Source organism: Alcanivorax sp. (assembly GCF_019431375.1).
In the GTDB taxonomy this organism is placed as follows: Bacteria; Pseudomonadota; Gammaproteobacteria; order Pseudomonadales; family Alcanivoracaceae; genus Alcanivorax; species Alcanivorax jadensis_A.
In genome coordinates this window covers 288,358-346,028 of record NZ_CP080267.1, presented here as the reverse complement: position 1 = coordinate 346,028, position 57,671 = coordinate 288,358, and the positions used below count along the sequence as shown (strand labels likewise).

General features: G+C 59.1%; 48 protein-coding genes and 2 pseudogenes (2 of these 50 only partly in view). 15 read left to right on the top strand and 35 right to left on the bottom strand.

All coding sequences use genetic code 11. From position 1 onward, the window contains the following. The 7 genes from KZ772_RS01510 to tesB all read right to left on the bottom strand — a co-directional run. Nucleotides 1–322 carry the 5' portion of an NADH:ubiquinone reductase (Na(+)-transporting) subunit D gene (locus tag KZ772_RS01510; RefSeq protein WP_290538134.1) on the bottom strand. The gene continues 344 nt to the left of window position 1, outside the view, so 322 of the gene's 666 nt are visible here — the first part of the coding sequence; the start codon lies at nt 320–322; its stop codon lies off the left edge, out of view. Beyond that, nucleotides 322–1,119 carry a Na(+)-translocating NADH-quinone reductase subunit C gene (locus KZ772_RS01505; protein WP_290538133.1) on the bottom strand — a complete coding sequence of 266 codons (798 nt, stop codon included), beginning with the start codon at nt 1,117–1,119 and terminating at the stop codon, nt 322–324. Before KZ772_RS01505 ends, KZ772_RS01510 begins: the two co-directional genes overlap by 1 nt. Next, nucleotides 1,120–2,352: an NADH:ubiquinone reductase (Na(+)-transporting) subunit B gene (locus KZ772_RS01500; RefSeq protein WP_290538132.1), complete on the bottom strand. Its 1,233-nt coding sequence runs from the start codon at nt 2,350–2,352 to the stop codon at nt 1,120–1,122. Between the two features lie 2 nt (nt 2,353–2,354). Then, nucleotides 2,355–3,701 carry a Na(+)-translocating NADH-quinone reductase subunit A gene (locus tag KZ772_RS01495; protein WP_290538131.1) on the bottom strand — a complete coding sequence of 449 codons (1,347 nt, stop codon included), beginning with the start codon at nt 3,699–3,701 and terminating at the stop codon, nt 2,355–2,357. Between the two features lie 268 nt (nt 3,702–3,969). Then, a complete protein-coding gene (locus tag KZ772_RS01490) occupies nt 3,970–5,409 on the bottom strand; it encodes a glyceraldehyde-3-phosphate dehydrogenase (protein WP_290538130.1) in 1,440 nt (479 codons plus the stop codon). A gap of 412 nt (nt 5,410–5,821) precedes the next feature. Further along, complete coding sequence (locus tag KZ772_RS01485; RefSeq protein ID WP_290538129.1) at nt 5,822–6,409, bottom strand: uracil-DNA glycosylase family protein; 588 nt, start codon at nt 6,407–6,409, stop codon at nt 5,822–5,824. Continuing rightward, nucleotides 6,406–7,284 carry an acyl-CoA thioesterase II gene (gene tesB, locus KZ772_RS01480; RefSeq protein WP_290538128.1) on the bottom strand — a complete coding sequence of 293 codons (879 nt, stop codon included), beginning with the start codon at nt 7,282–7,284 and terminating at the stop codon, nt 6,406–6,408. The genes KZ772_RS01485 and tesB overlap by 4 nt, the downstream gene beginning before the upstream one ends. A 156-nt stretch (nt 7,285–7,440) precedes the next feature. Between tesB and mfd the strand changes: the two genes are divergently transcribed. The 6 genes from mfd (at nt 7,441) to KZ772_RS01450 (ending at nt 16,448) form a co-directional block, all read left to right on the top strand. After that, a complete protein-coding gene (gene mfd / locus KZ772_RS01475; protein ID WP_290538127.1) occupies nt 7,441–10,920 on the top strand; it encodes a transcription-repair coupling factor in 3,480 nt (1,159 codons plus the stop codon). Between the two features lie 251 nt (nt 10,921–11,171). Then, nucleotides 11,172–11,765 (top strand): peptidoglycan binding protein CsiV, encoded by a 594-nt coding sequence (locus KZ772_RS01470; RefSeq protein ID WP_290538126.1) that lies wholly within the window; start codon nt 11,172–11,174, stop codon nt 11,763–11,765. A 394-nt stretch (nt 11,766–12,159) separates the two neighbouring features. Then, nucleotides 12,160–13,212: a Glu/Leu/Phe/Val dehydrogenase dimerization domain-containing protein gene (locus tag KZ772_RS01465; protein WP_290538125.1), complete on the top strand. Its 1,053-nt coding sequence runs from the start codon at nt 12,160–12,162 to the stop codon at nt 13,210–13,212. Between the two features lie 9 nt (nt 13,213–13,221). After that, nucleotides 13,222–14,283, top strand: a complete 1,062-nt coding sequence (gene pdhA, locus KZ772_RS01460) for a pyruvate dehydrogenase (acetyl-transferring) E1 component subunit alpha (RefSeq protein WP_290538124.1) — start codon at nt 13,222–13,224, stop codon at nt 14,281–14,283. Next, the gene (locus KZ772_RS01455) at nt 14,276–15,283 is read left to right on the top strand and encodes an alpha-ketoacid dehydrogenase subunit beta (protein WP_290538123.1); all 1,008 of its coding nucleotides are present in this window, start codon (nt 14,276–14,278) and stop codon (nt 15,281–15,283) included. Before pdhA ends, KZ772_RS01455 begins: the two co-directional genes overlap by 8 nt. Nucleotides 15,284–15,344: 61 nt before the next feature. After that, the gene (locus tag KZ772_RS01450; RefSeq protein ID WP_290538122.1) at nt 15,345–16,448 is read left to right on the top strand and encodes a dihydrolipoamide acetyltransferase family protein; all 1,104 of its coding nucleotides are present in this window, start codon (nt 15,345–15,347) and stop codon (nt 16,446–16,448) included. A gap of 157 nt (nt 16,449–16,605) precedes the next feature. Here KZ772_RS01450 and KZ772_RS01445 read toward each other — a convergent pair whose 3' ends face one another. Continuing rightward, the gene (locus tag KZ772_RS01445; protein ID WP_290538121.1) at nt 16,606–17,328 is read right to left on the bottom strand and encodes a YebC/PmpR family DNA-binding transcriptional regulator; all 723 of its coding nucleotides are present in this window, start codon (nt 17,326–17,328) and stop codon (nt 16,606–16,608) included. Between the two features lie 103 nt (nt 17,329–17,431). After that, nucleotides 17,432–18,340 carry an oxidoreductase gene (locus tag KZ772_RS01440; protein WP_290538120.1) on the bottom strand — a complete coding sequence of 303 codons (909 nt, stop codon included), beginning with the start codon at nt 18,338–18,340 and terminating at the stop codon, nt 17,432–17,434. Between the two features lie 184 nt (nt 18,341–18,524). On the opposite strand from KZ772_RS01440, the pseudogene KZ772_RS01435 reads away from it, so the two are divergent. The 4 genes and pseudogenes from KZ772_RS01435 (at nt 18,525) to KZ772_RS01420 (ending at nt 21,928) form a co-directional block, all read left to right on the top strand. Next, a pseudogene (locus KZ772_RS01435) lies at nt 18,525–19,463 on the top strand (SDR family NAD(P)-dependent oxidoreductase). 226 nt (nt 19,464–19,689) lie between these two features. After that, nucleotides 19,690–20,604, top strand: a complete 915-nt coding sequence (locus KZ772_RS01430) for a pirin family protein (RefSeq protein WP_290538119.1) — start codon at nt 19,690–19,692, stop codon at nt 20,602–20,604. Nucleotides 20,605–20,740: 136 nt separating this feature from the next. Continuing rightward, a complete protein-coding gene (locus tag KZ772_RS01425) occupies nt 20,741–21,196 on the top strand; it encodes an AtaL-like protein (RefSeq protein ID WP_290538118.1) in 456 nt (151 codons plus the stop codon). Nucleotides 21,197–21,370: 174 nt separating this feature from the next. Next, nucleotides 21,371–21,928, top strand: a complete 558-nt coding sequence (locus KZ772_RS01420) for an antibiotic biosynthesis monooxygenase (protein WP_290538117.1) — start codon at nt 21,371–21,373, stop codon at nt 21,926–21,928. Nucleotides 21,929–22,019: 91 nt separating this feature from the next. Here the strand turns inward: KZ772_RS01420 and KZ772_RS01415 are convergent, their stop codons facing one another. From KZ772_RS01415 to topA, 13 genes are all read right to left on the bottom strand, one after another. Beyond that, on the bottom strand, nt 22,020–23,738 hold the full coding sequence (locus tag KZ772_RS01415) for an NAD-binding protein (RefSeq protein ID WP_290538116.1): 1,719 nt from the start codon (nt 23,736–23,738) through the stop codon (nt 22,020–22,022). Between the two features lie 5 nt (nt 23,739–23,743). Next, on the bottom strand, nt 23,744–24,127 hold the full coding sequence (locus KZ772_RS01410) for a DUF6394 family protein (RefSeq protein WP_290538115.1): 384 nt from the start codon (nt 24,125–24,127) through the stop codon (nt 23,744–23,746). A gap of 165 nt (nt 24,128–24,292) precedes the next feature. Continuing rightward, nucleotides 24,293–25,483, bottom strand: coding sequence for an NAD(P)/FAD-dependent oxidoreductase (locus tag KZ772_RS01405; protein WP_290538114.1), 1,191 nt, complete (start codon nt 25,481–25,483; stop codon nt 24,293–24,295). Nucleotides 25,484–25,578: 95 nt separating this feature from the next. After that, entirely contained in the window at nt 25,579–26,547 is a 969-nt protein-coding gene (cysK, locus tag KZ772_RS01400; RefSeq protein ID WP_290538113.1) for a cysteine synthase A, read from the bottom strand. Nucleotides 26,548–26,580: 33 nt separating this feature from the next. Next, nucleotides 26,581–27,606, bottom strand: a complete 1,026-nt coding sequence (locus KZ772_RS01395; protein ID WP_290538112.1) for a CNNM domain-containing protein — start codon at nt 27,604–27,606, stop codon at nt 26,581–26,583. 48 nt (nt 27,607–27,654) lie between these two features. Beyond that, a complete protein-coding gene (locus KZ772_RS01390) occupies nt 27,655–28,395 on the bottom strand; it encodes an S-methyl-5'-thioinosine phosphorylase (RefSeq protein ID WP_290538111.1) in 741 nt (246 codons plus the stop codon). 2 nt (nt 28,396–28,397) lie between these two features. Beyond that, nucleotides 28,398–28,964: a hypoxanthine-guanine phosphoribosyltransferase gene (locus tag KZ772_RS01385; protein WP_290538110.1), complete on the bottom strand. Its 567-nt coding sequence runs from the start codon at nt 28,962–28,964 to the stop codon at nt 28,398–28,400. After that, nucleotides 28,951–30,108 (bottom strand): mechanosensitive ion channel family protein, encoded by a 1,158-nt coding sequence (locus KZ772_RS01380; protein ID WP_290538109.1) that lies wholly within the window; start codon nt 30,106–30,108, stop codon nt 28,951–28,953. The genes KZ772_RS01385 and KZ772_RS01380 overlap by 14 nt, the downstream gene beginning before the upstream one ends. Before the next feature lie 8 nt (nt 30,109–30,116). Continuing rightward, on the bottom strand, nt 30,117–31,130 hold the full coding sequence (gene nagZ, locus KZ772_RS01375; RefSeq protein ID WP_290538108.1) for a beta-N-acetylhexosaminidase: 1,014 nt from the start codon (nt 31,128–31,130) through the stop codon (nt 30,117–30,119). Between the two features lie 11 nt (nt 31,131–31,141). Then, nucleotides 31,142–31,642 carry a L,D-transpeptidase gene (locus KZ772_RS01370; protein WP_290538107.1) on the bottom strand — a complete coding sequence of 167 codons (501 nt, stop codon included), beginning with the start codon at nt 31,640–31,642 and terminating at the stop codon, nt 31,142–31,144. Nucleotides 31,643–31,728: 86 nt separating this feature from the next. Further along, complete coding sequence (locus KZ772_RS01365) at nt 31,729–32,364, bottom strand: TetR/AcrR family transcriptional regulator (protein WP_290538106.1); 636 nt, start codon at nt 32,362–32,364, stop codon at nt 31,729–31,731. A 227-nt stretch (nt 32,365–32,591) separates the two neighbouring features. Beyond that, the gene (locus KZ772_RS01360) at nt 32,592–33,122 is read right to left on the bottom strand and encodes a hypothetical protein (RefSeq protein WP_290538105.1); all 531 of its coding nucleotides are present in this window, start codon (nt 33,120–33,122) and stop codon (nt 32,592–32,594) included. Between the two features lie 127 nt (nt 33,123–33,249). Continuing rightward, nucleotides 33,250–35,985, bottom strand: a complete 2,736-nt coding sequence (topA, locus tag KZ772_RS01355; protein WP_290538104.1) for a type I DNA topoisomerase — start codon at nt 35,983–35,985, stop codon at nt 33,250–33,252. A 260-nt stretch (nt 35,986–36,245) separates the two neighbouring features. Here topA and KZ772_RS01350 point away from each other — a divergent pair, with 260 nt between their 5' ends. After that, entirely contained in the window at nt 36,246–36,692 is a 447-nt protein-coding gene (locus KZ772_RS01350; protein ID WP_290538103.1) for a universal stress protein, read from the top strand. Between the two features lie 206 nt (nt 36,693–36,898). Here the strand turns inward: KZ772_RS01350 and KZ772_RS01345 are convergent, their stop codons facing one another. Beyond that, a complete protein-coding gene (locus KZ772_RS01345) occupies nt 36,899–37,549 on the bottom strand; it encodes a cyclic nucleotide-binding domain-containing protein (protein WP_290538102.1) in 651 nt (216 codons plus the stop codon). Between the two features lie 312 nt (nt 37,550–37,861). Here KZ772_RS01345 and lexA point away from each other — a divergent pair, with 312 nt between their 5' ends. From lexA to KZ772_RS01330, 3 genes are read left to right on the top strand one after another with little or no spacing between them, the layout of a single operon-like run. Next, nucleotides 37,862–38,476: a transcriptional repressor LexA gene (gene lexA, locus KZ772_RS01340; RefSeq protein ID WP_290538101.1), complete on the top strand. Its 615-nt coding sequence runs from the start codon at nt 37,862–37,864 to the stop codon at nt 38,474–38,476. Then, nucleotides 38,457–38,924, top strand: coding sequence for a DUF1499 domain-containing protein (locus KZ772_RS01335; protein ID WP_290538100.1), 468 nt, complete (start codon nt 38,457–38,459; stop codon nt 38,922–38,924). The genes lexA and KZ772_RS01335 overlap by 20 nt, the downstream gene beginning before the upstream one ends. Next, complete coding sequence (locus tag KZ772_RS01330) at nt 38,872–39,693, top strand: TatD family hydrolase (protein WP_290538099.1); 822 nt, start codon at nt 38,872–38,874, stop codon at nt 39,691–39,693. Before KZ772_RS01335 ends, KZ772_RS01330 begins: the two co-directional genes overlap by 53 nt. 100 nt (nt 39,694–39,793) lie before the next feature. Here KZ772_RS01330 and KZ772_RS01325 read toward each other — a convergent pair whose 3' ends face one another. The 3 genes from KZ772_RS01325 to rlmKL are packed head-to-tail and all read right to left on the bottom strand — an operon-like array spanning nt 39,794 to nt 43,058. Beyond that, nucleotides 39,794–40,099, bottom strand: coding sequence for a DUF6482 family protein (locus KZ772_RS01325; protein ID WP_290538098.1), 306 nt, complete (start codon nt 40,097–40,099; stop codon nt 39,794–39,796). A 44-nt stretch (nt 40,100–40,143) separates the two neighbouring features. After that, nucleotides 40,144–40,368 (bottom strand): glutaredoxin family protein, encoded by a 225-nt coding sequence (locus KZ772_RS01320; protein WP_290538097.1) that lies wholly within the window; start codon nt 40,366–40,368, stop codon nt 40,144–40,146. Continuing rightward, the gene (gene rlmKL / locus KZ772_RS01315) at nt 40,368–43,058 is read right to left on the bottom strand and encodes a bifunctional 23S rRNA (guanine(2069)-N(7))-methyltransferase RlmK/23S rRNA (guanine(2445)-N(2))-methyltransferase RlmL (protein WP_290538096.1); all 2,691 of its coding nucleotides are present in this window, start codon (nt 43,056–43,058) and stop codon (nt 40,368–40,370) included. The genes KZ772_RS01320 and rlmKL overlap by 1 nt, the downstream gene beginning before the upstream one ends. Before the next feature lie 252 nt (nt 43,059–43,310). Between rlmKL and rmf the strand changes: the two genes are divergently transcribed. Further along, nucleotides 43,311–43,517, top strand: coding sequence for a ribosome modulation factor (gene rmf / locus KZ772_RS01310; protein ID WP_062816500.1), 207 nt, complete (start codon nt 43,311–43,313; stop codon nt 43,515–43,517). A 428-nt stretch (nt 43,518–43,945) separates the two neighbouring features. On the opposite strand, the gene KZ772_RS01305 is transcribed toward rmf, so the two are convergent. From KZ772_RS01305 to KZ772_RS01265, 9 genes and pseudogenes are all read right to left on the bottom strand, one after another. Further along, nucleotides 43,946–44,956, bottom strand: coding sequence for a quinone-dependent dihydroorotate dehydrogenase (locus KZ772_RS01305; protein ID WP_290538095.1), 1,011 nt, complete (start codon nt 44,954–44,956; stop codon nt 43,946–43,948). 255 nt (nt 44,957–45,211) lie between these two features. Beyond that, nucleotides 45,212–45,892: pseudogene (locus KZ772_RS01300) on the bottom strand (efflux RND transporter permease subunit); the annotation flags it as partial. Between the two features lie 230 nt (nt 45,893–46,122). After that, a complete protein-coding gene (locus KZ772_RS01295) occupies nt 46,123–48,498 on the bottom strand; it encodes an efflux RND transporter permease subunit (protein WP_290538094.1) in 2,376 nt (791 codons plus the stop codon). Between the two features lie 10 nt (nt 48,499–48,508). Continuing rightward, the gene (locus tag KZ772_RS01290) at nt 48,509–49,600 is read right to left on the bottom strand and encodes a YCF48-related protein (protein WP_290538093.1); all 1,092 of its coding nucleotides are present in this window, start codon (nt 49,598–49,600) and stop codon (nt 48,509–48,511) included. A 116-nt stretch (nt 49,601–49,716) separates the two neighbouring features. Beyond that, nucleotides 49,717–51,123 carry a DUF1329 domain-containing protein gene (locus KZ772_RS01285; protein WP_290509574.1) on the bottom strand — a complete coding sequence of 469 codons (1,407 nt, stop codon included), beginning with the start codon at nt 51,121–51,123 and terminating at the stop codon, nt 49,717–49,719. A gap of 45 nt (nt 51,124–51,168) precedes the next feature. Then, entirely contained in the window at nt 51,169–52,995 is a 1,827-nt protein-coding gene (locus KZ772_RS01280) for a DUF1302 domain-containing protein (protein ID WP_290538092.1), read from the bottom strand. Then, on the bottom strand, nt 52,992–53,405 hold the full coding sequence (locus KZ772_RS01275; RefSeq protein WP_290538091.1) for a DUF1302 family protein: 414 nt from the start codon (nt 53,403–53,405) through the stop codon (nt 52,992–52,994). The genes KZ772_RS01280 and KZ772_RS01275 overlap by 4 nt, the downstream gene beginning before the upstream one ends. Before the next feature lie 218 nt (nt 53,406–53,623). Next, complete coding sequence (pepN, locus tag KZ772_RS01270) at nt 53,624–56,239, bottom strand: aminopeptidase N (RefSeq protein ID WP_290538090.1); 2,616 nt, start codon at nt 56,237–56,239, stop codon at nt 53,624–53,626. Nucleotides 56,240–56,348: 109 nt separating this feature from the next. Beyond that, nucleotides 56,349–57,671: the 3' portion of a hypothetical protein gene (locus KZ772_RS01265; protein ID WP_290538089.1), read on the bottom strand. 1,116 nt of this gene lie beyond the right edge of the window; the window shows 1,323 of its 2,439 coding nt (coding positions 1,117–2,439); its start codon lies off the right edge, out of view; its stop codon occupies nt 56,349–56,351.

The window sequence follows — 57,671 nt, the reverse complement described above, 5'->3', positions numbered from 1 at the left end:
TGATGATCAGCCCCACGAACACCGACAGCTGCTTGGAAATGCTGTAGGCGTAGGCTTTCAGGAACTGGTCCACCACGATTACCAGCGAGGCAATAATGGTCATCTGCACGATAATGCGGATGCTGGACGGAATGTAATTCCGGATCGAGCTCACAAAGAAGTTTGAGAACGCGGTGACGGTAGTCAATGCAATACACATCGTCACCGTAGTGCTCAGGTTGCTGGTTACCGCCAGGGCGGAACAGATACCAAGAATCTGCAGCGCGATAGGGTTGTTGTCGAAAATCGGACCTAAAAGGATGTCCTTCGTTTTCTCCGCCATTACGCGTCTCCTTCCTGCTGTACGACCGCTTCACCTTTCTGCATGCGCTTCAGGTAAGGACCGAAACCGTTTTCACCGACCCAGAAGCGCAGCAGGTTGCTGACACCGTTACTGGTCAGGGTCGCGCCGGCAAGACCATCCACCTTGTGTTCGGCGTTGGCAGTGCTGCTGTCCACGGTACCCTTGATTACCTGGATTTCCACTTCACCCTGTTCACCGTAAAGCTTTTTGCCTTCCCACAGGGCTTTCCATTTCGGGTTGTCTACTTCACCACCGAGACCCGGGGTCTCGCCATGCTCGTAGAAACCCAGACCGGAAACGGTGTTGGCATCCGGCTCAAGCGCCAGGAAACCATACAGGGTGGACCACAGGCCATAGCCGTGTACCGGCAAGATGATGCGGCTCAGTTCACCGTCATCACCACGGGCCAGGAACACTTCCGCCACCTTCGCCTGGGACTTGATGCCGGCGATATCCTCTTTACCGCTGAGCCGTTCGGAACGCTGGGGATCCTTGGCCGCTTTACGCTGGTCGTAGGATTCCGGCATTTCTACGTACTCACCGGTGTCGATGTCTACAAACCGGCGCTCGATACTTTTGAATACCTCGTTCACATCCACGCCTGGCTGATACAGTCCAGCGGCCTGCAAGATATTCATGCGCTTGTCCAGCAGCTGGTTCTTGCTCTGTACCGGTCGCAGGCTTACTGCGGCGGTGGCAACCACCACACCGCAAACCACACAGACCAGAAAGGCAACCAGCAGCGTCTTGCCTACACTTTCTTTATTCGCTGACATTTACACTTCTCCCCCGGTCCGGCGCAGGCGGCGACGAACGTTCGCCTGTACAACAAAGTGGTCAATCAACGGCGCACACAGGTTGGAGAACAGGATGGCCATCATCACGCCCTCCGGGAACGCCGGGTTCACCACCCGGATCAGTACGATCATGACACCGATCAGCGCACCGAAGATGTACTTGCCGGTATTGGTCATGGAAGCCGATACCGGGTCGGTGGCCATGTAAATCATGCCGAAAGCAAAGCTGCCCACGGTCAGATGCCAGTACCAAGGCATGGCGAACATGGGATTAGTGGCAGAACCGATCGCATTGAAGAGAGAGCTCAACGCCACCATGCCCAGGAATACACCCAGTACGATGCGCCAGGAAGCCACCTTGGTGAGCAACAGAGCCGTACCACCAATCAGGATCGCCAGGGTTGATGTCTCACCGATGGAGCCCTGGATACCGCCCAGGAAGGTCTGCATCCAGGAAATGTTGGCACCGGCATCAGCCGTCAGATTACTGGCGAAGTCCAGTTGACCGGCAGCTGCGAGCGCCAGCGGTGTCGCACCAGAGAAGTTGTCTACTGCGGTCCATACCGCATCCCCGGACATTTCTGCCGGATAGGCGAAGAACAGGAACGCCCGACCGACCAGCGCCGGATTCAGGAAGTTCTTGCCGGTACCGCCGAACACTTCCTTGCCGATGACCACACCGAAGGAAATGCCCAGGAACACCTGCCACAGGGGAATTGCCGGGGGAAGAATCAGGGTAAAAAGAATACCCGTCACGAAGAAACCTTCGTTCACTTCATGGCCGCGCTTCCAGGCAAACAGCCCCTCCCAGATAAAACCACCCAGGTAGACCACAATCAGAATCGGCACGTAGTAGACCATGCCATGCAGCAGGTTCGACCAGAGGCTGGTCGCATCAAAGCCTGCCAGCGCCATCACCAGATCGCTGCGCCAGCCGGGAATCGGGCTGAAGCCCTCGGCAATCTGCAGGTTGGCCTGATAACCGGTGTTCCACAACCCGAACAGAATCGCCGGGAAGGCGCAGAACCACACCGTCATCATGATCCGTTTCAGATCGATACCATCACGTACATGCGCGGAGGACCGGGTCACCGAATCCGGGGTGTACAGCATGGTGTCGAACATTTCGTAGAAGGTGTAATACTTCTCGAACTTGCCACCCTCGTGGAAATGCGGGGCGACCTTGTTGTCCAGAAAACTTCTCATGCCCATGCTCAGCTCTCCGCTTCAATGGTGGTGAGATTGTCGCGCAGAATCGGACCGTACTCGTACTTGCCCGGGCACACGAAGGTGCACAGGGCCAGGTCTTCTTCCACCAGCTCAAGCGCGCCCAGTGCCGTGGCACTGTCGGTATCGCCAACAATCAGTGCACGCAGCAACTGGGTCGGCAGGATATCCAGCGGCATCACTTCCTCGTAGGCCCCCACCGGCACCATGGCCCGCTCGGAACCATTAGTGGTGGTGGTGAAGTTGAAGCGCTTGCTCGGCATCAGCTTGGACAGGTAGATATTGAGCACTGAGAAGCGATTCACGCCCGGGGAGATGTAACCCAACAATTGACGTTCATGGCCTTCACACAGCACCGTTACCTGATTTGCCGTGCGGCTCAGGAACGCCACCGGCCCCTGGGCATTGTGCCCGCCGAATACGGAACCGCTGATCAGGCGATTATCACCCTCTTTCAGCTCAGCCTGTGCGAAATCGTCGGTGCTGGCACCCACGCGGGTACGCAGGGAACGAGGCGTTTTCACCTGCGGGCCAGCCAGGGCCACCACTCGCTGCGTGTAGATCTTGCCTTCTGTGAACAGCTTGCCAATGGCTATCACGTCTTGATAACCCACAGACCAGACGGTCTTTTTCAGGCTAACCGGATCCAGGTGATGAATGTGTGTACCCACATTACCCGCCGGATGCTTTCCGGCGAAAGCTTCTTCACGTACCTGACCGCCGGCAAAACTCGGCAGGTCGGTATTGGGGCCACGGCATACCCAGACCGGGCCATCGGTGAGACGGCTCAACACGGCAAGGCCATGACGGAACGCCTGTTCGTTTTCCTTGATGACCAGTGCTGGCTCTTGGGCCAGCGGGTTGGTATCGAGCACGGAAACGAAAATGGAATTCGGTGTGCTACCCGGCGCAGGCACCTTGCCAAATGGGCGAGTCCGCAACAAAGTCCACTCGCCAGAGTCCACCAGCTGCTGTTGTACCGCTTCACGGTCAAGGCCAGCTAGCTGGTCGGCGTTGTAGGAATCAAAGGTGACTTCGTCTTCCTGCTCGGCCACTTCAATTACTACTGATTGAAGGACGCGTTTGTGGCCGCGATTGATCGCCACCACCTTGCCCGCGGCAGGAGCGGTGTATTTCACACCCTCGGTTTTCTTGTCCGTGAAGATCAGCTGGCCTTTCTTGACCACATCTCCTTCGCGGACCTCCATGGTGGGTTTCATGCCCACATAGTCACCGCCGAGCACGGCAACAGAACGAACCTGGTGGCCTTCCTCAATCGCCTGGCGCGGTGCACCAGCGATGGGCAGATCCAGGCCCTTCCTGACTTTAATCATAGTTTCTCGCCCACGTTGCGTGTTGCTGAAGTCGAGGCACATCCGCCTGCAAGCCCCGAAAGCGGGAAAATGCCGTGGATGTTCGCTAAAACCGGAATTTGCACTTGGGAGCCGGCAGCAGCCGGCGGCGCCATTATAAAGACGCGCCTGCCCGTTCGCCAGCACCGTCCGACCCGCCTTTCGTCGCACAGAACCACTTTGGTGCAAAACAAAAACGGGTCATGCACCGAAAAAAAGCCCGCAGCGCGGGCTTCTTTTCAAACGCCGTTCAGTCTTTCGGGTACGCCGGGTATTCCACCCCGGAGATCTGCTGCAGGATACGCAGTACCTGGCAGCTGTAACCGAACTCGTTGTCGTACCACACATACAGTACGCAATGACGCCCACTGACAATGGTAGCCTCCGCATCAATCACGGAAGCGTGACGGGAGCCCACGAAGTCAGTGGATACCGCATCCGGGCTGCTCACGAAATCCACCTGACGCTGCAGCGGGGAATGCAGGCTCACCCAACGCAGGTACTCGTTGAGCTCTTCCAGGGTGGTTTCCTTGCCCAGGGTCAGGTTAAGGATCGCCATGGATACATTTGGGGTCGGTACCCGGATAGAGTTGCCGGTGAGCTTGCCCTTCAGGGACGGCAGCGCCTTGGCGGCAGCAGTCGCCGCACCGGTTTCGGTCAGCACCATGTTCAAGGGCGCGGAGCGACCACGACGGGGACCTTTGTGGAAGTTATCCAGCAGGTTTTGGTCGTTGGTGTAAGAGTGCACGGTTTCCACGTGGCCGTATTCAATGCCGAACTTGTCTTCCAGAGCTTTCAGTGGCGGCACGATGGCGTTGGTGGTGCAGCTGGCAGCAGAAATGATCTTGTCGCTGTCTTCGATCATGTCATTGTTCACACCGTGAACAATGTTTTTCATATCACCTTTACCCGGCGCGGTCAGCATGACACGGGCAACACCCTTGCACTGCAGGTGCTGGGACAGACCTTCAGAATCGCGCCACTTACCGGTGTTGTCGATCACCACAGCATTGTTGATGCCGTACTCGGTGTAATCGATGGAAGACGGATCGCTGGAGTAGATAACCTTGATGAAGTTGCCGTTGGCGATGATGGCGTTTTCTTCTTCATCCACGGCGATAGTGCCGGCAAACGGGCCGTGCACAGAATCACGACGCAGCAGGCTGGCACGCTTCTGCAGGTCGCCCTTGCCGGATTCGCGAACCACGATGGCCTTCAGGCGCAGACCGTCACCGGAACCCGCTTTCTCGATCAGCAGACGGGCCAGGATACGGCCGATACGACCGAAACCGTACAGCACCACGTCCGTTGAGCTGGGCACTGGCCCCTTGTTATTGACCGCTTCGGCCAGCTCTTCGCGCACATAGTCCTCGATAGAGAGGCCGCGATTGTCTTTCTTGTACTCTACCGCCAGCTTGCCGATATCGATGCGGCAGGGGCCCAGGTCCAGCTTGTTCACTTCCTGCAGAATGGGGAAGGAATCCACCACAGACAGCTCGGAATCTTCGACCTGCTTGACGAAACGGTGGGCTTTCAGGATCTGGATAACAGACTTGTTGACCAGGGAACGGCTGTAAACAGTGGTGGTGACATTCTTTTCGCGATGCAGCTTGCCGATCATCGGGATCATGGCTTCTGCGATTTCTTCGCGGTTCTTCCAGCGTCCGAAGTGGTCTTCCAGTTTGTTCACGGAGATGCCCCTCTCAGGTTGGGTTCGGGTGAAGAAAACCGTGGCTGGCACCGAAATGCCCGGTTTCTGCGTTCACCGGCGGTGGAGTTTGGGGCGCGAATAATATCGCCAAACGCCACGTTTATCCACCCAAATGGCGGGGATATTACGGTTTCACGGACATGGGAGTCTCTGCACAACCCCTTGCATGCTCAGTCTTTCAGGCTGGCTCGTAATCTAGGCGCGCTTTTGAAGGTGTATGTCCATCCATCGAAAAAGCGCAACGACGAGTACGGGCCAGCCTGGAAGACCCGGAGGGCGTGTCCTGAAGCGCACATCTGCTGCGCCTTGCCTCTAGGAAAGGAAACCACCCTGCCCGTCGAGACAAGACACAACATCTGCACGCTTCAGGCCACGCTGAGTACGCAAGGGGTTATGCAGAGACTCCCAAAGCTTTCACACGTTCACGCAACACCGGCAACACCTCTTCCTCGAACCAGGGCCGCTGGCTCAGCCATAACCGGTTTCGCGGGCTGGGATGAGGCAGCGGGAAGTAGCCATACTGCAGGGCCCGGTCGAAATCACGAACATTGTCAGACAGGGTCTTGCCCGGCGCCGGCAGATAGTACTTCTGGGCATACTGTCCTACCAGCAGGGTCAGCTGCAGATCCGGCAGCTCCGCCAGCAACTGTTCATGCCACTGGGGGGCGCATTCCGGGCGGGGCGGCAAATCACCGCCCTTGCCACGGCCCGGATAACAGAATCCCATGGGAATAATGGCAATGCGGTTTTCGTCATAGAAGGCTTCCCGGTCCATCTGCAGCCAGTCGCGCAGCCGGTCCCCGGAAGGATCATTCCAGGGCACCCCGGTTTCATGGACCCGGGTCCCCGGCGCCTGACCCACGATCAGCAACCGGGCTCCCTCCCCGGCCCGCACCACCGGGCGCGGCCCCAGGGGTAGATGGGCCTCGCACAACCGACAGGCCCGCACCTCCTCCAGTAAAGGAATCAGCCGACTCATGCCGCTGGGCTGTCCGAGCGGTGCAGGCGCATCAGGCCTTCCTGGGCCACCGACGCCACCAGCGTGCCATCCTGGCGATAGATGGAACCGAAGTTCATCCCCCGGGAGCCACCGGCAAAGGGGCTCTCACTGCGATAGAGCAGCCATTCATCAATGCGGAAATCCCCGTGGAACCACATGGCGTGGTCGATGCTGGCGCACTGCACATGGGGCTGCCAGAAATTCATGCCATGAGGCAACATGGCGGTGCCCATCAGCCCGAAATCCGAGCAGTAGGCCAGCAGCGCCCGCTGGGTCATGGGGTCTGCGTCAACCGAATCGACCACCTTGAACCACACCTCCCGCAACGGCGGCTCCGGCTGGGACGAAATCGGATCACGGGGGGTAACCGGACGGAATTCCACCGGACGATCCTGAAGAAACGCCTCGCGGTACTGTTCCGGCAAGCGGGCCACCAGCTTCTGCCGGGCCGCCTCGTCATTCTCCAGGCCTTCCGGGCCGGCCACATCCGGCATGGGCGCCTGATGGGCAACGCCCTCCTCTTCTACCTGATAGGACGCCGCCAACGAGAAGATCGGCCGGCCATGCTGGATAGCGTTGACCCGGCGGGTGGTAAAGCTCCTGCCGTCTCGAATGCGATCCACGTCATAGACGATCGGTTTGTTAAAATCCCCGGCGCGCAGGAAATAGGCGTGCAGGGAGTGCACCGACCGGTCCGTGGGCACGGTTTTCGAGGCCGCCAGCAACGCCTGCCCGGCCACCAGACCGCCAAACACACTCTGCTGGCCATTGGCCTGGCTCTGTCCTCTAAACAAATTATTCTCGAGCTGTTCCAGATCAAACAGCGTCATCAGCTCCCGAACCGATGCATTCATACCCAATCCTCAGCGCAAACAAAAACTCATCTTAACCGCTGACAGCCTGCATGTTCAGCCCCCTCCCTGTGAGAGAGATGGTTGCTGCTGCAATGGCCGGGCGAGCCCCTCACCGCTACAATACGCACCCACCGAACACGCAGGACACGGGTCTTAATGAAGTTACTCCCCGACAGCGCCCTCTTTCCCACCGGCCGCGAACACTATAAAGACTGGGCCGGGCTGGACAGCGGCAGCATGGCTGCCGTGCTGGCCGAGCTGGCCCGCAGCCAGGACCATCTGTTTGTGGTGCTGGCCCCCAACAGCAGCCGCGCCCAACACATTGCCGATTCGCTGGAATTCTACCTGGCCGGTAGCGGCGATGAGGGCACAGACACGCCGGTGATGCTGTTTCCGGACTGGGAGACCCTGCCCTACGACCTGTTCAGTCCCCACCAGGACATCATTAGCGACCGCATCCGCGTGCTGCACCAGCTACCCAACAGCCACAAGGGCATTCTGGTGGTGCCGGTGAATACCCTGATGCAGCGGCTGGCCCCACCGTTACACATCACGGGTAACAGCTTCCTGCTCAAGGTGGGCGACACCTTCAATATGGAAGCTACCCGCCAACGACTGGTGACCTGCGGCTACCGCCAGCGGGACAACGTCTACGAGCACGGCGAATTCGCCGTGCGTGGCGCCATCATGGATATCTATCCCATGGGGGCCGATCAACCCTTCCGCATCGAACTGTTCGACGACGAGATCGAATCCCTGCGCCTGTTCGACGCGGAAAGCCAGCGCTCCACCGGCAAGGTAGACGACATCACCCTGCTGCCGGCAGCGGAATACCCGCTCAGCGCCGACGGCATCAGCCGTTTCCGCACCGCCTTCCGCGACACCTTCGACGTGGACACCCGCGGCGTGCCGCTCTACCAGGATGTGTCCGATGGCCTGTCTGCGCCGGGGCTGGAGTACTACCTGCCACTGTTCTTCGAACACATGGCCACCCTGTTTGACTACCTGCCCGACGATGTGCGGCTGGTAGAACTGGGCGGCTGTCAAAACGCCGTGGAGCACTTCTGGGCCGATGTGGAACAACGCTACGAATCCCGCCGCCACGATATCCACCGCCCCATTCTCGCGCCCTGGAAGTTGTACCTGCGCCCGGAAGAACTGGCGGCTTCTCTCAAACAGCACCCCCGTGCCCGACAGGCGGATAGCGACAACGCCATTCACTTCGACGTGGCCAACATGCCGGCTCTCACCGCCGATGTGCGCGCCAGCAACCCGCTCGCCCTACTGCACACCTTCGCCGACGCCCACCCGGACACCCGCATCCTGCTCTGTGCGGAAACCGCTGGCCGTCGCGAAGCTCTGCTGGAGCTGATGCAAAAAATCGGCATCCAGCCGGCCCTGAAAGACAACTGGCCAGACTTTATCGCCCAGCCAGAGCGCTGGAGCCTGACCCGTGGCGAGCTGGATGCGGGCTTCTACGCCCCCGAACACGAACTGCTGGTAGTCACCGAAAACGATCTCTACGGCGAACGCGTACTGCAGCGCCGGCGCCGTAAATCCAGCAGCGACGACGGCGCCGCCGAGCAGGCCTTCCGTTCCCTGGGCGAACTCACCGAGGGCTCCCCGGTAGTGCACCTGGAGCACGGCGTGGGCCGCTATATGGGTCTGATCCACATGGAAGTGGACCGCCAGCAACACGAGTTCCTGCTGCTGGAATATGCTGGCGGCGACAAACTCTACGTGCCGGTGTCCTCCCTGCACTTGATCAGCCGCTACGGCGGCGGCGATACCGCCCCGCTCAACCGCCTGGGCACCGAACAGTGGAGCAAGGCCCGGCAGAAGGCCGCGGAAAAGATCCACGACGTGGCCGCGGAATTGCTCAATACCTACGCCCGCCGCGAAGCCCGCCAGGGCAAGCAGTTCGACGTGGACATGAGCGATTACGAGCGCTTCAGCGCCGGCTTCCCCTTCGAGGAAACCCCTGACCAGCAGGCCGCCATTGCCTCGGTGATTGCCGACATGCAGTCCAGCCAGCCCATGGACCGGCTGGTGTGCGGCGATGTGGGCTTCGGCAAGACCGAAGTGGCCATGCGCGCCGCCTTTGTGGCGGTGGAGAACCAGACCCAGGTGGCGGTACTGGTGCCCACTACCCTGCTCGCCCAGCAGCATTACGAATCCTTCACCGACCGCTTCGCCGACTGGCCGGTAAATATCGAAGTGCTGTCGCGCTTTCGCAGTGCCAAGGACAAGACCCAGGTGCTGAAACGCCTGAAAGAAGGCAAGGTCGATATCCTGGTAGGCACCCACCAATTGCTGCAGGAAACCGTGTCCTTCAACGACCTGGGCCTGATCATTGTGGACGAGGAACACCGCTTCGGGGTGCGCCACAAGGAGCGCCTCAAGCAGATGCGCGCCGAGTGTGACATCCTCACCCTCACCGCCACGCCGATCCCCCGTACCCTGAACATGGCCTTCAGTGGCATGCGCGACATTTCCATTATCGCTACTCCGCCGCAGAAACGCCTGTCGGTGAAGACCTTTGTGCAGCAGCACAACGACACCACCATCAAGGAAGCCCTGCTCCGCGAGCTGCTCCGCGGTGGCCAGGTGTACTACCTGCACAACGACATCGACACCATGGAACGAACCGCCGCGGATATCCGCAAGCTGGTGCCCGATGCCCGTGTGGGTATTGCCCACGGGCAGATGCGCGAGCGGGAGCTGGAGGCGGTAATGAGCGACTTCTACCACCGTCGCTTCAATGTGCTGGTCTGCTCTACCATCATCGAAACCGGCATTGACGTGCCCAGCGCCAACACCATCATCATCGACCGGGCGGACAAACTGGGCCTGGCCCAGCTGCACCAGTTGCGTGGCCGGGTGGGCCGCAGCCATCACCAGGCCTACGCCTACCTGATCACCCCCAGCCCCAAGGCAATGACCAAGGACGCCATCAAGCGCCTGGAAGCTATCGAACAGGCCACCGACCTGGGTGCCGGCTTCATGCTCGCCAGCCAGGATCTGGAAATTCGCGGCGCCGGGGAATTGCTGGGGGAAGAACAGCACGGCAACATCGAGACCATCGGCTTCAGCCTCTACATGGAGATGCTGGAGCAGGCAGTGGAGGCATTGAAACGGGGCGAGCAACCGGACGTGGAGAAGCCCCTCAGTGGCGGCCCGGAACTGAACCTGCGCATCCCGGCATTGATTCCCGAGGACTACCTGCCGGACGTGTTCAGCCGCCTGACCCTCTACAAGCGTATTGCCGGCTGCAAGACCCGCGATGGCCTGAAAGAACTGCAGGTGGAAATGATCGACCGCTTCGGCCTGCTGCCGGAACCGGTGAAAAACCTGTTCGCGGTCACCGAGCTACGCCAGCAGGCGGAACGGCTGGGCATCACTCGACTCGATGCTCACGCCAGCGGCGGCAAGCTGGAGTTTGGCGAGCGCACCCCGGTGGACCCGCTGACCATTGTCAAACTGGTCCAGTCCGGCCCTAACCGCTTCAAGCTGGAAGGCGCCAATGCCCTGCGTTTTGTCGAGAGCAGTGAGACACCGGAGGAGCGAATTCAGGTGGTCGACGCTCTTCTAAAACGCCTGTCTGCCCAGAGCATCAAACAGGACACAGGCAGTTAACTCGTGAAAACCGACCGGTCAGGCTGTTAGTCGTGAATTGACCGTGTGAACTGGTTATAGTCGTTGAAATAAAAAACCACGTGGGTGCAATTTCCAGGGGAAACGTCCGCTCCCAACCGGGACCAAAGGGCGCATGGAAAGCACTGGGCTCTCCGCTCAGAGCGGAGAGTCCGACAGGCAGCAGGAAGGGCACGCCTCCACGTCAGCATAACGATAAGGCCTTTACACGGGCCATCTAAGGAGAACTTCCGATGCTTCGCGCATTTTTTCTGGTTGTGCTGGCCCTTGCGGCCAATCCCGCCATTGCCCAGAGCTGGTACAACGTAGAAGTCCTGGTATTTGCCCGCGATCACGGCAGCAGCGAAGAAATCTGGCCCGCTGACCTGCAACCTCGCTATGCCTCCCGCTCGGTAACCATCGGCGAGCCGCAAACCAGCGAATATGCCGACCCGGATACCCTTGCCCGTGGAGCCTGGCAGCCCCTGTCGGAGGAGCAGACTGTCCTGCAGTACATGATGGAACGTATGGCCGGAACCGGCGACTACCGCCAGCTTTACCACAAGGCCTGGCGCCAACCCATTGGCGCCAAGGGCGAGACCCTGCCGGTCTACCTGCGCGGCGGCCAGACTCTGACCACCGACGATGGCGCAGTGCCGGAACTGGAAGGCACCCTGCATTTCAGTGAATCCCGCTACGTTCACGTGGAACCGCGTATCTGGTTCAACACCCAGAGTAACGGCCAGCGCTTCTATGTGGACATCCACGAAAGCCGCCGCCTCACCGGCCACGAAGTCTATTACTTCGACCACCCCATGTTCGGCATGCTGGTGCGAATCACTCGCTAGCTCCCCAAGCCCTCAACCCAGCCTCGCCGTAGAAGCGTCGCTGGCGGCGCGATAAACCAACAGTGACGAGTTGCGAGAAGCGAGTTTCGAAAATCAAAACCCAGGAGCAGGAAAAGCCAGGTCTTCGCTCCTCGTAACTCGTAACTCGTAACTCGTACTCGCAGCTGGATTGGACTATCGCGCCGCCAGCGACGCTCCTACTGTAACCATGTATCACTGCTCCGCACCGCCGCCTCCTTATTCCCCCACCCCATAACACCGCCTGTCAGAAATAACAGATCCGTACAGGCACACCACCGTTTCCCGCGCTAAAGTAAATCCAAGGGCCCTACCCGGCCCAAACAATGCCATCCCGAACGGGTCTACCTACCCTGCCGGGAAAGGAGCCGTTGCCATGTTCGCTACCCTCGAACAGACCGACGTCGCCGAACTCCATCAATTCCGGGATCCGGCAACCGGTCTGCGCGCCCTGATCGCCCTGCACTCCACCCGATTGGGCCCTGCCCTCGGTGGCTGTCGCTGTCTTCCCTACCCCGATGAACACACTGCCCTCAATGACGTCTGCCGTCTCGCCCGTGGCATGAGCTACAAGGCTGCTCTGGCGGGCCTGCCGCTTGGCGGCGGCAAGGCAGTGATCATGGAACCGGACAAACCCTACGACCGGGCCGCCCTCTACCGGGCCTTCGGCGATTCCGTAAACCGGCTGGGCGGGCGCTATATCACCGCCATGGACGCCGGCACGGAAATCCGCGATCTGGACCAGGTGGCCACCCGCACTCGCCATGTATGGGGCTTTTCCGGCGATGGCATGGATCCATCGCCCTACACCGCCCTGGGCGTATTCGCCGCCCTGGATGCGGCTATCCGCCACCGCTTCCAGCGCCATGGCGCCAGGGGCTTGCACATCGCCATTCAGGGCCTCGGCCATGTGGGCAGCCAGCTGGCGCTGATGCTGGCCCGCGCCGGCGCCCGACTCACCCTGGCGGACCTGGACCCGCGCCTGGCCCACCGGCTGGCCGACCGTCTGAACACCCAGTGGGTGCCCGCCGACAGCATCTACGACGTGGCCTGCGATATCTTCATGCCCTGCGCCCTCGGTGGCGTGCTGAATGCCGATACCATCCCCCGCCTGCGAGCCGGGTTGATCGTGGGCGCCGCCAATAACCAGCTGGCCAGCGACGACGATGCTGAACGACTACGCCAGCGCGACATCCTCTACACCCCGGACTACCTCAATAACGCTGGCGGCCTGATCTCGCTGGCCCTGGCCCACCGACATGAGAGTCACAGCGCCATCCGCCACCAGGTGCTCGGCATCGGCCGCACCCTGAGCCAGTTGCTGGACCAGGCGGACCAGAACCAGCTCAGCCCGGCACAAATGGCTGACCGGCAGGCAGAACAGCGACTTCACGCTGACACCGGCAAGCACGCCTGGAAAGCCGCCTAGGAGGATGCCATGTTCACCCCCACTCCCTATGACATGCACCGCCGACTACCGGATCTGCCGGATAACACGGACTGGCCACGGCTGGTGGACGGCTACCGCCATATGGCGCTGATTCGCACCTTCGACAAGAAAGCAGTGAACCTGCAGCGCACCGGCAAACTGGGCACCTACGCCTCCTGCCTGGGCGCCGAGGCCATCGCCATTGCCGGCGGCATGGCCCTGCACGATGATGATGTCTTCGTGCCCTACTACCGGGACCACGCCACCCAGTACCTGCGCGGCGTACCGCTGCATCTGATCCTGCAGTACTGGGGTGGCGACGAGCGCGGCAACGCCTTCCCGGTGGATACCCCCGCCGCCCGCGACCTGCCCAACTGCGTACCCATCGCCACCCAGCTCACCCAGGCCGCCGGCATCGCCACCAAGACCAAACTGTGCCACGAAAAGGCCGCCGTGCTGGCCACCTGTGGCGATGGAGCCACCTCCCGCGGCGATTTCCATGAAGCCCTCAATGTGGCCGGGGTCTGGCAGCTGCCACTGGTGGTGATGGTCAACAACAACCAATGGGCCATTTCCGTACCACGCAGCCTGCAGACCGCCAGCGACACCATCGCCCAGAAAGCCGTGGCCGCCGGCATCGAAGGCTTCCAGGTGGACGGCAACGACCTGCCTGCCCTGTTGGAAGCGCTGGACTACGCCCTGGACAAGGCCCGCCATGGCAAGGGCGCCACCCTGATCGAAGCGGTCAGCTACCGGCTCAGCGACCACACCACCGCCGACGACGCTGGCCGCTACCGCAAGGCCAGCGACCTGCACGCCGCCTGGCAGCGCGAACCGGTGGCTCGGCTGCGCCAGACCCTGGCCGACGCCGGCCACTGGGATGCGGAGCAGGAAAAACAGTGGCAGGCCGATTGCCAGCAACAGGTAGATAAAGCGGTGGAGACTTACCTGAACCAGCCACCACAGGCCCCCACCGACATGCTCGACTACCTCTACGCCGAGCTGCCCGAGGCCCTCAAGGCACAACGGCAACACCTGCTACAACAACAACCGGGAGGCCACCATGCATAGCGCCCAACCACACCCGGACACCAGCGTACCGTTGAACCTGCTGGAAGCGGTCAATCAGGCCCTGCGCCACGCCATGGAAGCCGATGAAAACGTGGTGGTACTGGGCGAGGACATCGCCACCAACGGCGGCGTGTTCCGTGCCACCGAAGGCTTGAAAGAGACGTTTGGTTTCCGCCGGGTCATGGACACCCCGCTGGCGGAAAACCTGATCGCCGGGCTGGCAGTGGGCATGGCCAGCCAGGGCCTGAAACCCGTCGCCGAGATCCAGTTCATGGGCTTTATCTATGCCGCCCTGGAACAGCTGATCAGCCATGCCGCCCGCCTGCGCAACCGCACCCGGGGCCGGCTGAGCTGCCCGCTGGTGATCCGCGCGCCCTTCGGCGGTGGCATCCACGCCCCTGAACATCACAGTGAAAGCACCGAGGCCCTGTTTGCGCATATTCCTGGCCTGCGTGTGGTGATCCCCTCGTCCCCGGCCCGGGCCTACGGGCTGCTGCGCGCCGCCATCGCCTGCCCGGACCCGGTGCTGTTCCTGGAGCCGAAACGGCTCTACCGCCTGCAACGGCTGCCGGTGGAACTGGACGATGACCCTCTGCCCCTGGACCGCTGCTTCACCCTGCGTGCCGGCGAAGATGTGAGTCTGATCAGCTGGGGGGCCATGATTCACGAAACCCTGGCCGCCGCCGAGCAACTGGCCGAAGAGGGCATCAAGGCGGAAGTGATCGACGTGGCCACCCTCAACCCGCTGGACCGGGACACCCTGATTGCCACCGCCAGCAAGACCGGCCGCGTGGTCATCGTCCACGAAGCCCCTCACAACGGCGGCTTTGGCGCCGAGATCGCCGCCACCCTGGCCAGCGACGCCCTCATGCACCTGCTCGCCCCCATAGAGCGCGTCACCGGCTACGACTGCCCCATGCCCTACTTCGCCATGGAACAGCACTACATGCCGAGCGTGGAACGGATCGTGGCGGCGGCAAAGAAAACGTTGGAATATTGAGAAAGGTCGGACGTCTGACGTCAGACCTTAGACGTCCGACCCGACCAACAGGGAGGCAACCATGCCCTACTTCACCCTGCCCGATCTGGGCGAAGGTTTGCAGGAAGCGGAAGTGGTCGAGTGGCACGTGAAGGAAGGCGACACCGTAAAGGTGGATGACCTGCTGCTCAGCGTAGAAACCGCCAAGGCCATTGTCGATATCCCCGCTCCCCAGGACGGCACCATCGCCACCCTGTTCGTGGCCAGCGGCGATCTGGTGCATACCGGCGAACCACTGCTGGCCTATGCCGGCGACGAGGGCAGCGGCAGCCAGACCGTGGTGGGGAACCTGCAAAGCCAGGAGGATGCGGACAATCCGGACAGCTTCGTGGTCGGCGCCGTCCCCCACTCCCGCCCTTCCGGCGGCACCACTCCGGCCATCCGCGCCCTGGCCCGCCACCTGGGCGTCAACCTGGACCAGATCAAGGGCAGCGGCCCGGCGGGCAGCATTACCCTGGAGGATGTGCAGCAACAGGCGAACCTGAAACACAGCCACGGCGACAGCACCCCACTCAAGGGCGTGGCCCGCACCATGGCAAAGACCATGGCCAACGCCGGGCAGCAGGTGGTGCCGGTGAGCCTGTTCGACCAGGTCAGCGTCAGCCACTGGCCGCAAGACACTGATATTACCCTGCGCCTGATCCGTGCCATCGTCGCCGGCTGCCGGGCGGAGCCGGCGGCAAATGCCTGGTTCGATGGCGAACATCTGAGCATGCGGGTAGTGGAAAAAGTGGACCTGGGCATCGCCGTGGACACCCCGGACGGCCTGTTCGTGCCGGTACTGCGGGACGTTGCCAACCGGGAACCGGCGGACCTGCGCGACGGCCTCAACCACCTGCGCCGGGATGTGGAACAGCGAAAAATTCCCGCCAAAGAATTACAAGGCGCAACCCTCACCCTGAGCAACTTCGGCACCCTGGGCGGCCGCTATGCCACCCCGGTGGTGGTGCCCCCGCAGGTGGCCATTGTCGGCGCCGGCAAACGCTTCACCCAGCCGGGTATCCGCAATGGGGAGTTATTCGAGGATGTGCAGCTACCGGTCAGTGTCACCTTCGACCACCGCGCCCTCAACGGGGGCCAGGCAGCCCGTTTTCTGGCTGCGCTGCTGGCCGATCTGGCTCTATAGAGACAAGGGCGTTTTTTCCACAGAGGGCACGGAGACACAGAGGAAAAAAACCGGCAGCTATTTTCCAGTGATACTGGGCAGGTTGCTCGCGACAACGATGCAGAGTCTTCCTGTTTTTACTCCGTGCTCTCTGCGGCCTCTGTGGTGAAAAAGTGTTTTATTCCGCCAGATCCACGTTGTGATACACGTTCTGCACATCGTCCAGATCGTTGAGCATGGCCAGGAATTTATCGAACAACTCCCGGTCATCGCCGCTCACCGTGGTATAGCTCTGTGGAATAAACTGGATCTCATCCACTTCGAAATCGATCCCTTCGAAAGCCGCGGTGAGCGCCTGGCGGGCCTTGGCATATTCGGTGTTGGGGGTGAATACGGTGAGCATGCCGTCTTCGTTTTCAATATCGGTCACATCCACATCCGCTTCCATCAGAGCTTCCAGCACCGCCTCTTCGTCATCGTGACGGAACACAAAAATGGCCGCGTGATCGAACATATGGGCCACGGTGCCCTGGGTGCCGATCTTGCACTTGGTCTTGGTAAACGCCACGCGCACATCACCGAAGGTGCGGTTGGGGTTGTCAGTCAGGCATTCGATGATCGCCATACAGCCACCGGGGCCATAGCCTTCGTAACGTGCCGGGGCGAAGTCTTCGCCGCCACCGCCTTTGGCCTTGTCGATGGCTTTCTCGATCACATGACCAGGCACCTGATCCTTCTTGGCCCGCTCGATCAGGCCACGCAGAGCCAGGTTGGCTGACGGGTCCACGCCACCGGCTTTGGCACACACGTAGATCTCACGACCATAGCGGCTGTAAACCTTGGCCTTCATGTCCGAGGTTTTGGCCATGGATTCTTTACGGTTCTGGTAGGCGCGGCCCATGAGATGCTTGCTCCGGAATTGATAGTCAGCCGGGGATTTTAGTGGAAAAGCGCACAATTACCTATGCCCGGTGAACAACGCCGCGCAACACCCGACAAGCAGCCTAATCGTTCAGATAATGCACCCCGGTCAACTGCTCCGATTCCTGCCACAGCCGCTGCGCCACGGTTTTATTGTCGGTGATCTTGCGGGCATACGCCGGGGCCGGGTAGCCCCGCAATTCCATGATCCTGCTGTCCGGGCCATAGTAGCCGCCCGGCTCCACATCCGGGCTGGTGGCGGCCATGACCCCGGGCAGGCAGCCCATTTCCGCCGGCTGAGCCATGATGATATTGAACAGGCCTCCCGCGGGCACGGTGTCCTGCAGGTGGGTGGCAGAGTAGCCCGGGTGGGCGGCATAGGCATGAATCGTCGAACCAGCCTTTTCCAGGCGGCGGTTCAGGTCCCTGGCGAAAATCAGGTTGGCCAGCTTGCTCTGGCAATAAAACGCCCAGCGGGAATAGCTTTTTTCCGCATTCAGGTTGCCCCACATCAGTTTGCCGCCACGGTGCGCCAGGCTGGATATCTGCACGATACGGGGCGCATCCGCCGCCTCCAGCAGCTCAAGAAGCTGACCGGTCAGGGCAAAATGCCCCAGATGGTTGGTGCCAAACTGGATCTCGAAACCGTCTTTGGTCCGCTGCAAGGGTGGCGCCATCAGGCCAGCGTTGTTCAGCAGCACATCCAGCTTTGCAAAGCGCTGCTTTACCGCGTCGGCAAACGACTTCACCGACGCCAGATCTGCCAGGTCCAGCGCCATGACCTCCAGCCGGGCCTCAGGCACCACCGCCCTCACTTCAGCCGCCGCCGCGTTGGCCTTCTCCACATTGCGGCAGGCCATGATCACTTCCGCATTCTTGCCGGCAAACAATTTCACGGCTTCCAGACCAATCCCGCTGTTGGCACCAGTCACCAAAATCGTCTTACCGGAAAGATCCGGCATCATCGCCGGCCGCCAGGTTGATTTGCCCATAACCGCATCCTTTCAGATCATTCCTGTAATCGTGATTGTGCCGGGGACAGAAGGAAAAGACCCCTTCCTGCCAGGCCAATCGATAGAAGACAGGATCCACAGGCATATCCCTCCTTCACTCCTTCACCGTTTTAAAACCTGCCTGCCACCGAATCGCACAGGACCCTCACTGAGCATCAATGGTATGGTTCTGTCCTTATTTTGTCTGGCCCGGCGCCTTTGGTGCCATTTCACGGCTACCGGACACAACCACACCGAGGGAGGACAGCAAGTGGGCAAGAAGTATGATCTGAACGGCAAGGTGGCTCTTATTACCGGCGCCACCGGCGGCATTGGTGCCGCCAGCGCGCGGGCACTCTATCAACAAGGAGCCAGTCTGGTGCTGACGGATTTATCCCGACAGACACTGGATGCTCTTGCTGCAGAATTCGATGCCGAGCGGGTTCTTGCCCTGCCGCTCGACGTCACCGATGGCGCCGCCTCGAAAGCCGTCGTTCAGCAAAGCGTGGAACGCTTTGGCCGGCTGGATATCGCTTTTGCCAATGCGGGTATCGCCTGGCGTAACACCCCGGCTACCATCGCCAGCTGTGACGAGGCCGAGTTTGAAAAAATCATCGAGGTGGATCTGTTTGGCGTCTGGCGCACCATTCGCGCGGCCCTGCCAGAAATTCAGCGCAATAACGGTTAAATTGTCATCACTTCCTCGATTTACTCTTTTATCAACGGCATGGTCAATGCGCCCTATGCCAGCTCCAAAGCCGCAGTTGAGATGCTGGGTAGAGCCCTGCGAGCCGAACTGGCTGGCACCGGTGCCAGCGCCAGCGTGCTCTACCCAGGCTGGACGGCAACTCCGATTGCCGATATCGCCTTTGGCGGCCATGCCACCGCCTCCGAGCTGATTGAAAGCGTCTTCCCGGCGGTGCTGAGAAAGCAGGTACAACCAGAAGAAATCGCCACCGCCCTGGTTGCCGGCCTGGCAACCCGCTCCGCCTCGATCATTGCCCCGGCCCGCTGGAAGCCTCTGTCCATGTTGAGAGGAGTAATGAGCCCAGTCAGCGATGCCTTTCTTGAACGCAGCCAAAAAATTCATCGCCTGGTTCGTAACATCGAATCGGAACGCTAGGACAAAAGATACCGCCATCCAGGCCTCACCTTGAGTCCATTGTGAGATGATCTGTGTGGACCCAGTGCAGGAATCAGAGGCACCTAACTGCTTTTGTACCAAGTTCGCTTGCCTGCACCTCAAGCAATCCTTAGCGTTGATTTCATTGGTAGAGTAAACATGCTTCTTTGCAATGACACGAGGGACACTGGCAGCAATCAGACTCATTAACAGGCGAGGAAATCCCATGAGTAACGAAACGCAACAGCTCGAACTGGAATGTGATATTACCCATGGCTGCGGAGCCATTGAGCTGATTATTACCCCTAAACAGAAAGATCTGGGCGGCTTTTCCGTACGCCGCACTTTGCCCACGATTGAGCGCAAGAAAGTCGGCCCCTGGATTTTTTTTGATCATATGGGGCCGGCAGAATTCGAGCCAGGCAATGGCATCAACGTTCGCCCCCATCCCCATGTCAATCTGGCAACGGTCACCTACCTGTTCGAGGGGGAAATCTTGCATCGCGATTCCCTTGGTAGCCTGCAACCGATTCAGCCGGGTGACGTGAATCTGATGGTCGCTGGCAAGGGGATTGTTCACTCAGAACGCGAACGCCCGGAAGTAACCACTACCCGACGCAGGCTGCACGGTCTGCAACTTTGGCTGGCTCTACCGGAAGCCGATGAGGAAACTACCCCGGACTTCATCCATTATCCATCTGCCCAGATACCAAGCGTCAATGAGGGGGGCATCCCCGTTAGAGTTATCATGGGTGAGGCCTACGGCGTTCGCTCACCAGTAAAAACCTTTGCCCGCACCCTGTATATTGAAGCACGTCTCAACGCTGGCCAATCCCTACAACTCCCCGACGAACAGGAACGGGCGGTTTATGTGGTCGATGGCGAACTCCGGGCTAGGGATACCCATCTTCCCCAACACAGTATGGCAGTACTGAATGACGAGCCAGGAGTAACTGTGACTGCAGTGACAGACTGTACGCTTGCCCTTGTTGGCGGGGAGCCCATTGGGCAACGTTTTATCGACTGGAACTTTGTTTCCAGCCGCAAAGAACGCATTACTCAGGCCCGCGAGGACTGGAAAGCCGGTAACTTTCCGAAAGTACCCGGAGACGAAGAAGAATTTATTCCTCTACCTGAATAAGAGATCACCCTCATGCTATCAGCCCCCTGCCGGCACACCCTCAGCCTGTTTACGTGATTCGAGGATTACCTTTGCTGTTATTGCCATTCACGGCAGGAATCGCACTCCAAGAGCCCGAGATAAAAAGGAATGACCGATGCAGTTTGAACATATCGTACAAGTCAACGACCTGGCCAAAAGCGAGCTACCGGTTTTGAGCCGGAGCCGGCTCTGGAACGGCCTGGTCTGCCGGGCCAGGGAACCGGACAAGTTTCTTGTCGGGCTGGATCATTACCAGCTTCTCAAGGAGGAAAACAACTACCTGCAGCGATGCCTGGAACTGCCCGGGCTGACAGTCAATGATGAAGTCTGGCTGACGCCAGAATCCCGTATCGAATACAGGATCACCCCGACAGATCAAGTGCCGGGTGGCAGCCTGATCATGGAAATCGAGGAGCCGGAACCTCATGCCCTGTTTGTCCGCTTCCGGTATTGTTCTAAACATCTGGACGAGATGGATGAGGCCCTGCCCTATGATCTCTTTGTCCAGCAGGCCTATGTGGCCACGGATATCGATACCATCCGCATCATTCGCAACCTGGCACAGAATTGAGAGCCAGGCCCGGCAAGTAAGTGACCCGACGGGAACGACCTGTGGGTGGCAGGATGCCCTGCTACTCCTTGTCGCCTCGGGTTACTTTCTCGCCAGGTTCCGGATCGTCTAGAAGCATATACCATCGTTACTTTCCTGCTTAACTGGCCAAACCCACTAACGATAGTGACAAGCATGAACGACAAACAACCCGGCGTTTCCATCCTCATTGAGCATCAAGTAAAACCCGAATACAGCAACGACTATGAAAACTGGCTGCCAGAAATCATCGATGCAGCCGCCGGCTTTCCTGGCCATCAGGGTGTCAATATCCTTAAACACCATTCAGGCAGCCATCACTACAACATTGCAGTACGTTTTGAGTGTCAGCAGCATGCCGATGAGTGGCTACACTCCGATATCCGTCGTCATCTCATCAGCGAGGTTGATCATTGCCTTGCCCAGTCAGAACGGCTGGAAATGCGCACCGGGATCGACAACTGGTTCGAGCTACCTTCTAGCGGAGCCAGCCATCCTGTGCGATGGAAACAATGGCTTCTGACCACACTGGTTATCACCGCCTTGACCATGATCGTGCCCCCCATTCTGGCACCAGTATTCAACGCGCTCCCCGCCCTTGGCATCTGGGGGGTACGTCACTTCATCAGTGCAGCGATCATTGTTGGTCTGGTGGTATATGTGGTCATGCCCAGAGTCGTTGCTCTTACGGCAAAGTGGTTATTTTCCCACTAAGATAGTCTCGGAACAGCAATTTGATGATGATCCTGAAAGCTCTCCGACAGCACCGCATGGGGGGAGCTTCCGAGGGAAAACGAGCCACTCGTTATTCCCTCACGTCCGCCGGCGCTGCCCGTCGTTTGGCCAGCCAGCGCCAGACCAGGCCGTCTGGTCGCTGATGCCCCGTCTGCACGTAACGCAAGGCATTGAGGTGGCGCAGGCTCCATTGCATCTGATTATTGGCTTTGTCCGTGCCACAAAAAAGCAGCCGGTCCCCGGGCTCCAGATTTTCATTTTCATCTGGCAGAAGAATATTGCGGCCATTGCGGCGCAGCATCAGGGGAATGGCATCCAGACAAGTGAGCCGATGACGAGGGCTTCGACACAGATTGCCCAGGGTAACCGGCTCCCCCAGACGCAGAGCCAGGGTTACTGCGGGGGTCTCTTCATCGCCGATCTGCACGTGCCAGCTTTCCGGGGTGATCGTGGTCGTGATGCCGGCCATACGCCCCAGCAGTTGTTCATTCCACTCATTACCCTGCTGTTCCGCTTCCCGCAGAAATTCTTTCAGCAAAGGCGCATTGAGCACCGAAAGAAAACGACTGGCCACCAGAAAACTGGTTTGCACAGGCAATTCCGGATTGACTGCCTGGAATAGCTGACGGTTATGCAGGCGGTTTTGCAGTGCCACCATATAGATACTGCTATTCAGCTCGCGAGCGGTCATCATCACTGACAGGTTATCGGCGTCGTCCGGCGTTGCCACCACCAGGGCGACGGCCTTGTCGATGCCCGCTTCGCGCAGGGTCACCGCCTCAGTGCCTTTACCTTCCACACTGCCCGCAGGCACATCCGGCTGATGCGGATGCGGGGTGACCACCACCAGCTCGATACCTGCCTCCTTGCTGAGCGCTTCGTAAACGGCCCGGCCGAAGGGTCCAAAGCCGCACAATATCCAGCGCCCCTGGGGAGGCATGGGCCTCTCCGGCAAGGCGGCGCCGGGCAGAGAGGTAAGCCAATCGTACACCCGGTGAGTATCCGGCTGGCGAATACCCAGCAACAGTCGCCGGGCAAAATCCTGGTAGGGATTGACCACCAGGTCGGTGCCAAAGGACAGCATGTTGTTGGCGTTTTCTTCGCTGCCGGCGCGGCAGAACACCTGGCTGTGCTTGTTGAGCAGCTTCACCGTAGTGGCAATTTTAAGATTGGTGTGATTATTGTTGGTCACCGCCAGCACACCGCGACACAATGGATGCTTGAGCCCGGCCTTGACCAGATTACCGGGGATTTCCGCATCTACGGTAAAACCCGGCACGTACAATCCCTGGTCCTTGATGCGCAGGGAATCGATGGCTTCCGGATCCTTGTCCACAATGACCACTCTCATGCCACGGCTGAGCAAAGACCGGGTCAGCAACTTGCCAGTATCGCCATACCCGCAAATCACATAGAAGGGTTCACGAAACCGTCGCAAGCTGCGCTGCAGTTGCACCCGGCTCAGTTCCTGACGAAAACTCTTGTCCTGTAGCAGGGAAATGATGATGCCCACGGAATACAGCCAGGAGAACACGGTCAGGTAAATGCTCACCATGGTCCACATGCGCTGGCCGCCGGAAAAATCGTAGGGTACTTCGCCAAAGCCAATGGTGCTGCCGGTATAGCTGACCACATAGAAGGCTTCGAAGAAGCTCATGCGCCAGGGGTTACCCTGATCATCCACACCCGGGATCAGAGTGAAGCCCACAGTGGCGATACTGTAGGCCACAATCAGCACCACCAACGGCACACGCATGCGCCGCAGGATCATGGGGACTACCGAGGGCATGCTGGTTACCGCTGAAGAGTGATGGTTTCCACCGTCAACAGCACGGCGGATAACAGGTTGGCCAACAGGGCGCCACCGGACAGGGAAACAATGGAAGCCATGACCGCTGGCGTCAGTCCCACTTCCGTCACATGCACCGCTACCGCCCAGACAATCGCAGCGACAATCAATTGCAGATCCGCCACCAAACTTGAGGCCAGCAACACGGCACCAATCTGGGTGCGTTCGCCGAATTTGAGCACGGTGGCGATCAGGCTCACGACCAGGGCTGCAAACAGCTCGTAAACGTCGTGGTGTTGCGGGTTATCAATCTCTCCGTAAAAGAACCCGAAGTTGAGGGTCAGCGCAAGCAGAATGAAAAAGCCAAAAACCACCTTCTCGAGGTTCATCGTGCATCCTTGTTTTGCCTGAGGTGTCAGGACTCATTGTGTCAGGGAATGGACGGGTGGGCTACCAGCTTGCCGAGGGGGAATTCAACCACACAGGCACAGCGCCTGACCGGAAAACCTGTTTGCTCAGGCCCCTGGTGATAACCCGGCCCCCTTGAAAAAATGCTACAGTGCCAACCCCGTGCACCAGCCGCTGGCCCAGGCCCACTGGAAATTGAAACCACCAAGCTGGCCGGTGACGTCCAGGACTTCACCAATAAAATGCAGGCCGGGCACGGCATTCACCTCAAAGGTCTTGGAGGAAATGGCATCGGTGTCCACACCGCCCAGGGTCACTTCGGCGGTGCGGTAGCCTTCGGTGCCGGAGGGTTTGAACTGCCAGCCCTTGAGGGTGGCTGTGACAGTGGCCAGCCGTTCGTTGCTGAACTGCTGCAGGTTGCCCTGCCAGCCGAATCGCTCTACCAGGGCCCCGGCCAGCCGCTGGGAAAAATACTGCCGTAGCCAGCGCTCCATGCCCCGGTTGGGATGCTGATTGCGCTCGGCCACCAGATCAGCGAAGGGGTCGGCCACGCCAGGCAGCCAGTCCACGGTTACCGGTTGCCCCGGTGTCCAGAAACTGGACACCTGCAGCATGGCCGGGCCGGACAGGCCCCGGTGGGTAATGAGCATGGGTTCAGCAAAACGACCGCCACCGGCCTCGGCCACCACCTCAGTGCTGATGCCGGACAAGGCAGACAACCAGGCCTTGTCATCCGGTTGCAGGGTAAACGGCACCAGCCCGGCACGGGTGGGCAGCACCTTGAGCCCAAACTGTTCGGCAAGTTGGTAGCCAAAGCCGGTGGCGCCCATGGTGGGAATGGACAGACCTCCACAGGCCACCACCAGTTTTGCGCAGCGAATGGCGCCCGCCGAGGTGGAGAGCATAAAGCCCTGCCCTGCCCGCTCTACCCGGCGAATCTCAGTCTTCAGGCGAACTTCCGCACCGGCCCATTCGCATTCGGTAAGCAGGATGCCGAGAATCTCCTTCGAGGATTCCGCACAGAACAGTTGCCCCGGCGCTTTTTCCACGTGTTCGATGCCGTGACGCTCCACCAGCTCCACAAAGTGCCAGGGGCTGTAGCGCTTGAGGGCGGATTTGCAGAAATGCGGATTGGCGGAGACGAAGTGTTCCGGGGTGGTATTCAGGTTGGTGAAATTGCAGCGACCGCCGCCGGACATGAGGATCTTCTTGCCCGCCTTGTTGGCGTGATCCAGCACCAGCACCCGATGGCCCTGATAGGCAGCCGTGGCGGCACACATCAGTCCGGCCGCACCGGCGCCGATCACCACAACATCCACCTCTGCAACTGCTGCCATACCACCTCCTGATTGGGCGGCAAGGATAGCATAAGCAGTAGCCGTAATTTTCGCCTGCCAGAGCAAACAAGCCCCGCATGGCGGGGCTTGCGATATTACTGGTTCAGTTCCTGCTCACTGAACATGTCGGCAAACAGCGGGGAGCTGAGATAGCGTTCCCCGGAATCCGGCAGCACCACCACAATGGTCTTGCCGGCGAATTCCGGCAACTGGCTGATGCGATCCGCCACACACATGGCTGCGCCGCAGGAAATGCCGGCGAGGATACCCTCTTCCTGCATCAGCTTGTGGGCCCATGCCATGGCATCGTCGTTGCTCACCTGCTCACAGCGATCCACCATCGACAGGTCCAGGTTTTTCGGCACGAAACCGGCACCGATGCCCTGGATCTTGTGGGGGCCGTGGGTGGGCTCTTCCCCTTTCAGAGCAGCGGTGATCATGGTGGAGGAATCCGGCTCCACCGCAACAGAGATGATAGCCTTGCCCTTCTGGTTCTTGATGTAGCGGGACACGCCGGTGATGGTGCCCCCGGTGCCCACACCGCTGACCAGCACGTCGATATCACCGCCGGTGGCCTCCCAGATTTCCGGGCCGGTGGTTTTTTCGTGGATTTCCGGGTTGGCCGGGTTGTTGAACTGCTGCAGCATCAGGAATGTTTCCGGATTTTCGTTGACCAGTTCTTCCGCTTTGGCGATGGCACCGGGCATGCCTTTGGCACCAGGAGTCAGTACCAGCTTGGCACCCAGTGCTTTCAGGATCTTGCGGCGCTCCAGGCTCATGGTATCGGGCATGGTCAGGGTCAAGTCGTACCCCCGCGCCGCCGCCACGTAAGCCAGGGCGATGCCGGTGTTGCCGCTGGTGGGTTCCACCAGGGTCATGCCGGCTTTGAGCTTACCGCTCTTTTCCGCATCCCAGATCATCGAGGAACCAATACGGCACTTTACGCTGCCTGCCGGGTTGCGTGATTCCAGCTTGGCGAGAATCTTGCCCTGGCTGATGCGGTTGATTCGCACCAGCGGCGTCTTGCCAATGGTCTCGCTGTTGTCCTTGTAGATTTCGGTCATGGTTGCCTCTCCTGAATCGGCTGATACTGGTTCCTATTGCGCCTTTTCCTGCTTTTTCAACCGCCGGCTCCAGCGCTGGCGGGCATAGAGTCGCAAGTCTGCCACGTGATCGGTTTCGTCCATGATCTCACGGCCGAGAATACTTTCCAGAATATCCTCCAGGGTAATCAGCCCGACCCAGGTACCGTGTTCATCATAGACCACCGCCATATGCTGGCGCTGGGCCAGCATGGCGTGGAACAACTTGTCGATTCCCATACTGGTATGGACCAAAGGCACCTCGTGGGCGAGTACGCTCATGGTCTGATCTGGATTGCAGCCCAGCAGGTCGGATTTGTGGATATAGCCCTTGCCTTCACCTTGCTCCGTCATGACCGGAAAACGGGAAAACGGCTGATCCTTCTCTTTTTCCAGGAACTCGGCCACGGTCATTTCCGGCGTCACCGTGCGGCATACGGTGCGCGGAGTCATGATGGTGCCGACCTTGATGTCATGCAGACGCAGGATGTTCTGGATTACCTGAAACTCATTATCGTCCAGCGCATCCTGATCCTTGCCCATATCCGCCAGTGCACGGATTTCTTCCCGCACTTCCACATCGTGCTCACCGCCGCCAATCCGGCTGGTAATCAGCTTGGACAGCCATACAAAAGGCATCAGTGTGACCATGATGAACTTGAGCACCGGAGGCAACAGGGGCGCCAGAGCACGCCAGTATTTCGCGCCGATGGTCTTGGGGATAATTTCCGACAGCACCAGAATCGCCAGAGTCATGATGGCAGAAGCCGCACCCAGCCAGGCCTCACCGAAAACCACCGCCACCTGGGCCCCTACCCCGGTAGCGCCCACGGTATGGGCCACCGTGTTGAGGGTGAGAATGGCTGACAGCGGTTTGTCGATATCGTCCTTGTAGGAACGGAGTGTCTCGTAGAGCCTGGGCCGGGTTTCCCGCAGGCCGGCAATGAAACTGGGCGTAATCGACAGTAACGCCGCTTCCAGAATCGAGCAGAGGAAGGAAAAGCCGATGGAAACGGCGGCGAAGAGGATCAGCAGGGTCACTGTGCGAAGCTCCTTGCGAAAGCCGCTAGCAGGCAGCGGCCGTTATAATCAGGCGGTGTAGCTACCGGCAAAATCCGCCAGCACCCGGCACACATTGGCCATGCCATCGTGAATCACCGTTTCGATTTCCGCCATGGTGATCTCATGGCTGGATTTACCCGCTGCCGGATTCACCACCAGCGACAGCATGGCATAGGGCAATGCCAGCTCCCTGGCCAGCACCGCTTCAGGCATGCCGGTCATGCCGACGATGTCGCAGCCGTCACCCTCCAGACGGGTGATTTCTGCGGCGGTTTCCAGCCGTGGTCCCTGGGTGGCCGCATAGCAGCCGCCGTCGTTCCATTTCAGCTCCGACGCTGCCAGTTTTTCCTTCAGGCCATTGCGCAGAGCACTATCGAACGGCCAGCTGAAATCCACGTGCACCAAGGGCTCCGCCGGGTCGTCGAACAGGGTCATCTCCCGGCCCCAGGTATAGTCGATAATCTGGTCAGGCAACACCAGAGCGCCGGTGGGCGCCTGGGCTGTGATGCCGCCCACCGCGTTCACCGCCACAATAGCGGTGGCGCCTGCCTCTTTCAGTGCCACCAGATTGGCCCGGTAGTTCACTTGATGGGGAAGCAGAACATGGGGGTCGCCATGGCGGGCCAGGAACAGCACGTTCTGGCCGTCCAGCTCCCCTTCCACGATTGGCGCTGAAGGCTCACCGAAGCGGGTGGAAATCGTATGCTTGTGGATGATGCGCAGGTTATCCATGCGCGTAAGGCCAGTGCCGCCAATAAACGCCAACATGCTCAGTTTTCCTTTACCGCGTAAATGCCCGGCGCGTTGCGCCAGAAGCCCTTGTAGTCCATGCCCATGCCGAACAGGTAGTAATCCGCTGCTTCCAGGGCGGTAAAGTCTGCTCTCAGGCCCGGTTTTGCCTTGCGATCGTGCTGCTTGTCCACCAATACACAGGTCTTCACCGAAGCCGCTCCCTGGGCCTTGCAGGCGTCGATGATGGACAGCAGGGTGGAGCCCACATCGAGAATGTCATCGACAATCAGCACATCCCGGCCGGCCAGACTGGCGTTAGGCGTCACGATCCACTCCACATCGCCACCGGTGGTCTCTCCCAGATAACGGCTGGCATGCAGGTAGTCCATCTCCAGAGGGATATCCAGGCGCTTGACCAGCTCAGCGGCGAAGATCATGCCGCCATTCATGATGGTCAGCATCACCGGTACCTTGCCGGAATAAGCTTCGGTCACCTCGAAGGCCAACTTGGCAATGGCTTCCTGAACCTGATCGGCGGAGTGCAGCTCGATGGCGTCACGGCGCACCCGCATCAGTTCCTGTTGCAGCTCCTCAGCGATGGACATGCTGTGCTTCCTCGGTGTTGTCGTCTTCCAGACCCGTGGCGGGATGATTGTCGTTGTGGCTGACAAGATGCAGGGTGCGCGTGGGGAAGGCAAACTCCGCGCCGTGCTCGTTGACGATAGTCATGATCTTCATGAGCACATCCTGCTTGATCTCATGGTAACGGACCCACTGGGTGGTCTTGGTGAAGGTATAGATAAAAAATTCCAGGTGCGAGGCACCATAGCTGTCGAAGTTCACGATCAGCGTACGGCTGTCGGTTTCCAGCTCTTCATGATCGATCAGCATCTGTTTCACCTCGGCCACGATACCCGGCATTTTCTGCCAGTCTTCGTAGCGGATGCCAATCTTCTCGTTGATGCGGCGGTTCAGCATGCGTGACGGGTTTTCCAGCACCACAGTGGTGAACATGGCATTGGGGATATACAGCGGGCGCTGATCGAAGGTACGGATACAGGTCAGTCGCCAGCCAATGCTCTCCACGGTGCCTTCAATGGAACGGTCCGGTGAGCGCACCCAGTCCCCCACCCGGAACGGCTTGTCCAGGTAGACCATCATGCCACCGAAGAAATTGGCCAGCAGGTCCTTGGCAGCAAAGGCTACCGCCATACCCCCGATGCCGCCAAAAGCCAGCACACCGGAAATGCTGTAGCCCAGGGTCTGCAGCACGATTAGCAAGGAGGTAATGATCACCGACACCCGCAACAGCTTGGCAATGGCCGCCGCAGTGGACTGATCCATGGGTTTACGCATCCGCGAAGGATCAATCAGGTTTTTCTCGGTATAGGAGATAAACCGGTTGAGGAACATGGCGATGATCAGGATAAAGGCGATCTGACGCCCCTTGGGCGCCAGATCAAATAACTCATTGGCTTCCTCGGTCACCGCCTGCAACAGCTCTACCGATACCGACAGGCCAACGACCCAGAACACCAGCCGCACAGGAATCCGGGCCGCTTCCAGCAGGGCATCGTCCCACAGGGTTTCGGTCTTGTTGATCAACCGGTCGAGCACATCAATGACGCGCATCAGGATAAAGTTCACCGACACCGTGCACAGCACGATGATGAACAATTGGGTCAGCCAGATATCCGTGGGGGTCTCCACGTTCGGCCATTGCAGCAGTTGGTTCCAGTCCCAGTTCATGCGAATCCTTAGCGAAGTTCAGTCAATGCCGCCGCCAGTTCCGTGGCAGCGTTGCGTTTTGTGGTTTCCATGGGGCGACGCGGACGGGCTCGCAGGCCGCTGGCCGGCACCTGGCCGCTGAAGGGGGTAGCAGCAAGGAAGTCCAGCACCTGTTCGGCCCCGGGCCGGTTGTTGCAGGCCAGCACCATGTCGCAACCGGCCTCCAGTGCCGCCCTCGCCCGCTCCGGATACCCGCCGACACCATGGGCGCCGGCCATGGACAGGTCATCGGAGAAGATCACGCCGCGAAAGCCCATCTGCTCGCGCAGGCGGGTCTGCAGCCAATAGCGGGAAAAACCGGCAGTCTGGTTTTCCACCGCACTGTAGATCACATGGGCGGGCATGATGCCATCCAGTTTCGGCGCCAGCGCCACAAAGGGCCGCAGGTCCGCCGCTTCGATCTCGGCCAGTGGCCGTGGATCCACCGGTAGCTCCAGATGGGAGTCCGCCACCACATGGCCGTGACCGGGGAAGTGCTTGCCGGTAGCCGCCATACCGGCGGCGCTCATGCCATCGATAAAGGCGCCGGCCAGGGCGATCATGGCATCCGCATCACCATGGAAGCTGCGATCGCCAATCACGGTGCTGGTGCCGTAGTCCAGATCCAGCACCGGGGCGAAGCTCAGATCAATATCCAGCTCGGTCAGCTCCGAGGCCATCAGCTCACCAAGCAGCGCCGCCTCCCCCACGGCTGCCTGCGGAGCCTGATCATAACGGCGTCCCAGGGCGGCCATGGGCGGCAGGCGCACGAAACCGTCACGGAAACGCTGTACGCGACCGCCTTCCTGATCCACGGCAATCAGTATCTCGGGACGAACCGCACGAATCTGGCGGACCAGCTCCGCCAGTTGCTGCCGGTCCTGGTAGTTACGGGTAAAGAGAATCAGCCCGCCGGTACCCGGGTGGGCCAGCAGATCTTTCTCCACATCACTGACCTGGAGTCCTTCCAGATCGAGCATCAGCAGGGGGGAAACGGATGGCATGGCAATCCTGATTATTCGGTGATGGTGACAGCAGTTCCCACCGGCACCTGATCAAAAACGCGAATCATGTCCGCGTTGCGCATCCGAATGCAACCGTGGGACGCAGGCGTCCCCATGGGCTCGCTGTCCGGTGTGCCGTGAATATAAATAAAGCGCCGGAAACTATCCACGTCGCCGCCCAGATTGTGACCGGGTTCCATGCCTCCCAGCCAGAGAATGCGGGTAAGCACCCAATCACGCTGGGGGTGTTCACGAACCTTGTCCCCATTGCAGATCTCCCCGGAGAATTTACGCCCGGCCAGCACCGCCCCCTCCGGCAGACCGTCGCCGAAGCGGGCCCGCACCAGATGGCGACCCAGCGGCGTGGCTTCGCTGCCCTGACTCTGGCCGGCCCCGTTGCGGGCGGTGGACACGGGAAACCGCTCGGTGCGCTCACCGCGCAGTTCCAACCATTGTTCGGAGAGGTTGATGATCAGTTCCATACCATCCTTTTCAGGCAATAACGCCTGCATATTGAACCACCCTAGGCGGCCGCTTGCAGCCGCGAACCGCACTGAACAGGCAATTACGATACAAAACGATCCTACGGGAAGGCATGTTACTCCGGCACGTCGGCCTGAATACCGCCAACCAGGAACGGCAGCAGTCGCCGGGTGATATCTGCGGCGCTTACGTCCAGGTTGAAATCGGCTTTACTGATAGCTTGCAGGGACTGCATGCCTGACAGGGTGAAGATCACAGCACCAAGGCTGAACTGGACGCGCCAGAACAGCTCCATGGGCGGCACGTCCGGGACAGCCCGTTGCAGGTGCTCTTGCAGGCGCTTGAAGACGGCGCCGTAGTGTTTGTGCAGGTAATCACGCAAATGCCCCTGGGGCTGGCTGTAGGCCTGCCCGGAGAGACGAAAGAAAATGGCGGCGCGCTGGGGGTCTTGCGGGTGGGTACCCAGCGCCAGACGGGAGACAATACCCAGCACATTTTCCGGCGTGTCGGGGATGCCGGTGGCTTCCATCTCATCCAGCTTGGCGCCGAGGGCCACACTGAACGGCGTCAGGAAGCGCTCGAATACTGCCTGTATCAGGGCTTCCTTGGAACCAAAATGATAGTTCACCGCCGCCAGGTTCACCCCGGCCTTGCTGGTGATGGCACGCAGACTGGTCTCCGCAAAGCCCTTCTGGGCAAACAATACCTCTGCGGTATCCAGAATCCGGTCTACCGTGCCCGCCTGTGCCATGCGCCCTACCCTGAGTTCAAAACATACGTTTCAAACATACGTTTGGGTGTGAAGGCGGTCAAGGGGACAGTTGAAAGTCGAAAAAGGTAATTGATAACGTGCGATGCACACTCTCTGTTTTTAAAGCGTCAGAGGCCGCGTCCAAGCTATGGTCGCGGCCTCTGACATAAAAGCTGTTTACACCCTTTCGCACGCAGTTATCAATTATCCATTCTCAATTGCCTTTCTCACCACTCCTCCAGATACCCCACACAATGCTCCACCAGTTCGCTGACCCGCTGGATGGCATTACTGAGGCGTTCCATGTCACCTTCAGCCAGGGGAGCATAGCGGTCTTCCGCCATCAGATTGAGGGCGTTGGCGTCGCTGGGCGGGGCTGGGCGGCGGGCCAGGCCGGCAGCACCCATGGCGTTTTGCATTTCCCCGTCCAGCCAGGCGACCAGGTCTGCGCGGTCGGCTAGGGACTGGCCGAGAATTGCCATTTCCGGGGCTTCCACTTCGGAATCACGAAACGCCTGAACCAGGGCCGCCAAGCTGAACAAATGGTCGGCACCGGCTACCTGATAGGTGGTGGCAGACTGGCGAGCCAGACCGACCAGGGCCGAATAGAGATGAAATACCACAGCACCACGCAAGGCCAGGCGTACCGCAGGCACCGCATCGGCCTGTTCGCGTACGAGCTGACGTAGCAGGGCCTGAGCAAAGTAGATCCGCTCGCGCAGACCACTGACGGCATTTTCTCGGACCATTCGGGACATGTGAGAACTCGCAGAAACTATGGATATAACGGGTTAGCCTGACCGTAGGAGCTATGCTTGTGACGAAAACCAGAGCCATCGCAAGCAGGTTCGCTATGCGAGCATAGCTCCTACAAAATATCAGCGGTCAGGATTTCTTGGCAGCGGCCTTTTTCTTGGCCGGAGCCTTCTTCTTGGCAGCCGCTTTCTTCTTGGCGGGCGCCTTCTTCTTGGTCTGTTCCTCGACCCAGTTGCCATCCCGATAGAAGGCCATCCAGCCGGTGGCCTTGCCGTCGATCTCGCTCATCACGTACTGCTCTTTGGCCTTGCGGCTGTAGCGCAGCACCCCGGGATTGCCATCCGGGTCTTTCGCCGGCGCCTCGGCCAGGTACTTGTGCTTGGGATCCAGCTGCTCGGCAACACTCTGGATTTCCAGGATCAGCGGTGGCCGGGTTTCCCGGTTTTTCGGGAACTTGCTGGCCGCCAGGAACAGGCCGGAGGCACCATCGCGCAGCAGATAATGATCGTCGTCGTATTTCTCGCACTTGAGATGCGGCATGGGGATCGGGTCCGCCCGTGGCGGTGCCGGCTCGCCACTCTTGAGCAGCTTGCGGGTGTTGCCACACGCCTCGTTGGTGCACTTGAAGAACTTGCCGAAACGACCGGTGCGCAGCTGCATTTCATTGCCGCACTTTTCGCACTCCAGCACCGGGCCATCGTAGCCCTTGATGCGGAACTCGCCCTTCTCGACCACATAGCCGTCACAGTCCGGGTTGTTACCGCAAATGTGCAGTTTGCGCTTCTCGTCGATCAGGTAGTTTTCCATGGCGGTGCCGCACTTCTGGCAGCGCTTCTTGTTGCGCAACTCCTTGACTTCCGCTTCCTCGTCATCGGCATTCACCGATTCGGCTTCTTCGCCGGGCAGCAGATTCAGGGTGGCGGTACAACGCTCCTTGGGCGGCAGACTGTAGCCTGAGCAGCCCAGGAAAACACCGGTGGAACCGGTACGGATCTGCATGGGGCGACCGCACTTGGGGCACTCGATATCGGTATCGGTGGGCAGGTTGGCGCGCATACCACCAATGGCCTGCTTGCCGCTGCCCTCGCCCTGGGCCGCTTCCAGTTTGGAGACAAAATCCCGGTAGAACTCGTCGAGCACATCCTTCCAGTTGCGGCGACCCTCGGCGATTTCATCCAGGGTTTCTTCCATGCGGGCGGTGAAGCCGTAGTCCATCAGGTTGGGGAAGTTTTCCGCCAGCCGGTCGGTGACAATATCGCCCATTTTTTCCGCATAGAAACGGCGGTTGTCCTGACGCACATAACCGCGATCCTGAATGGTGGAGATAATCGCCGCATAGGTGGATGGGCGGCCAATGCCACGTTTTTCCAGTTCCTTCACCAGGCTGGCCTCGGTGAAACGGGCCGGCGGCTTGGTGAAATGCTGATCGATATCCACCTGATCGATGGTCAGAGTGTCGCCCTCTTTCACATCCGGCAACAGGGTATCTTCCTGGCCCTTGCGCGAGGCCGGCGGCTGGATGCGGGTCCAGCCGTCGAACTTCATGATGCGGCCCTTGGCCTTCAGCTCGTAATCATTGCCGGTGGCGGTAAGCGTGGTGCTCAGGTATTCCGCCGGCGGCATCTGACAGGCAATGAACTGGCGACGGATCAGCTCGTAGAGACGCTGGGCATCACGCTCCATGTCCTTGAGGGAATCGGAGGTGCGGCGCACATCGGAAGGACGAATCGCTTCGTGAGCTTCCTGGGCACCTTCCTTGCTGCTGTAGGACAGCGGCTTCTCGGGCAGGTATTTGTCACCCAGCTTTTCGCCGATCCATTCCCGACAGGCGGCCACCGCGTCGCTGCTCAGGTTGGTGGAATCGGTACGCATGTAGGTAATGTGACCGGCCTCGTAGAGGCGCTGGGCCATCATCATGGTCTTCTTCACCCCGAAACCAAGGCGAGTGCTGGCCGCCTGCTGCAGGGTGGAGGTAATAAAGGGCGCCGATGGCTTGGAACGGGTGGGCCGCTGCTCGCGCTGGCTGATGGTGAGTGTGCCGGCCTGCAGCAACGCCTGGCGATGCTGTTTCGCATCGTCACCGTTGTCCGGACGGAAGTTCACGCCCTTGTGTTTGGCCACTTCCAGGCGCAGGGCTTCGCCCTGGTCACTGTGGGTATCGCTGTGCATCTCCCAGAACTCTTCCGGGATAAAGGCACGAATTTCCCGCTCGCGTTCCACCACCAGTTCCACGGCAACCGACTGCACCCGACCGGCGGACAGGCCGCGGGCGATCTTCTCCCACAGCAGGGGCGAGATCATGAAGCCCACCACCCGGTCCAGGAAACGGCGCGCCTGCTGGGCTTCCACCCGGCTCAGATCCAGTTTGCCGGGCTGCTCGAAAGCGGCCTGAATGGCTTTCTTGGTAATTTCGTTGAACACCACCCGGTCAAAACGGGAATCATCGCCGCCGATCACTTCCCGCAGGTGCCAGGCAATGGCCTCCCCTTCGCGGTCCAAATCCGTCGCCAGATAGATGCGGTCGGCTTTGGCGGCAAGTCGCTTGAGCTCATCGATCACCTTTTCCTTGCCGGGAAGGATCTCGTAATGGGCTTTCCAGCCGTGCTCCGGATCCACGCCCATGCGGTTGATCAACTGGGCCTTGGCCTTCTTCTTTTTATAGGCTTCACGCTCTTCCTTGGGCAAGGAGCGGGTGTAGGCCGCCTCTTTGGCGCGCTCCTGAGGGGTGCTCTTCTTGGAGCCACCACTGACCGGCAGATCGCGTACGTGGCCGACGCTGGACTTCACTACGAAGTCGTCGCCCAGGTAGCGGTTGATGGTCTTGGCCTTGGCAGGCGACTCCACAATAACAAGAGTTTTTCCCATTCTCAGGTTCTCAATGGCGGCGGTTTGTTGAACAGAGCGCACCGGCTACAGTGCCCCGATATGGCGGTCACACAGGCGGCGCCAGTCTTCTTCGGGCGCTATTTAGACAGCGCCGGTATGGCCGGGTCAAGCTCTGCTGCCTTTTTTAGTAGTAGACCAGAGAGAGGGTGTTGGGCAACCCTCCCGGTGAGAAACAGGTTCTGGCAACCCACTCAAAGAGCGTTATACTGCGGGAAAGACACCGTTTCAGGGAGAGAACCGTGACTAGCCCCTATCGCCGAATTCTGGTCGCCATTGATTGCAGTGATGAGTCTGCCCAGGTGTTGTCCCGGGCCGCCGGGGTGCTCTCTGGTAATGATGGCGAGCTGCATCTGATCCATGTAATCGAACCCCTGGCACTGGCCTATGGCGCCGATGTGCCCATGGATGTAACCGACCTGCAAAGCGGCCTGATGAAACAGGCCAGGGACACTGCCGACACCTACGCTGGCCGTTATCAGATCCCCGCCGAGAATGTCCACGTGGAGCTGGGCTCCATCGAAAAGACCATCCTCGACCAGGCAGACAAGCTGGGCGCCGACCTGATCGTAGTTGGCAGTCACACCCGCAGCGGCCTCGCCCTGCTCCTGGGCTCCACCGCCCGCGGCCTGGTGCCGGGGGCGCATTGTGATGTGTTGGCGGTGAAGGTTGATCAGAAGGGCAGTTAATAGTTAACAGTGAATAGTTAATAGCGCGCGTTCCAGCGCATGCCTGACTGAAACGTAAGAGGCCGCGCCCATAGCCTGGACGCGGCCTCTTACGTTCAGAAAGCAGAAACCTATTCCGCGAAACTGTTCACTGTTCACTGTTCACTGTTCACTGTTCACTGTTCACTGTTCACTGTTCACTGTTCACTGTTCACTATTAACTGCCTTCACGTTAGCTGCAACGCCCCCGTCCCTTCCGCTCCTTCTTCATTCCAGCGGCACAGCAGTTCCGCCAGACCCTGGGCCTGCACCTTGAGGGCGGCCAGTTCTTCACGGCTGCCTTTTTCCCCGTGAAAGACCGGTAGCTTGCGCATGGACTGGACCAGCTCGTGATCCGGGGATTGCATGCGTTTGACTTCCAGGGTCCAGCGAATGTGATGGACAATCATGTGGAAGAAAGCCAGCCGGGTGGTCAGTGAATAAGGACCCTCATCCTCATTGAACTCGTTGAAGTCCAGGCTTGCCAGCACGGCTTCACGGGCATTCTCGGATACCCTTATATTGGCGCTGCGCGGTGTCCCAAGCAGCATGGAAAGGGTACCGAAAACTTCACCCGGAGAAACATAATACAAGGGTGCTTCGTCAGCATGTTCCGAAAGTACTTCCAGTTGCCCCCGTAACAGGAAATACAGGGTGGAATCCACATCCCCGGCACGAATGACCGTGTCCCCCGAGCCGGCGACCCAAAGGCGGGTGTTGTGCTCAAGTTGAGAAAACTCATCTTGATCGTCGCGGGCAATTTCATTGAAAAACGGCACACCGGACAACAACTGCCGGATCCGTTGCTGGCCGAAGTCATTATTATTGGCCTGCTCCATCTACTATCCCCAGGTCTGATGGAATTGTTATCGGAAGATCTGGCGGCGAATCGACATAAAGACCCACAACCGTTATGACCTTCCTGCAATATGCTAGTGCGCGCGTCTTCACAGGGCAACGACATCCTCCCGAAACCGCCGAAAAACAGACAGGAACAACTGTTCAAATAGCACTGTTCATATTATCAGTACCTATGCTAGCATCGGTTTTGTAGCACTGTTTGTCAGCCAAGGCTGACAGCCTGGTTAGCCAGAAGCGTCGATGACGCCCGGGTATGGAACCGAAATCCTGCGGGAAACATGGAGAAGGTTATGAGCAGCAAACTCACCGATCGCCAGCAACAGGTGCTGGACTGTATCCGCGAATGCATCGCCGATACCGGTATGGCACCGACTCGCGCGGAAATTGCCGACATCATGGGCTTCCAGTCCAAGAATGCCGCCTCTGACCATCTGAGAGCGCTGGAGCGTAAAGGCTTCATAAAACTCCATAGTGACCGCTCCCGCGGCATCCAGTTACTCGACAATGCGTTCTGGTCGGAAGAAGAACTACCGGTAGTGGGCAAGGTAGCTGCCGGGGTCCCCATCGAGGCGATCGAAAATGTGGAGCGTACGGTTCCCGTGCCCCAGGGGCTGTTCAAGCAACGGCCTACCTACCTGCTGAAGGTACAGGGCGACAGCATGATCGAGGCGGGTATCTTCGACGGCGACCTGATTGCCGTGCGCAAATCCAACGTGGCTCGCTCCGGCGAGATCGTGGTTGCCCGCATTGACGAAGAAGTCACGGTGAAGACCCTAAAGTTGAACAAATCCAGCGCTACCCTGTTACCCGCCAATGAGGCGTACGAGCCCATTAAAGTGCCTGCCGATCAGCTGATCATCGAGGGTATTTTCGTGGGGCTGATCCGTGATCCGAATTCTTTCTAGTGCCATTCTGCTATTGATGAGTGCTGCCGCCATGTCCAATACGCATCTGCTCGCCCCCTGCCCGGATTCGCCCAACTGCGTGTCCAGTCTGGCTACGGATGAAGAGCGTCGGGTCGCGCCATTACAGGTAGCGGAAACCCGTAAGGCCAGCATGGCCCGTCTGCAGGCTCTGTTGCGCCAACTACCCCGTGTGGAGTTTGACGTGGTCGGCCAGTCCCGTATTCAGGCCCGTTTCTCCAGCCGGATACTGCGCTTCGTGGATGATGTGACCTTCTATGTCCGCGAAGACGGCGTGGTAGAAGTGCGCTCCGCCTCTCGAGTGGGCTACTGGGATTTAGGTGCCAACCGTCGTCGGGTAGAATCCCTGCGCGAACAACTGGCGGAGCAGGCTCCTGATGACAGCACCTCACAACACTTCTCCCGACAAGGCTCCCGTTCACTGGGCTGATATCGGCGTCAACCTGACCGACAAGCAATTCCGGGATGACCGGAATGAGGTGCTGGAACGAGCCCGCTCCGCCGGGGTGTCCTGGCAATTGCTCACCGGCACCAATGTAGACGAATCCCGTCAGGCCATGGCGCTGGCCAGTCAACACGACGATCTGTTCGCCACTGCAGGTTTACATCCCCACAGCGCCCGCTTCTACTCCCCGGCCCTGGAAAACGAACTGCGTGAACTGCTCAGCCAGCAGAACGTAAAGGCCGCCGGTGAGATGGGCCTGGATTTCAATCGCGACTTTTCCCCACGACCGGATCAGGAACGTGCCTTCGAGGCACAGCTGGCCCTGGCGGTGGAATACCGGCTACCAGTGTTCCTCCACGAACGTGATGCCCATGAGCGCTTCGCGCCCATCCTGAAAGCCTACCGGGACCATCTTGTTGGCGCAGTGGTTCACTGCTTTACCGGTTCCCGCCAGGCGCTTTTCGATTATCTCGATCTGGATTGCCACATCGGTATTACCGGCTGGGTCTGTGATGAGCGCCGGGGCAAGCCGCTGGCAGAGCTGGTGCACAATATTCCGGATAACCGGCTGTTGCTGGAAACCGATGCCCCCTATCTGCTGCCGCGGGATCTGCCAGAACCGCCCCCGAAGAAGCGACGCAATGAACCTTCATTGCTGCCCTGGGTCGGTAAACGGGTGGCGAGTTTGCGGGGGCAGGGTGTGGCCCAGGTGGCGGGCATGACGAGTGAAAACGCGCGATCGCTGTTCAGATAAGCGAAACCAGAACCCGTTGGAACTTTGCTCGCAAAGCGAAGTTTCCAGAGAGAGAGAGAACTCCACCAAGCCTTCGCCTTGCGAGCAAGGTGCCAACTGGTCAGGCCTGGCTTCGCCAGTGAAAGCGCACCCGTAGAGGCGGGATCACCTCTCCTTCCGGCTGGCCAACCATTTCCGCATGGGCGGAATGATGCAGCAGATGGGCCGTGCCAGTGGACAGGGTCTGGAGCTGGTTATTGGCGTGTTCGGGACCGTTGAAACGCATGATCTTACCGCTGTCGTCGGCCACCCAGTACCAGGTATCACCTAAGCGGACCTTGAGGGTGCACACGGACAGGCAGGCCGAGAAGATTTCGACTTCATCGGCCTGGCGCTTGTGGAGTTTCTTTGGGCTGATGGTCTTCATAGCAGCAATCATGAGCCTGCCGCTGTGAAGCCCGCATCAATCACTCAACCAGCCAGAAATTGCTGCACATCCAGCAGACTGAATGGCCAGCCAAGTTCCCGGCCCTCTTTCATCAGCACGGGAATGCGCTCGCCATAACGGGCCAGCAATTCATCGTCTTCCGCCACATCAACCAGTGTCAGGGTGAGATCCGGTGCCACAGTAGACACCAGCTCACGGGCCTGCTCACAGAGATGGCAGCCCACCGTGGTATAAAGCACTACGCTCATCAGTCCTCCACATGCCGAATGGCATAGCAGACATGAATCCTGTCATTCCGGCGGAAATCCTCCGGGATGCTCCAGCGGGAAATATCGTCTACCTGATACCACTTGCTGATACTCGGGTCGAGTTCGAAACGGCGGTAGTTGCAGGAAAAATACAGCACCCCGCCCGGCTCCAGCCGGCGCATGATCTTGCGGATCAGCTCGCCATGGTGCTCTTCCACCACGAAGTCACTGCGCGACTTGTTGTTGGAAAAGGTGGGCGGATCACAGAACACCAGATCAAACTGCTCCTGGCATTCGTCCAGCCAGCGCATGGTATCGGCGCGTACCAGCTCGTGTTGGTCGGTGGAGAACCCATTGGCGGCCAGATTGGAGGCCGCCCATTCCAGGTAGCGCTTGGAGGCATCCACGGTGACCGTGCGTTTCGCGCCCCCCACAGCGGCATGCACGGTGGCCGAGCCGGTGTAGGCAAACAGGTTGAGGAAGCGCTTGCCGCTGGCTTCCTCGGCAATCTTCAGCCGGGTGGGCCGGTGATCGAGGAACAGGCCGGTGTCCAGATAGTCCTGCAGGTTGATGAGCAGATGCGCCTGCCCTTCCCGCACCAGCCGATAACGTCCCTGGCCATCCAGCTTCTGATACTGTTGGTTGCCTTTCTGGCGCTCCCGGGTACGCAGATGCACCTGCTCCCGATGCACGCCCAGGGCGGCCCGCACGGCGGTTACCGCCAGATCCCGGCGCTGTTTGGCCTTCTCCGGGTCCACGGTTTTCGGCGCCTTGAATTCCTGCACTAGCACCTGATCGCCATAGATATCCACCGCCACATTGAACTCGGGCAAATCCCGGTCGTAGAGGCGATAGCACTGGATATCTTCGCGTTCCAGCCAGCGACGCAGGTGTTTGCCATTCTTGCGCAGGCGGTTGACCAGCGGCTGCGCCCCTTCCGGCACCTCAAAGGCAGATGACTCGGCGATGGTCACCACCTCCACCGGGGCCGGCTGGCGAGAGTGATACAGGCGAATGAAGTTGTTAAACGGCCCGTTCTTTAGTCGCCACTGGCTCTGCAGATCCATACCCGAGCGATCCATGACTTCCGCATCGGCTCCCAGCAACACCGCCTGCCAGTTCGGCGCCAGCCTGGCCAGCAAACGACCCAGGGCAAAATGCAGCCAGCCGGCCTGTTGCTGTTCATCCAGACGCTCGCCCCAGGGCGGATTGGCCACCAGCAGGCCCTGATCGGCAAAATCCCGGGGACGCAGGGCACCCAGTTCACGGCGTTCGAAGTGAATGGCCTGGCGAACCCCCGCCCGCTCCGCATTCTGCTGAGCCAGTTGGATAGCCCGGCCGTCCACATCGAACCCCTTCATGGACATCTCCGGGAGCGGTTGGCGGGCACTTTCAGCGGCCTCGTCCATGGCGTCCTGCCAGAGCTGGCGGCGACAGCCCCGCCATTGCTGGAAGCCGTAATGCTTGCGCTGGGCACCGGCCGCCCAGCCAGCGGCAATCTGCGCCGCTTCGATCAACAGGGTGCCGGAACCACAGAACGGGTCCATCAGCGCAGTGGGATGATTGCCCTGGCGCCAACCGGCGGCCCACAGCATGGCTGCGGCCAGGGTTTCACGCAGGGGCGCCCGCCCCCCGGCCAACCGGTAACCGCGCCGGTGCAGCGGATCACCGGCCAGATCCAGCCACAGGTGCGCTTCGTTGGGGTCCAGCCGGGCGCGGATGCAGCAACTGCCACGGGCATCCCGGGATACCGTGAACTGCGGCGGCAACGCCTGAATAAACCGCTTGGTGCTGATGCGGTTATCGCCACGAACGCCCACCCCGTGCTCCAGATGGATATGCAAGGGGGCATCGTTGCCCACCAGGGCCAGCCAGTCCTGGCTGGCGGCCAGCTTTTCCGGGGCGATATCCGGTGTCACCCCCAACGTCGCCAGGGACAGCAGCACCCGCTCGGCCAGCCGTGACCACAGACAGACCCGCAGGGCATCCGCGCTACCGCCACTAAACGCCACATGGGCACGACCGGTTTCTGTTACCGATATGCCCAGTGACGACAGTTCATCGGCCCCAGCGGCAATCTGCGCCGCTTCGATCAACAGGGTGCCGGAACCACAGAACGGGTCCATCAGCGCAGTGGGATGATTGCCCTGGCGCCAACCGGCGGCCCACAGCATGGCTGCGGCCAGGGTTTCACGCAGGGGCGCCCGCCCCCCGGCCAACCGGTAACCGCGCCGGTGCAGCGGATCACCGGCCAGATCCAGCCACAGGTGCGCTTCGTTGGGGTCCAGCCGGGCGCGGATGCAGCAACTGCCACGGGCATCCCGGGATACCGTGAACTGCGGCGGCAACGCCTGAATAAACCGCTTGGTGCTGATGCGGTTATCGCCACGAACGCCCACCCCGTGCTCCAGATGGATATGCAAGGGGGCATCGTTGCCCACCAGGGCCAGCCAGTCCTGGCTGGCGGCCAGCTTTTCCGGGGCGATATCCGGTGTCACCCCCAACGTCGCCAGGGACAGCAGCACCCGCTCGGCCAGCCGTGACCACAGACAGACCCGCAGGGCATCCGCGCTACCGCCACTAAACGCCACATGGGCACGACCGGTTTCTGTTACCGATATGCCCAGTGACGACAGTTCATCGGCCAGCAACTCGGCAATACCGGGCATGCTGGTGGCCACAAATTCCATTACTGATACCTCGTAAGTGACTGTTTTATGCGCAACGGAAAAATTAACTTTTTAACTTTCAATGCGTTACACAAACTGTCATCAAGCTGCCCTTTATACGTCATATGCTTAACAAGCACGAACCATATTGCTACATGATATTCGACACTACCCCAGCGCTTTCCCATACTGAAATGGTCGACCCTGATAACTGGCCTTGTTCTCTGCCAGGGGTCATTTTCAATACCGCTATCTGTGAAAGGGAAAGCGTCTATGAAGCGACAAAAAAGAAACAAAGACGACCGCGCCTACAGCCGGGGATACAACGCCGGCCTCGATGGAAAATCCCGTGAAGAATGCCCGTTTGGCACCCTCAGTGCTCGTACCAACTGGATGGGCGGTTGGCGCGAAGGTCGCACCGATTTCGCACAAGGAATGCTGGGGGTCTCCAGTATTCAGAACCTGAAAAATATCGGCTAACACCTTAACCAGTTCAACACCGCGCCGGCGCGTCAAGCGCCGACCCACAGGGCCCCTCCCGGGCCCTTTTTAATTTCTAGCTTCTAGCTTCTAGCTTCTAGCTTCTAGCTTCTAGCTTCTAGCTTCTAGCTTCTAGCTTTGATCGTCCTGCGGACGATGCCGTGCTTCGCACGGTTCGCGGCTCAAGCGCCGCTCCTACAGCGGCTTCGTAAGAAATGACGAGGCCCTGGGAACTTTCCAGACCTTCCCTATCCAATCGAGCGTAGCTCGTAGCTCGTAGCTCGTAGCTCGTAGCTCGTAGCTCGTAGCTCGTAGCTCGTAGCTCGTAGCTCGTAGCTCGTAGCTCGTAGCTCGTAGCTCGTAGCTCGTAGCTCGTAGCTCGTAGCTCGTAGCTCGTAGCTCGTAGCTCGTAGCTCGTAGCTCGTAGCTTAGATAGCTTTCGGCCAGGCCCGGGCGATATCACCGATCAGCCCGGGTCCCTGGTAAATCAGGCCGCTGTAGATCTGTACCAGATCGGCGCCCAGGCGCTGCTTCTCCAGCGCATCTTCGGCGCTGTTGATACCGCCTACACCAATAATCGGGATCCGTCCTTTCAGGGTCTCACTCATAGTAGCCAGAGCCTGATTGGCGATGGGTCTCAAGGGGGCACCGCTGAGGCCGCCCTGTTCATCGCCCCTGGGCAGACCCTGCACCCCTTCCCGGGACAGGGTGGTGTTGCCCACGCAAACACCATCGATGCCGTGCTGGACAAAGGCTTCGCCCATGGCGCGCAGCTCTTCTTCGCTGTTGTCCGGGGCAATCTTGATCACCAGCGGTACGCGGCGGCGATGCTGCTGGTCCAGCCGGGTCTGGGCTTCGCGCAAGGTGCCCAGCAATTCATTCAGCGCATCACCATGCTGCAAGCTACGCAGGCCCGGGGTATTCGGCGAAGAGACGTTCACCACCAGATAGGAGGCATAGGCGTGGACCTTCTGCTGGCAGCTCAGGTAATCCTGTACCGCATCTTCCACCGGGGTGTCCTTGTTCTTGCCAATATTGATGCCCAGCACACCTTTGTAGCGGCTCTGTTTGACCGCACCGACCAGATAATCCACCCCGAGATTATTGAAGCCCATGCGGTTGATCAGCGCCTCGGCCCTGGGTAGGCGAAACAGCCGCGGCTGGGGGTTACCCGGTTGCGGGCGTGGCGTGACCGTACCCACCTCGATAAAGCCAAAGCCAAGATCTGCCAGGCCGTCAATGCAATCACCATTCTTGTCCAGGCCCGCTGCCAGGCCCACCGGATTGGGGAACTCGATACCCATCACCTCCCGTGGCGAAGCCGGTACGTTTCCCGGCCACAACTTGCCGGCCCGCTTACGCAGCATGGCCAGAGTCAGTTCATGGGCATGTTCTTCAGACAGGGAAAACAACAGGGGGCGAGCAAGGGAGTACAGCATGGGACAACCCGGATTGTGATAATGGCCGGCATTATAGCCAAGCTACCCGGTCACTTCGATGCTTTGTGTCGGATAGCTCCGGGGATACAGGTTCGCAGTGCCGCTATGCAGACGCCGGTTTGGCGGCAAGCTTCGCTTTGCGAGCAACGCTCCAACCCAGTCGGCTGGCTTACCGCCTGGTTCGCCCTCCGATAAAAAAAGCCCGGCGGAGCCGGGCTTAAAAATAACCAACAGAAACCAGCGCGTCAGTTAGCTCTACTGACGACCATGACCAGCCTCTGGCTTGAGCAGGAAAGCACCCAGCGCAGGCAGCAGCCACAGGGCGCCGATCATGTTCCAGAGGAACATGAAGGTGAGCAGGATACCCATATCCGCCTGGAATTTGATGGAGCTGAACGCCCAGAAGATCACGCCCACCGCCAGGGTGATACCTGTAAAGGCCACCGCCTTGCCGGTAGTCTTGAGGGTTTCCCGGTAGGCAGACTCCAGGTCCATCCCCTGTTTCAGGTAGTGGGCCAGCTTGCTGTAGATATAAATACCGTAATCCACACCAATACCCACACCCAATGCAATCACTGGCAGGGTGGCCACTTTCACACCGATACCCAGATGCGCCATCAGCGCCTGGCAAAGGATGGATGTCAGTCCCAGAGGCACGATGATACAGATCACCGCACGAATGGAGCGGAAGGCAATCAACACCAGAATGGATACCACCGCGTACACCAGCGCCAGCATGGGATACTGGTTGGCCTCGATGGTCTGGTTGGTAGCGGCTTCCACACCGGCATTACCTGACGCCAGCTTGAACTCGATGACCTCTTCGTTATTACGTTTTTCGGCAAAATCCGCCACCGCGGCGGTAACGCGATCCAGGGTTTCTGCCTTGTGGTCATCCAGGAACACGTATACCGGCGCCAGGGAACAGTCCAGATTTTGGCATTATAGCCAAGCTACCCGGTCACTTCGATGCTTTGTGTCGGATAGCTCCGGGGATACAGGTTCGCAGTGCCGCTATGCAGACGCCGGTTTGGCGGCAAGCTTCGCTTTGCGAGCAACGCTCCAACCCAGTCGGCTGGCTTACCGCCTGGTTCGCCCTCCGATAAAAAAAGCCCGGCGGAGCCGGGCTTAAAAATAACCAACAGAAACCAGCGCGTCAGTTAGCTCTACTGACGACCATGACCAGCCTCTGGCTTGAGCAGGAAAGCACCCAGCGCAGGCAGCAGCCACAGGGCGCCGATCATGTTCCAGAGGAACATGAAGGTGAGCAGGATACCCATATCCGCCTGGAATTTGATGGAGCTGAACGCCCAGAAGATCACGCCCACCGCCAGGGTGATACCTGTAAAGGCCACCGCCTTGCCGGTAGTCTTGAGGGTTTCCCGGTAGGCAGACTCCAGGTCCATCCCCTGTTTCAGGTAGTGGGCCAGCTTGCTGTAGATATAAATACCGTAATCCACACCAATACCCACACCCAATGCAATCACTGGCAGGGTGGCCACTTTCACACCGATACCCAGATGCGCCATCAGCGCCTGGCAAAGGATGGATGTCAGTCCCAGAGGCACGATGATACAGATCACCGCACGAATGGAGCGGAAGGCAATCAACACCAGAATGGATACCACCGCGTACACCAGCGCCAGCATGGGATACTGGTTGGCCTCGATGGTCTGGTTGGTAGCGGCTTCCACACCGGCATTACCTGACGCCAGCTTGAACTCGATGACCTCTTCGTTATTACGTTTTTCGGCAAAATCCGCCACCGCGGCGGTAACGCGATCCAGGGTTTCTGCCTTGTGGTCATCCAGGAACACGTATACCGGCGCCAGGGAACAGTCCAGATTGTAGAGGCTGTCAGGCATGAAGCTCATGACGTTGTTGAGCGCATACTGATCCCGTGAAATGGTGGCCCACTTAAGGGAGCCCTCATTCATGTTGGTAGCGATCAGCTTGGTGGCAGAGGCGATACTGACCACATCCTGCACGCCTTCCACACTGCGCAGGGTCCAGGACAAATCGTCCACGGTCTCCATGGCCGGGTAGGTATTACAAGACTCCACCGGCGTTTTCCCCATCACCACCAGCACATCCGCGCTGACGGAATAATTGGACACCAGGAAGTTCACGTCATGGTTATAGCGATAGCGGGGCTTGGGCTCATAACCGCGCGGGCAATCCATCTCTTCACACGGGTCCGGCCACAGTTCCGGCGCGCCCTTGTCCAGGTCACCGATTTTGAGATCCTGACTCATGTAGATGCCTACCCCGTAACCGGCTACGGCTATCACAATGGAAATGGCCGCCAGGGGTTTACGGGTAAAGCGGGCAAACAGCCCCGCCAGTGGGTGCTCTTTCTTGTCACCAGCCTGGATCTTGCGCACGGCAGCACCGCTCACACCCAGATAGGACAGCACCGTCGGCACCACAAGCAGGTTGGTGATAATGATCACGGCAACCCCGATACTGGCAGCCATGGCCAGTTCGCGGATCACACCCACATCAATGATATAGAGCGTCAGGAAGCCGATGGCATCGGAAACCAGAGCTACCATGCCGGGCACATACAAGGACTGGAAGGTATTGCGTGCCGCATCCAGCGGGGTCTGCCCTTCCGCAGCATAGTTGGCCAGGGTATTGACGATTTGCACGCCGTGGGAGACTGCAATGGCAAACACCAGAAACGGCACCAGCATGGAGTATGGGTCAATGGTGAACCCCAGGGTGCTGACAATACCGAGCTGCCAGATTACCGCCACGAAGGAGCACACTGTCACCGTCATGGCACTGCGCAAACAGCGGGTATCGATGAGCAACAGTACCGCGATCAGGGCCAGGGTGAAGAAGAAGAACATGGCTACTTCTTCTGCCGCAGCCATCACATCGCCGGCTTTTTTGGCCAGACCGACGATATGGATACGGATGTTGGGGTACTTGTCCTGGTAGGTCTGACGAATCTCTTCCAGCCGGGCGGACAAGGCAGGAATATCCACACCGTTATCACCCAGAGCATCCAGCAAGTGCGCATGCACCACACTGGACTGGAAGTTATCCGCCACCAGGCGGCCTACCTGGCCCGAACGCAGAACATTGGTGCGCAGATCTTCCAGGCTGGCCTCGCTGCCATCGTAACCAGCGGGAATCACCTCACCGCCCTGGAAGCCCTGTTCGGTTACCTCGTTCCAGCGCACATTACTGGTCCAGAGCGAACTGATCTTGCTCGGGTCCACGCCATCAAGGGCAAACACCTCATCGGTGATTTCCTTGAGTGCAGTCATATACTGCGCATTGAAGATATCGTCGCTTTGCGTTTCGGCAACGATGACACGCACATCGTTGCCCAGACTCATATCATCCTTGTGCTCAAGGAAGTTCTGGATATAGGGATGGCCCAACGGGACCATTTTCCGAATATCCGTGTTGAGCTGAATCTTGCTGGCCTGCAAGCCCAGAAAGACGGTTGCTGCCACGAACAGCAGCAGCACGATCGGGCGAATGGAGAACAGCCCGTCGGCAATGGTTTTTGAAATACGACCTGACATGCTGTGCCCCTTATTTCACGTCTTCAATCACACGCACACCACCCTGGCCGGCGATCAGGATACCGCCCTTTTTCCTGGGCAAGACTGCGGAGATGGATTCACGGTCCGGAAGGAACCGCAGGGAGAAGGTTTGACCACCATCATGGCTGGTGAGAATGCCGCCGGCATTGGTGACCAGCACCACCGTGCCGTCCTCCAGCACCGTGCCATCATTCACACCACGGGTCAGCTTGCTGGGCACCTTGACCCAGCTGCTGCCACGATTGGCGGTTAACCACACATTGCCTTGCAGGCCGTAAACCAGCACCTGATAGTCGGAAATCGGGGTTGCCCCGAACAGGGTTCCGTCATAGGGACTGCTCAACGCTTCCCAATTCTCGCCTTTGTCCGCGGAACGAAAGATGACGCCTTTTTCGCCAACCAGATAATGGTCGCTGCTCGCCGGCGCTGCCGCGTAACCGTAAAGGTGCCAGCCATCATTGTTGCTCAGCGCATTGCTGCGCTTGTTCCAGGTATCCCCTCCATTTGAGGTCTCCAGGTAATACCCATAACCACCGACCGCCACAGCCCTGTCCCGGCTTTCGCAGTGGACATCCAGCAGCGGCGCACCGGAAGTATCAACCGGAGCCGCTGCGGTCTCCTCGTAGGGATCGTCACTGTAGAGGTCGTCGCCGTAGGCGTCGTCTTCGTAGGGGTCACCATAGATATCGTCCATGGACAGATCGTCCAGCTCTTCATCCACGGTGTCACTGTCATCACTGCCGCCCAGCGGATCGCTATATTGCAGTGTCCAGCTTTCCCCGCCATCGCGGGTGCCGAGCACCACGGCATCGTGGCCGACAGCCCAGCCGTTGCGGGCGTCAGCGAAACAGACCGCTGTCAGGAGGACTTCTTCAGGCGTCTTGGCCGCCTGCCAGTGCTCTCCCTGATCATCTGAGTAAAGAATTTTGCCACGGTCACCCACCGCAACAATCCGGCCACCGGCATCAGCCAGGTCCAGATAGTTGTTGGCAGTCACCAGCGGCGACTTGTTATCGATAAACTGTGCCTGCAAAGGGGCAGACAGCATGGCTGCAGTAGCCAGCAGAAGTGTTTTTCTCATTGTCCCATCTCTTCCCGAAGGCTCGTATGCCGAGCCGAGTGCAAAACGACCGGGGGCCATGGGCGTCCCGGTCGCGTTGCCAGAGCTGCCGTTAAACGGTCAGCCTTTTCTTGTCATTACCGTCCACGGCGGCGCAGGGCGGCCGGATGGAAATAACGATCATCCGGTACCGGCTGGCTGTAATCCAGAATGGACGGCTCTTCGTTATCCAGGAACTGTACGTGGTACCGCTGGGCCCGCAGATCGTGGAAGGTATCCAAAGCGGTCCACTGGGTCGGTACTTCGTAGTAGTTCTTGATATAGGCCAGGCTCACACGCCACAGCTCATCACGACGGTCGTACTGGTCGATGGCTGCAATCTGCCAGGAATCCGCATCAATGTAGAAACGACGCTTCTCGTAGATATGGCGCTCGCCTTCCTTCAGGTTGGCTTCCACGACCCATACGCGGTGTAGTTCCCAACGCTGGTAGTCCGGGTTTACGTGGCCCTGTTGCAGCAGGGTTTCGTATTTCACATCCGGGCTGTCCATCTTGTAGTTGTTGTAGGGAATAAACATTTCCACCGGCTTTTCATGGACCAGCTTCCAGTTGTACTTGTCCGGGGCACCGTTATACATATCGGTGTCATCGGCGGTACGCAGGCCGTCGGCTGCAGCGATCGGGGTGTCGTAGGCCAGGTTGGGAGCACGACGAACACGACGCTGGCCGGCGTTGTAACCCCAGGCCTGACGCGGCATTTTCTTCTGGTCGAGCATTTCATGAACCAGCACCGCCCCACCGGCCAGACGTGCCGGCGCCTTGGTGAAGGACAGGTAGTAGAAAATGATGTTGTCCAGGCTGTCGAAGTTGTACTTGGGATCGTAGTAACGGAAGTACACTTCCTGCTGAGAGGTGATCAGGGAGTAGGCACCGTTACGCTGCACCGCCACTTCCGAAGCACGACGTACCACGTACAGACCTCGCCAACGCAGGATATGGTTCCAGATCGCCTGCAGGGCCTTGTCTTCGTTGCTGCCACTCAGAATCGGGAAAGGAATCCCGCCGAAGGCATTGTTAACGCCAGTTTCTGCCAATGAAGCCTTGGTAGCATTGCTCTTGGTATTGTCGTAAACCCATTGCGGTGCGGAGGTAGAGCGACGGCTCGGGTAGACATTGAGTTTGAAAGTATCCGGGTAGGTTTTCAGCATACCCTGCACACCCTCAGGCACCTTGTCCGCATACTTGGACAGGTTCTGGGCGGTGATGGTGAACACTACCTTGTCATTTTTGAAAGGGTCCGGGTGGTGCTGGCCGGGGCGGGTATATTCCTTGGGGATATCCTTCTTCTGGATACCACCGGTCCAGTCCGGAATGCCAAGGCCAGTGGAAACGGCTTTCCCGTTACCTTTGACGTCAGCCCCGAACGGAGTCAGGGATTTACCCAACTTTGCCGCTTCTTGCGCGGACACGGCAGCCTGCACATTGGCCGCTACGCTCAGTGACAGCGCAAGCGCGCTGCCCATGGCGGTCAATTTCTTCAACATGATTGCTCTCCGAATAAACGGGCCGGAAACCCGGCCCGGAAAAAATTAAAAAGAGTACTTAACAGAAACCGAAGCGTTGTTCCGGTCCGCCAGCTTGTTGGAATATTTGGCGCCCCAGAAGCTGGTGGCAGACATGCCCACTTCCAGGTTGTTCAGGTACACAAAATCCAGCCCCAGTGTGGCGGCCTTGCGGTCTTCCATGAAGTTACCACCGATCGGGGAATTGCCGTTCACATCGTGGGCAATCCGCACGCTCGGGCTCATGGAAATACCGGCGAAAATATTGTTGTAATCCGCCTTCAGGACCGCACGATAACCCCAGGATGTGTCATCCAGATTATATTTATTGGGATCATCCGGGCTCAGGATCTGGGCCTCGGAACCAAGAATGGCGGCAGTGGAGTTATATTCCAGTTCCGGGTTTTCCAGGCCTTCGATGTGCTCAACGCCAAGTTCAAGCAGCGCGATCAAACCATCGGTTCCCCAGGTCGGTCCGAAGTTGAAAATGCTGACCAGGGAGCCGTTATAGCTTTCCACTTCGTCGTAGAAGTAATAGAGCTGACCTTCCTGCACCGCCGTGTTGGAACTCAGGCAGCTACCACCAAGCTCTGCCCGCACACAGTGCGGAGTCAGATCACCCAGGGTTGGGGCCGGATTTGCTGCTGCACCTGCCAGAGACTGGATCAGGTTGTCGCCGATTTCATTGATAATGGCACGCTCGGGCCGGTAAGCCAGTTCGCCCGCCAGAGACATGGTGCCGACGACAGTGTTGAAGCTGGCACCGAACATGTCCTGGTCTTCCACATAGGCCATCTGGTATTCAGTGGTGTCGATGGTTTCCGGAACACCCGCCAGCCCTGAGGTGTTGATCTTGTTGATGCGCGAACCCACCACAGGGGTACGTGCATGAGTGCGGGTATAGTAAAGCGCGAATTCCGTACCATTCAGGGCTTCGGCAAAATAACGATAGGCCAAACCAAACTGGCCATTATCCTTCGCGTCTTCATCACGAATCCGATCAACCGTTACCTGAGTGGAGAAGTAGGTCCCCGCCGGCGCATCTTCCGAGTTTTCCCACTCGAACTGGTAGAAACCTTCCAGTGTGGCGTTAAAGGTCAACCCGTAGGAAAAGTACAAGCTGTCCAGCGGTAGCAGGGCTTCCTTGATTTCGGAGCCAGGCAAACGCAGCGCATTGAGGTCGAAGTAGTTGGCAGTATTCACCCCACCTTGCATGAACAGGGCTTCGCCCCAGTTGATCACCTGCTGCCCCAGACGTACGTTCAGGGGTTTCTCGAACAGATCGAAACTCCCCCAGACATAGGCATCCAGCATACGGGCACGCTGGCCAGCATAACGCTCTGCATCACTGTTGAAATCGTCACCGATACCATTGTTGGCATAATCGGAATATGTGGCATAACGGGTAAACCCGTTACCCGGCACGAAGGGGCCCGATTTCATGAGGGCACCACCATCATGATCACCGCCCATGATCTGCTGATCATGGAACGCTGTGGCACGAACAAACATGCCGTAACGCCCCTGCCAGTTCAGTTCCATCTCCGGGGTGATCTTGTAGACCAGAGACGCCAGACCAGTGTCAAAGTTGTTGTTGGCATCGTTCTTGTTGACCTGGGCTCCATAACCTTTGAGGGTCATGTCAACCACATCTTCGTTGGCCGCCAACATGCGGTCCTGCCCTTCTGTGCGGAACAGCGCCCCCACAGAGAGAGCGGTATCCAGTCGACCGGTCCAGTCTGGATTATCGAATTGAAGCTGAATCGCAGAGGCAGGAATTGACAAGCTGGTAAGGGCTGCAGCACCAGCAACAGCCATCGCTAACCTGGTTTTGCGCAGGGGATTATTATTCATGTAGCTCTCCCATCATGATCACCGCCCATGATCTGCTGATCATGGAACGCTGTGGCGCGAACAAACATGCCATAACGCCCCTGCCAGTTCAGCTCCATCTCCGGGGTAATCTTGTAGACCAGAGACGCCAGCCCCGTGTCAAAGTTGTTGTTGGCGTCGTTCTTGTTGACCTGGGAACCATAACCTTTGAGGGTCATGTCAACCACATCTTCGTTGGCCGCCAACATCCGGTCCTGCCCTTCTGTGCGGAACAACGCACCCACAGACAGAGCGGTATCCAGTCGACCGGACCAGTCAGGATTATCGAATTGAAGCTGAACCGCAGAGGCAGGAATTGACAAGCTGGTAAGGGCTGCAGCACCAGCAACAGCCATCGCTAACCTGGTTTTGCGCAGGGGATTATTATTCATGTAGCTCTCCGAATTGCCATGCATGGCTTTATTGTTCTTGCCTGGGTCACGGCTTCTCCCATTGCGACATCGGTCCCATCATTCTCTCCGATGCACACCGCCACCCAGACTAAGTCTTAATTCTTACATATCGGGACCAAAAAGAAATCCCCCCTCAGTGTACATTTAACGACCAGCCAGTCATCACTATTTTGTGCATCCCAGGGGTGGCCCGACAATCAGCCCCCCAGTATGCGCCCTAGAACCTCGCCCAGATTGTCCGAGGCCTGCTTTTTGGCACCCTGCAAGGCATTTTGCAGCTGCCCACGGCGACCAGGCTCCAGCTTCGCCATGCGCGCGGCTGCGTTGGCCAGTCGGGCAGCAATCTGAGGGTTAATCCTGTCGAGTCGGGTCAGTGCCGCAGCAAACAGACGATACCCTTCCCCGTCGGGGGAATGGAAAGCCGACGGATTGCCATTGGCCAGAGTGCCCACCAGGGCCCGCACCCGATTCGGAACGGTCCAGTCAAAAGCAGAATGCGCCATCAATTCCTCTATTCTGGGCAGGCTCGCCGGCCCGGGAACGGCAGCCTGAACGGCAAACCACTGATCCATAACCAGAGCTTCATCAGACCAGCGTTCAGCAAACTGGGCCAGCGCCTGATTGGCACCTGCCAGGTTGTAATGCACCAGAATCCGCAGTGCGGCCAGCTCTTCGGTCATGCAAAGTGGCAATTCGAACAGCTCGACAGCCAGGCGCTGCGCCTCCGGATGACCGGACGCCGCCAGGTAATCCAGCGCCAGATTGCGCAACTGGCGACGCCCCATGGCACGGCCATCCATTTCCAGCTCGGTGGCAATCAGATTCTCCGCCAGGGATAGCCAGTGGGTCTGCAGCGCCTTGCCCAGGGCCTGCTTCATGGCTTGGTGGGCCACATGCACGCTGCCCGGATCCAGGGGGGAATGTCTGTCCCCCAGAGCCACCTCTCCAGGCAATGACAGCAGCAGAGCGGCCTGGGCAGGATCTTCATCGGCCCGGCCGATCACTTGCTCCAGCACTGGCAGCAGCGTTTGCGCCTCGGCCGCTGCGCTACCCTCCCCCTTCACCAGACGATCCAGTGCAGAGAAATAAAGCCGCTGGGCGGCGCTCCAGCGACAGTAACCATCACTATCGAGGGCCAACAGGCGACACAGCTGATCGTGATCGTAGGCGTAATCCAGCACTACCGGGGCAGAAAAACCGCGCAGCAAGGAAGGCGTAACCGGGCCTGGAGCATCAAAACTGAGGGTCTGTGCTTCCCTGTCGAGAATAATGACTTTCTCCCTGTTTCCCTCAGCATCGAGCGGTAACGGCTCACCGGCCTCATCCAGCAGAGCCAGACGTACCGGGATCATCAGCGGTTGCTTCTCCGCCTGTCCCGGGGTCGGCGGGGTGTGTTGACGGAAAGAGATCTGGTACTCGCCCTCTTTCCAGCCATCGGTCACCGTCAGCACCGGCGTACCTGCCTGGCTGTACCAGCGCTTGAACTGGGTCAGATCCCGGCCAGAGATCTCCTCCATACAGGCGACAAAGTCATCACAGGTGACGGCCTGACCATCAAACCGCTCGAAGTACAGGTCCGTGGCGCGACGAAAATCCTCACTCCCCAACAGGTGATACTGCATGCGGACAATTTCAGCGCCCTTTTCGTAGATCGTCAGGGTGTAGAAATTATCGATTTTCTGGTATTCCGCCGGCCGCACCGGGTGAGCCATGGGCCCCTGATCCTCCGGGAACTGGTGGTTGACCAGAAAGTCCACATTCTCCACCCGCTGGACCGCAGCGGAGTTCATGTCAGCAGAAAACTGCTGGTCGCGAAATACGGTGAAGCCTTCCTTGAGGCTGAGCTGAAACCAGTCCCGACAGGTGACCCGGTTACCCGACCAGTTATGGAAGTATTCATGGGCAACCACGGATTCCACCCGCTGAAAACCGGCATCCGTGGTGGTCGACGGATGGGCCAGCACACAGGCGGTATTGAAGATATTGAGACCCTTGTTTTCCATGGCCCCCATATTGAAGTGGCTTACCGCCACGATCATGTAGATATCCAGGTCGTACTCACGCCCATACGTCTCTTCATCCCAGCGCATGGCATTCTTCAGGGACAGCATGGCGTGATCCAGCTTGTCCAGATCACGGTGCTCGGCGTAAAGCCGCAGCGACACCTGACGACCGGAACTGGTGGTATAGCTGTCTTCCAGGCAGGCCAGATCGCCGGCCACCAACGCAAACAAATAGCAGGGTTTCGGGAATGGATCTTCCCAGGTGACCCAGTGGCGATCGCCCTCCTCGCCTTGATTGACCGGGTTTCCATTGGATAGTAGCAGCGGGTAGCGCTTCTTGTCCGCTCGCACCGTGGTGGTAAACCGGGCCAGTACATCGGGACGGTCCGGAAAGAAGGTAATACGGCGAAAGCCTTCCGCCTCGCACTGGGTGCAGTACATACCATTGGAGCGATACAGTCCCTCCAGTGCGGTATTCTTTTCCGGTTCGATCAACACGACGGACGTCAGCGAGAAGGCCTGTGGAACGCTCTCGATGGTCAGCTGATCCTTCTCATAACGATATCTGTCTGCCGCAACGGGTTCGCCATCAATTGCCAGCGATTCCAGGGTCAGACACTCGCCATCCAGAACCAGATCACTGGCAATTTGCTGCGAATTATCCGGATTGCGTCGAAGCTGCAGGGTACTGGTTACCCAGGTCTGGCCATCACGCAGATCTACGTCCAACTCCACATGATCGACAAGAAAAGCGGGCGGGGTGTAGTCAGCCAGGCGGGTGGTTTTTACATCAGCTTGCGGGCTATCCATGGGGGTACTCCAGAACAAAAGACGCAGACAAAAACGACAACACCCCGCTAAGCGGGGTGTTGTGACTATGCCATTTCACGGGCTGGCGGTCAGCCCGTTAATACAGCCATTATGGGGCTTCGATAAAGGGCGCTGCCGTATTGGAGCCATTCGGCGCGGACCCTACAGCGGTTTGAGAGGGTGACAATACAAAACTGGCAACCTGGGTCTGCAATTCTGCGGTCGCCACGTTCTCACCATTGGTAGCCGGCTGACCACTTGCCTCGTTGGGGCGCAGCAGTGAAGCGTGATGCCCGATGGTCAGATTTACCAGAGTGTTGGCCGCGGACACATCCACAAGCCCCGGTCCAGCCTGACCGGCACCCAACAGGGCCGCCAGCGGAGTGGTGCCTGCCAGCGGCGCACCAGCAGCACTATTTGGTACAACCTTGTCGGCAGTATAGACCTTGGCATCACCCAGGCCAGACGCGTCACCGCCCCCGACAATCTGCTGCACCAGCACCGGTACGCCAAGCGATCCCAGGGTTTCAGCGAAGTTTACCGGGTCACCGGAATCCACCGCACTCTGTGCCACATACAGGAAGCGTTCAAAGTTGGTGGTACCTTTCTGGACGCCTGCAGCTGCCAGACCTGCCTCTATCACCGGACCAAAGGTCTGGGAGTTGTTCAGGATCTGTGTCAGCTGGCTACCGCCAGCGGAAACCACCAGTCCACCCAAAGGCTTGAGATTGCTGGAAAAACCAACGCTGCCTTCAGCACCAATCGCCATCTGGTTAACGGTGGAGTAAACCGTGCCTACGATACCACCCAGGGAAGCACCAACAGCCTTTACGTTGCTGGTATCCAGGGTACCCAGACCCGCATTACCCAATGTGGTACTGATGCTGTCGAGACTGGCATTCAGGTTGAGCAGATCCATGACTGACTGGCGCATGTTATCGCGGGTGTTGTTCAGCACCGCCAGATTGATGAACTGCGCCCCAGAACCGCCCGGATCATTGAAATGCCGCTCGGCGGGCGCATCTGCTCCGTAGAGGGCTCCGAAGGGAATTAACGGAGAGCTCTCTACATTAAGCGCCGCGAACTGGCTGCCCGAAGTAACACCATGCAAGGGCAAGTCAACAGCAACGGTGGCCACACACACAGAGGCAAGACTGTGGGCAAGAGCAACCACGGAGGCCCTGTCACTGGTAATGCCGTGGATATAGATAACCACCGGGTAACCAGAGGGGCGAGCCGTCTGGCAATCCAGGCCACCGAAAGCCGGGTTGGAGGGAACATGATCCGGCTCTGGCAAGGTCACCTGCAAAGGCACGGACTCAACGCTCTTCTGCGCCGCAAACGGATAACGGTAGGTCACGTTATAGGTCATGTCGTCCGCGTCTACCGGCGGCAATGAGGGAGCGCCCTCAGGCAGTTTTGACGTCAGCAC

What these genes read in the sequence shown, in the direction of transcription:
- KZ772_RS01285 (WP_290509574.1), bottom strand. Translation starts at nt 51,123, where the DNA reads ATGTTGAAGAAATTGACCGCCATGGGCAGCGCGCTTGCGCTGTCACTG.
- cysK (WP_290538113.1), bottom strand. Translation starts at nt 26,547, where the DNA reads ATGACCGAAATCTACAAGGACAACAGCGAGACCATTGGCAAGACGCCG.
- tesB (WP_290538128.1), bottom strand. Translation starts at nt 7,284, where the DNA reads ATGAATGCATCGGTTCGGGAGCTGATGACGCTGTTTGATCTGGAACAG.
- rlmKL (WP_290538096.1), bottom strand. Translation starts at nt 43,058, where the DNA reads ATGGAATTTGTGGCCACCAGCATGCCCGGTATTGCCGAGTTGCTGGCC.
- KZ772_RS01450 (WP_290538122.1), top strand. Translation starts at nt 15,345, where the DNA reads ATGCCCTACTTCACCCTGCCCGATCTGGGCGAAGGTTTGCAGGAAGCG.
- KZ772_RS01370 (WP_290538107.1), bottom strand. Translation starts at nt 31,642, where the DNA reads ATGCAGGCGTTATTGCCTGAAAAGGATGGTATGGAACTGATCATCAAC.
- KZ772_RS01440 (WP_290538120.1), bottom strand. Translation starts at nt 18,340, where the DNA reads ATGGGCAAATCAACCTGGCGGCCGGCGATGATGCCGGATCTTTCCGGT.
- KZ772_RS01425 (WP_290538118.1), top strand. Translation starts at nt 20,741, where the DNA reads ATGCAGTTTGAACATATCGTACAAGTCAACGACCTGGCCAAAAGCGAG.
- KZ772_RS01305 (WP_290538095.1), bottom strand. Translation starts at nt 44,956, where the DNA reads ATGCTGTACTCCCTTGCTCGCCCCCTGTTGTTTTCCCTGTCTGAAGAA.
- KZ772_RS01485 (WP_290538129.1), bottom strand. Translation starts at nt 6,409, where the DNA reads ATGAGTCGGCTGATTCCTTTACTGGAGGAGGTGCGGGCCTGTCGGTTG.
- KZ772_RS01345 (WP_290538102.1), bottom strand. Translation starts at nt 37,549, where the DNA reads ATGGAGCAGGCCAATAATAATGACTTCGGCCAGCAACGGATCCGGCAG.
- KZ772_RS01330 (WP_290538099.1), top strand. Translation starts at nt 38,872, where the DNA reads ATGACAGCACCTCACAACACTTCTCCCGACAAGGCTCCCGTTCACTGG.
- KZ772_RS01500 (WP_290538132.1), bottom strand. Translation starts at nt 2,352, where the DNA reads ATGGGCATGAGAAGTTTTCTGGACAACAAGGTCGCCCCGCATTTCCAC.
- topA (WP_290538104.1), bottom strand. Translation starts at nt 35,985, where the DNA reads ATGGGAAAAACTCTTGTTATTGTGGAGTCGCCTGCCAAGGCCAAGACC.
- KZ772_RS01290 (WP_290538093.1), bottom strand. Translation starts at nt 49,600, where the DNA reads ATGAGAAAAACACTTCTGCTGGCTACTGCAGCCATGCTGTCTGCCCCT.
- KZ772_RS01390 (WP_290538111.1), bottom strand. Translation starts at nt 28,395, where the DNA reads ATGTTGGCGTTTATTGGCGGCACTGGCCTTACGCGCATGGATAACCTG.
- KZ772_RS01325 (WP_290538098.1), bottom strand. Translation starts at nt 40,099, where the DNA reads ATGAAGACCATCAGCCCAAAGAAACTCCACAAGCGCCAGGCCGATGAA.
- KZ772_RS01455 (WP_290538123.1), top strand. Translation starts at nt 14,276, where the DNA reads ATGCATAGCGCCCAACCACACCCGGACACCAGCGTACCGTTGAACCTG.
- KZ772_RS01495 (WP_290538131.1), bottom strand. Translation starts at nt 3,701, where the DNA reads ATGATTAAAGTCAGGAAGGGCCTGGATCTGCCCATCGCTGGTGCACCG.
- KZ772_RS01365 (WP_290538106.1), bottom strand. Translation starts at nt 32,364, where the DNA reads ATGGCACAGGCGGGCACGGTAGACCGGATTCTGGATACCGCAGAGGTA.
- KZ772_RS01430 (WP_290538119.1), top strand. Translation starts at nt 19,690, where the DNA reads ATGAGTAACGAAACGCAACAGCTCGAACTGGAATGTGATATTACCCAT.
- KZ772_RS01320 (WP_290538097.1), bottom strand. Translation starts at nt 40,368, where the DNA reads ATGAGCGTAGTGCTTTATACCACGGTGGGCTGCCATCTCTGTGAGCAG.
- KZ772_RS01410 (WP_290538115.1), bottom strand. Translation starts at nt 24,127, where the DNA reads ATGAACCTCGAGAAGGTGGTTTTTGGCTTTTTCATTCTGCTTGCGCTG.
- KZ772_RS01470 (WP_290538126.1), top strand. Translation starts at nt 11,172, where the DNA reads ATGCTTCGCGCATTTTTTCTGGTTGTGCTGGCCCTTGCGGCCAATCCC.
- KZ772_RS01415 (WP_290538116.1), bottom strand. Translation starts at nt 23,738, where the DNA reads ATGCCCTCGGTAGTCCCCATGATCCTGCGGCGCATGCGTGTGCCGTTG.
- KZ772_RS01505 (WP_290538133.1), bottom strand. Translation starts at nt 1,119, where the DNA reads ATGTCAGCGAATAAAGAAAGTGTAGGCAAGACGCTGCTGGTTGCCTTT.
- KZ772_RS01275 (WP_290538091.1), bottom strand. Translation starts at nt 53,405, where the DNA reads ATGAATAATAATCCCCTGCGCAAAACCAGGTTAGCGATGGCTGTTGCT.
- lexA (WP_290538101.1), top strand. Translation starts at nt 37,862, where the DNA reads ATGAGCAGCAAACTCACCGATCGCCAGCAACAGGTGCTGGACTGTATC.
- KZ772_RS01360 (WP_290538105.1), bottom strand. Translation starts at nt 33,122, where the DNA reads ATGTCCCGAATGGTCCGAGAAAATGCCGTCAGTGGTCTGCGCGAGCGG.
- KZ772_RS01295 (WP_290538094.1), bottom strand. Translation starts at nt 48,498, where the DNA reads ATGTCAGGTCGTATTTCAAAAACCATTGCCGACGGGCTGTTCTCCATT.
- KZ772_RS01385 (WP_290538110.1), bottom strand. Translation starts at nt 28,964, where the DNA reads ATGTCCATCGCTGAGGAGCTGCAACAGGAACTGATGCGGGTGCGCCGT.
- nagZ (WP_290538108.1), bottom strand. Translation starts at nt 31,130, where the DNA reads ATGCCATCCGTTTCCCCCCTGCTGATGCTCGATCTGGAAGGACTCCAG.
- KZ772_RS01465 (WP_290538125.1), top strand. Translation starts at nt 12,160, where the DNA reads ATGTTCGCTACCCTCGAACAGACCGACGTCGCCGAACTCCATCAATTC.
- pdhA (WP_290538124.1), top strand. Translation starts at nt 13,222, where the DNA reads ATGTTCACCCCCACTCCCTATGACATGCACCGCCGACTACCGGATCTG.
- KZ772_RS01405 (WP_290538114.1), bottom strand. Translation starts at nt 25,483, where the DNA reads ATGGCAGCAGTTGCAGAGGTGGATGTTGTGGTGATCGGCGCCGGTGCG.
- rmf (WP_062816500.1), top strand. Translation starts at nt 43,311, where the DNA reads ATGAAGCGACAAAAAAGAAACAAAGACGACCGCGCCTACAGCCGGGGA.
- KZ772_RS01445 (WP_290538121.1), bottom strand. Translation starts at nt 17,328, where the DNA reads ATGGGCCGCGCCTACCAGAACCGTAAAGAATCCATGGCCAAAACCTCG.
- mfd (WP_290538127.1), top strand. Translation starts at nt 7,441, where the DNA reads ATGAAGTTACTCCCCGACAGCGCCCTCTTTCCCACCGGCCGCGAACAC.
- KZ772_RS01280 (WP_290538092.1), bottom strand. Translation starts at nt 52,995, where the DNA reads ATGAATAATAATCCCCTGCGCAAAACCAGGTTAGCGATGGCTGTTGCT.
- KZ772_RS01420 (WP_290538117.1), top strand. Translation starts at nt 21,371, where the DNA reads ATGAACGACAAACAACCCGGCGTTTCCATCCTCATTGAGCATCAAGTA.
- KZ772_RS01380 (WP_290538109.1), bottom strand. Translation starts at nt 30,108, where the DNA reads ATGAACTGGGACTGGAACCAACTGCTGCAATGGCCGAACGTGGAGACC.
- pepN (WP_290538090.1), bottom strand. Translation starts at nt 56,239, where the DNA reads ATGGATAGCCCGCAAGCTGATGTAAAAACCACCCGCCTGGCTGACTAC.